Annotated in this window: 55 protein-coding genes and 1 pseudogene (1 of these 56 cut by a window edge); 26 read left to right on the plus strand and 30 right to left on the minus strand. The window is 65.0% G+C overall.

Annotated features, from left to right (window positions below):
- From P5P27_RS20155 to P5P27_RS20175, 5 genes are all read left to right on the plus strand, one after another.
- Positions 1–1,212, plus strand: coding sequence for an IS110 family RNA-guided transposase (locus P5P27_RS20155; protein WP_101841755.1), 1,212 nt, complete (start codon positions 1–3; stop codon positions 1,210–1,212).
- Between the two features lie 250 nt (positions 1,213–1,462).
- Positions 1,463–3,169: an HsdM family class I SAM-dependent methyltransferase gene (locus P5P27_RS20160; protein ID WP_233500221.1), complete on the plus strand. Its 1,707-nt coding sequence runs from the start codon at positions 1,463–1,465 to the stop codon at positions 3,167–3,169.
- Entirely contained in the window at positions 3,169–4,059 is an 891-nt protein-coding gene (locus tag P5P27_RS20165; RefSeq protein ID WP_101841753.1) for a hypothetical protein, read from the plus strand. The genes P5P27_RS20160 and P5P27_RS20165 overlap by 1 nt, the downstream gene beginning before the upstream one ends.
- A 102-nt stretch (positions 4,060–4,161) precedes the next feature.
- Positions 4,162–5,232: a DUF3644 domain-containing protein gene (locus P5P27_RS20170; RefSeq protein ID WP_101841752.1), complete on the plus strand. Its 1,071-nt coding sequence runs from the start codon at positions 4,162–4,164 to the stop codon at positions 5,230–5,232.
- A gap of 724 nt (positions 5,233–5,956) precedes the next feature.
- Positions 5,957–6,865: a DUF4192 family protein gene (locus P5P27_RS20175; RefSeq protein ID WP_039867934.1), complete on the plus strand. Its 909-nt coding sequence runs from the start codon at positions 5,957–5,959 to the stop codon at positions 6,863–6,865.
- 18 nt (positions 6,866–6,883) lie between these two features.
- Here the strand turns inward: P5P27_RS20175 and P5P27_RS20180 are convergent, their stop codons facing one another.
- The gene (locus P5P27_RS20180; RefSeq protein WP_156150526.1) at positions 6,884–7,036 is read right to left on the minus strand and encodes a hypothetical protein; all 153 of its coding nucleotides are present in this window, start codon (positions 7,034–7,036) and stop codon (positions 6,884–6,886) included.
- 468 nt (positions 7,037–7,504) lie between these two features.
- Here P5P27_RS20180 and P5P27_RS20185 point away from each other — a divergent pair, with 468 nt between their 5' ends.
- The 5 genes from P5P27_RS20185 to P5P27_RS20205 all read left to right on the plus strand — a co-directional run bounded on the left by P5P27_RS20185 (position 7,505) and on the right by P5P27_RS20205 (position 11,840).
- Complete coding sequence (locus P5P27_RS20185; RefSeq protein WP_006897723.1) at positions 7,505–7,969, plus strand: hypothetical protein; 465 nt, start codon at positions 7,505–7,507, stop codon at positions 7,967–7,969.
- 180 nt (positions 7,970–8,149) lie between these two features.
- Entirely contained in the window at positions 8,150–8,440 is a 291-nt protein-coding gene (nrdH, locus tag P5P27_RS20190; protein WP_101841749.1) for a glutaredoxin-like protein NrdH, read from the plus strand.
- A gap of 93 nt (positions 8,441–8,533) precedes the next feature.
- A complete protein-coding gene (locus P5P27_RS20195) occupies positions 8,534–9,676 on the plus strand; it encodes a tyrosine-type recombinase/integrase (protein ID WP_071330019.1) in 1,143 nt (380 codons plus the stop codon).
- A 5-nt stretch (positions 9,677–9,681) separates the two neighbouring features.
- Positions 9,682–10,002, plus strand: a complete 321-nt coding sequence (locus tag P5P27_RS20200; protein ID WP_071330018.1) for a helix-turn-helix domain-containing protein — start codon at positions 9,682–9,684, stop codon at positions 10,000–10,002.
- A gap of 755 nt (positions 10,003–10,757) precedes the next feature.
- Positions 10,758–11,840: a hypothetical protein gene (locus tag P5P27_RS20205; RefSeq protein ID WP_143049337.1), complete on the plus strand. Its 1,083-nt coding sequence runs from the start codon at positions 10,758–10,760 to the stop codon at positions 11,838–11,840.
- Positions 11,841–11,941: 101 nt separating this feature from the next.
- Here P5P27_RS20205 and P5P27_RS20210 read toward each other — a convergent pair whose 3' ends face one another.
- Positions 11,942–13,207, minus strand: coding sequence for an MFS transporter (locus P5P27_RS20210; RefSeq protein WP_071329986.1), 1,266 nt, complete (start codon positions 13,205–13,207; stop codon positions 11,942–11,944).
- The gene (locus P5P27_RS20215; protein ID WP_101841748.1) at positions 13,204–14,844 is read right to left on the minus strand and encodes an ABC-F family ATP-binding cassette domain-containing protein; all 1,641 of its coding nucleotides are present in this window, start codon (positions 14,842–14,844) and stop codon (positions 13,204–13,206) included. The genes P5P27_RS20210 and P5P27_RS20215 overlap by 4 nt, the downstream gene beginning before the upstream one ends.
- Before the next feature lie 431 nt (positions 14,845–15,275).
- Here P5P27_RS20215 and P5P27_RS20220 point away from each other — a divergent pair, with 431 nt between their 5' ends.
- From P5P27_RS20220 to P5P27_RS20240, 5 genes are all read left to right on the plus strand, one after another.
- A complete protein-coding gene (locus P5P27_RS20220) occupies positions 15,276–15,968 on the plus strand; it encodes a hypothetical protein (protein ID WP_006897725.1) in 693 nt (230 codons plus the stop codon).
- A 21-nt stretch (positions 15,969–15,989) separates the two neighbouring features.
- Positions 15,990–16,421 carry a hypothetical protein gene (locus P5P27_RS20225; RefSeq protein WP_006897726.1) on the plus strand — a complete coding sequence of 144 codons (432 nt, stop codon included), beginning with the start codon at positions 15,990–15,992 and terminating at the stop codon, positions 16,419–16,421.
- Complete coding sequence (locus tag P5P27_RS20230; protein WP_006897727.1) at positions 16,421–16,612, plus strand: hypothetical protein; 192 nt, start codon at positions 16,421–16,423, stop codon at positions 16,610–16,612. Before P5P27_RS20225 ends, P5P27_RS20230 begins: the two co-directional genes overlap by 1 nt.
- A 75-nt stretch (positions 16,613–16,687) precedes the next feature.
- On the plus strand, positions 16,688–16,936 hold the full coding sequence (locus P5P27_RS20235) for a hypothetical protein (RefSeq protein ID WP_006897728.1): 249 nt from the start codon (positions 16,688–16,690) through the stop codon (positions 16,934–16,936).
- Positions 16,933–17,904, plus strand: a complete 972-nt coding sequence (locus P5P27_RS20240; RefSeq protein WP_006897729.1) for a Fic/DOC family protein — start codon at positions 16,933–16,935, stop codon at positions 17,902–17,904. The genes P5P27_RS20235 and P5P27_RS20240 overlap by 4 nt, the downstream gene beginning before the upstream one ends.
- Here the strand turns inward: P5P27_RS20240 and P5P27_RS20245 are convergent.
- Positions 17,901–18,254, minus strand: a complete 354-nt coding sequence (locus tag P5P27_RS20245) for a hypothetical protein (RefSeq protein ID WP_006897730.1) — start codon at positions 18,252–18,254, stop codon at positions 17,901–17,903. The two genes, P5P27_RS20240 and P5P27_RS20245, sit on opposite strands and share 4 nt — an antisense overlap.
- A 204-nt stretch (positions 18,255–18,458) precedes the next feature.
- Between P5P27_RS20245 and P5P27_RS20250 the strand changes: the two genes are divergently transcribed.
- Together P5P27_RS20250 and P5P27_RS20255 are read left to right on the plus strand one after the other, a co-directional pair.
- Complete coding sequence (locus P5P27_RS20250) at positions 18,459–18,992, plus strand: hypothetical protein (protein WP_006897731.1); 534 nt, start codon at positions 18,459–18,461, stop codon at positions 18,990–18,992.
- Positions 18,993–19,381: 389 nt separating this feature from the next.
- Positions 19,382–24,781: a helicase-related protein gene (locus P5P27_RS20255; protein ID WP_278127478.1), complete on the plus strand. Its 5,400-nt coding sequence runs from the start codon at positions 19,382–19,384 to the stop codon at positions 24,779–24,781.
- Between the two features lie 88 nt (positions 24,782–24,869).
- Here the strand turns inward: P5P27_RS20255 and P5P27_RS20260 are convergent, their stop codons facing one another.
- Entirely contained in the window at positions 24,870–25,232 is a 363-nt protein-coding gene (locus P5P27_RS20260) for a hypothetical protein (RefSeq protein ID WP_006897733.1), read from the minus strand.
- 388 nt (positions 25,233–25,620) lie between these two features.
- Here P5P27_RS20260 and mobC point away from each other — a divergent pair, with 388 nt between their 5' ends.
- Positions 25,621–26,049 carry a plasmid mobilization relaxosome protein MobC gene (mobC, locus tag P5P27_RS20265; RefSeq protein WP_006897734.1) on the plus strand — a complete coding sequence of 143 codons (429 nt, stop codon included), beginning with the start codon at positions 25,621–25,623 and terminating at the stop codon, positions 26,047–26,049.
- A complete protein-coding gene (locus tag P5P27_RS20270) occupies positions 26,046–28,064 on the plus strand; it encodes a relaxase/mobilization nuclease domain-containing protein (RefSeq protein WP_006897735.1) in 2,019 nt (672 codons plus the stop codon). Before mobC ends, P5P27_RS20270 begins: the two co-directional genes overlap by 4 nt.
- A 78-nt stretch (positions 28,065–28,142) precedes the next feature.
- Here the strand turns inward: P5P27_RS20270 and P5P27_RS20275 are convergent, their stop codons facing one another.
- Entirely contained in the window at positions 28,143–28,520 is a 378-nt protein-coding gene (locus P5P27_RS20275; protein ID WP_006897736.1) for a hypothetical protein, read from the minus strand.
- An 83-nt stretch (positions 28,521–28,603) separates the two neighbouring features.
- The gene (locus P5P27_RS20280) at positions 28,604–28,873 is read right to left on the minus strand and encodes a hypothetical protein (protein WP_278127479.1); all 270 of its coding nucleotides are present in this window, start codon (positions 28,871–28,873) and stop codon (positions 28,604–28,606) included.
- A gap of 216 nt (positions 28,874–29,089) precedes the next feature.
- Between P5P27_RS20280 and istA (P5P27_RS20285) the strand changes: the two genes are divergently transcribed.
- Positions 29,090–30,763, plus strand: a complete 1,674-nt coding sequence (istA, locus tag P5P27_RS20285; RefSeq protein WP_278127480.1) for an IS21 family transposase — start codon at positions 29,090–29,092, stop codon at positions 30,761–30,763.
- On the plus strand, positions 30,760–31,587 hold the full coding sequence (gene istB / locus P5P27_RS20290) for an IS21-like element helper ATPase IstB (protein WP_203567444.1): 828 nt from the start codon (positions 30,760–30,762) through the stop codon (positions 31,585–31,587). The genes istA (P5P27_RS20285) and istB (P5P27_RS20290) overlap by 4 nt, the downstream gene beginning before the upstream one ends.
- A 51-nt stretch (positions 31,588–31,638) precedes the next feature.
- On the opposite strand, the gene P5P27_RS20295 is transcribed toward istB (P5P27_RS20290), so the two are convergent.
- Both P5P27_RS20295 and P5P27_RS20835 read right to left on the minus strand, forming a co-directional pair.
- A complete protein-coding gene (locus tag P5P27_RS20295) occupies positions 31,639–32,370 on the minus strand; it encodes a MerR family transcriptional regulator (RefSeq protein ID WP_203567443.1) in 732 nt (243 codons plus the stop codon).
- Between the two features lie 111 nt (positions 32,371–32,481).
- Positions 32,482–32,736 (minus strand): annotated as a pseudogene (locus P5P27_RS20835) (helix-turn-helix domain-containing protein); the annotation flags it as partial.
- Between the two features lie 229 nt (positions 32,737–32,965).
- On the opposite strand from P5P27_RS20835, the gene P5P27_RS20305 reads away from it, so the two are divergent.
- Entirely contained in the window at positions 32,966–33,286 is a 321-nt protein-coding gene (locus P5P27_RS20305) for a very short patch repair endonuclease (RefSeq protein WP_341338959.1), read from the plus strand.
- A 313-nt stretch (positions 33,287–33,599) separates the two neighbouring features.
- Positions 33,600–33,974 carry a sulfate permease gene (locus tag P5P27_RS20310; RefSeq protein ID WP_278127492.1) on the plus strand — a complete coding sequence of 125 codons (375 nt, stop codon included), beginning with the start codon at positions 33,600–33,602 and terminating at the stop codon, positions 33,972–33,974.
- A 151-nt stretch (positions 33,975–34,125) separates the two neighbouring features.
- Here P5P27_RS20310 and P5P27_RS20315 read toward each other — a convergent pair whose 3' ends face one another.
- From P5P27_RS20315 to P5P27_RS20880, 18 genes are all read right to left on the minus strand, one after another.
- Positions 34,126–35,931, minus strand: a complete 1,806-nt coding sequence (locus P5P27_RS20315) for an oleate hydratase (protein ID WP_278127481.1) — start codon at positions 35,929–35,931, stop codon at positions 34,126–34,128.
- Between the two features lie 2 nt (positions 35,932–35,933).
- Positions 35,934–36,803, minus strand: coding sequence for a 3-hydroxyacyl-CoA dehydrogenase (locus tag P5P27_RS20320; protein WP_278127482.1), 870 nt, complete (start codon positions 36,801–36,803; stop codon positions 35,934–35,936).
- Positions 36,800–37,600, minus strand: a complete 801-nt coding sequence (locus tag P5P27_RS20325) for a TetR/AcrR family transcriptional regulator (RefSeq protein ID WP_278127483.1) — start codon at positions 37,598–37,600, stop codon at positions 36,800–36,802. The genes P5P27_RS20320 and P5P27_RS20325 overlap by 4 nt, the downstream gene beginning before the upstream one ends.
- A 140-nt stretch (positions 37,601–37,740) precedes the next feature.
- Complete coding sequence (locus tag P5P27_RS20330; protein WP_278127493.1) at positions 37,741–38,499, minus strand: VOC family protein; 759 nt, start codon at positions 38,497–38,499, stop codon at positions 37,741–37,743.
- A 35-nt stretch (positions 38,500–38,534) separates the two neighbouring features.
- Positions 38,535–38,975, minus strand: a complete 441-nt coding sequence (locus P5P27_RS20335; RefSeq protein ID WP_006897738.1) for a DUF4913 domain-containing protein — start codon at positions 38,973–38,975, stop codon at positions 38,535–38,537.
- A 1-nt stretch (position 38,976) separates the two neighbouring features.
- The gene (locus P5P27_RS20340; RefSeq protein ID WP_006897739.1) at positions 38,977–39,210 is read right to left on the minus strand and encodes a hypothetical protein; all 234 of its coding nucleotides are present in this window, start codon (positions 39,208–39,210) and stop codon (positions 38,977–38,979) included.
- A gap of 1 nt (position 39,211) precedes the next feature.
- On the minus strand, positions 39,212–40,885 hold the full coding sequence (locus P5P27_RS20345; protein ID WP_278127484.1) for a type IV secretory system conjugative DNA transfer family protein: 1,674 nt from the start codon (positions 40,883–40,885) through the stop codon (positions 39,212–39,214).
- A gap of 110 nt (positions 40,886–40,995) precedes the next feature.
- Complete coding sequence (locus P5P27_RS20350) at positions 40,996–41,658, minus strand: hypothetical protein (protein ID WP_006897741.1); 663 nt, start codon at positions 41,656–41,658, stop codon at positions 40,996–40,998.
- Between the two features lie 43 nt (positions 41,659–41,701).
- Positions 41,702–42,490 (minus strand): hypothetical protein, encoded by a 789-nt coding sequence (locus tag P5P27_RS20355; protein WP_278127485.1) that lies wholly within the window; start codon positions 42,488–42,490, stop codon positions 41,702–41,704.
- Positions 42,487–43,071, minus strand: a complete 585-nt coding sequence (locus P5P27_RS20360; RefSeq protein WP_006897743.1) for a hypothetical protein — start codon at positions 43,069–43,071, stop codon at positions 42,487–42,489. Before P5P27_RS20360 ends, P5P27_RS20355 begins: the two co-directional genes overlap by 4 nt.
- Positions 43,068–43,292 carry a hypothetical protein gene (locus P5P27_RS20365; RefSeq protein ID WP_101841742.1) on the minus strand — a complete coding sequence of 75 codons (225 nt, stop codon included), beginning with the start codon at positions 43,290–43,292 and terminating at the stop codon, positions 43,068–43,070. The genes P5P27_RS20360 and P5P27_RS20365 overlap by 4 nt, the downstream gene beginning before the upstream one ends.
- Complete coding sequence (locus P5P27_RS20370; protein WP_006897745.1) at positions 43,289–43,714, minus strand: hypothetical protein; 426 nt, start codon at positions 43,712–43,714, stop codon at positions 43,289–43,291. Before P5P27_RS20370 ends, P5P27_RS20365 begins: the two co-directional genes overlap by 4 nt.
- 14 nt (positions 43,715–43,728) lie before the next feature.
- Positions 43,729–45,768, minus strand: a complete 2,040-nt coding sequence (locus tag P5P27_RS20375) for a transglycosylase family protein (protein WP_006897746.1) — start codon at positions 45,766–45,768, stop codon at positions 43,729–43,731.
- Positions 45,765–46,064, minus strand: a complete 300-nt coding sequence (locus P5P27_RS20380) for a hypothetical protein (RefSeq protein ID WP_157225333.1) — start codon at positions 46,062–46,064, stop codon at positions 45,765–45,767. The genes P5P27_RS20375 and P5P27_RS20380 overlap by 4 nt, the downstream gene beginning before the upstream one ends.
- A gap of 5 nt (positions 46,065–46,069) precedes the next feature.
- A complete protein-coding gene (locus P5P27_RS20385; protein WP_278127486.1) occupies positions 46,070–47,794 on the minus strand; it encodes a hypothetical protein in 1,725 nt (574 codons plus the stop codon).
- A 98-nt stretch (positions 47,795–47,892) separates the two neighbouring features.
- Positions 47,893–49,377: an SCO6880 family protein gene (locus P5P27_RS20390; RefSeq protein ID WP_006897749.1), complete on the minus strand. Its 1,485-nt coding sequence runs from the start codon at positions 49,375–49,377 to the stop codon at positions 47,893–47,895.
- Positions 49,374–50,963, minus strand: coding sequence for a hypothetical protein (locus P5P27_RS20395; protein WP_006897750.1), 1,590 nt, complete (start codon positions 50,961–50,963; stop codon positions 49,374–49,376). Before P5P27_RS20395 ends, P5P27_RS20390 begins: the two co-directional genes overlap by 4 nt.
- Complete coding sequence (locus P5P27_RS20880; protein ID WP_479724242.1) at positions 50,951–51,271, minus strand: DUF8175 domain-containg protein; 321 nt, start codon at positions 51,269–51,271, stop codon at positions 50,951–50,953. The genes P5P27_RS20395 and P5P27_RS20880 overlap by 13 nt, the downstream gene beginning before the upstream one ends.
- Before the next feature lie 368 nt (positions 51,272–51,639).
- Between P5P27_RS20880 and P5P27_RS20405 the strand changes: the two genes are divergently transcribed.
- A complete protein-coding gene (locus P5P27_RS20405) occupies positions 51,640–52,470 on the plus strand; it encodes a hypothetical protein (protein ID WP_278127488.1) in 831 nt (276 codons plus the stop codon).
- Positions 52,471–52,548: 78 nt separating this feature from the next.
- Here the strand turns inward: P5P27_RS20405 and P5P27_RS20410 are convergent, their stop codons facing one another.
- The gene (locus P5P27_RS20410) at positions 52,549–52,926 is read right to left on the minus strand and encodes a hypothetical protein (RefSeq protein WP_006897736.1); all 378 of its coding nucleotides are present in this window, start codon (positions 52,924–52,926) and stop codon (positions 52,549–52,551) included.
- Positions 52,927–53,009: 83 nt separating this feature from the next.
- Positions 53,010–53,279, minus strand: coding sequence for a hypothetical protein (locus P5P27_RS20415; RefSeq protein WP_278127479.1), 270 nt, complete (start codon positions 53,277–53,279; stop codon positions 53,010–53,012).
- A gap of 216 nt (positions 53,280–53,495) precedes the next feature.
- Here P5P27_RS20415 and istA (P5P27_RS20420) point away from each other — a divergent pair, with 216 nt between their 5' ends.
- Both istA (P5P27_RS20420) and istB (P5P27_RS20425) read left to right on the plus strand, forming a co-directional pair.
- Entirely contained in the window at positions 53,496–55,169 is a 1,674-nt protein-coding gene (gene istA, locus P5P27_RS20420) for an IS21 family transposase (protein WP_278127480.1), read from the plus strand.
- Positions 55,166–55,993, plus strand: a complete 828-nt coding sequence (gene istB / locus P5P27_RS20425; protein WP_203567444.1) for an IS21-like element helper ATPase IstB — start codon at positions 55,166–55,168, stop codon at positions 55,991–55,993. Before istA (P5P27_RS20420) ends, istB (P5P27_RS20425) begins: the two co-directional genes overlap by 4 nt.
- A gap of 51 nt (positions 55,994–56,044) precedes the next feature.
- Here the strand turns inward: istB (P5P27_RS20425) and P5P27_RS20430 are convergent, their stop codons facing one another.
- Positions 56,045–56,431, minus strand: the 3' portion of a protein-coding gene (locus tag P5P27_RS20430) for a MerR family transcriptional regulator (RefSeq protein WP_203567443.1). The gene runs 345 nt beyond the window's last position; 387 of the gene's 732 nt are visible here — the last part of the coding sequence; its start codon lies off the right edge, out of view — the gene reads right to left on this strand; the stop codon is at positions 56,045–56,047.

The following is a 56,431-nucleotide window of genomic DNA, read 5'->3' on the forward strand; positions in this document are numbered from 1 at the left end:
ATGGTCGAAAGAGTCTGGGTTGGAATCGATGTCGGTCGTCACGCACACCACGCCGCCGCGGTCGACGACGCGGGAGTGGTGCTGTGGTCGCGACGAGTACCCAACGACCAGGCAGCCATCGAAGCGATCATGGACCGAGTGTCCGAGATCGAATCGGTGGTGTGGGCGATCGACATGACCGCACCGGAATCGGCCCTGCTCCGAGGGGTGTTGTCCAGCCGCGGCCAGCACGTGCGCTATGTCCCTGGTCGCGTTGTGCATAGCATGACTGGCGCGTTCGCCGGCGAGGGCAAGACCGACGCCCGCGATGCGGTGGTGATCGCCCAGACCGCCCGGCTGCGTGGTGATCTCGCGACAATCGCAATTCCCGACGATGTCGCGATCGAACTCGACTTACTGACCGGGCATCGCAGTGATGTGGTCGCTGAACGTACTCGAGGCATCAACCGGCTGCGCGGCCTGCTGACCCGCATCTTCCCTGGTCTGGAACGGTGCTTCGACTACTCAACGCTGACCGGCCTGGCGTTCCTCACGCGCTTTGCCACACCGGCTGCGATCGCCGCAGTGTCCGACGAGGAGATCTACGACCACCTACGCGGTCACGGTGTCCGCCGGCCCACCATCCCGAAGATGATCGCCAAGGCCCGTGCCGCCGCGGCCGCGCAGACCGTCACCCTGCCTGGCGAGGCGACCACGGCTCGGCTGGTGCAGCAGGCAGCCACCGCCCTGATAGCACTCACTCGCCAGATCAACGAGCTGGACAAACAGATCACCGAGGTGTTCCGCAAGCATCGCCACGCTCGGATTCTCGAATCCGTACCCGGCATCGGCACCCGAAGCGGAGCCGAACTCCTCGCGATCACCGGCGGCGACCTCACCTCTTTCGGCTCGGCCGCCAAACTCGCCGCCTACGCCGGACTTGCTCCAGTGCCCCACGATTCAGGCAACCGCCACGGCACCCTGCGCAGACCACAGCGTTACCACCGCGGACTACGCAAGGTGTTCTACATGGCAGCACTCAACAGCTCCCAACGCGACGGGCCATCCCGCGAGTTCTACCAGCGCAAACGAAACGAGAAACGCTCCCATGTTCACGCGCTCATCGCACTCGCCCGGCGACTCGTCGACGTTGTGTGGGCACTTATTCGAGATGGACGGTTGTGGACCCCTCAACCCGTCGCTCTGTCAACGACCCCACCGGTCGCCGCGTAGATCACTCATTTCGAGCGCGCCTCACGAAAGCTGTCGGCGGAAGTTGATACAACTTTCGGGTGCAATCGAAACATGAGGTGGCTGCGTCAGAGCGTCGACGCCACTGGCGCGGTGAGCGCAAGGCTGTGTTGGTTCGAGTGCCCGTCGGGCTCGCCGAGCAACTCGCCGCGGAAGCGTCGAGTCGAGGCACGTCTGTCAGCGAGTGTGCTGCCGCGATCCTTGCAGACGCACTTCACGAAGGGTCAGTAGCGTGACTCGAGTTGTGCAGGCCGCCGCCACCGAGGTTAAGGACACTCTCGCGCTGCGGAAGGCCCGTGGTGCGTTCTTCACACCGCCGGCGCTCGCCGACTTCGTCTCTCGTTGGGCAGTCCGTGATCCTCTTGACAGCGTCTTGGAGCCGTCGTGTGGCGAAGCTGCGTTCCTGATATCAGCGGCGAGTCGACTGGACGAACTCGGGGCGCCACGTACGCATGCCCAGCTCGAGGGGATCGAGATTCACGAGCCGAGTGCTCGGGCTGCGGCCAGTCTGGTGGAGTCGACCGGCCGCTCAGCAAGCATCCGAGTAGGCGACTTCTTCGAGGTCCCGAGCGAACGCAGATTCGATGTTGTTATCGGTAATCCGCCCTACGTCCGGTACCAGGATCATTCGGGTGCCGCTCGCCTCGCGAGCCGGCGTGCAGCTCTTCGTGGCGGTGTTGGTCTGACCGGCCTCGCCTCCATGTGGGCGGCAGCAACAGTGCACGGGGCCGAGTTCCTACGCCCAGGCGGGCGTCTTGGCCTCGTCGTGCCCGCGGAACTGCTATCGGTGAACTACGCAGCGGAGGTCCGCCGCTACCTGATGGAGCGGTTTGGGCGGGTACGTCTGGTCATGTTCACAGAGCGGGTATTCCCGGGTGTTCAGGAAGAGGTCGTGCTTCTCCTCGCCGAGGACGCACTTGCCGAGGGCGGCACGGATCATTGCGAACTGCACCAAGTCCGGTCGATCGATGACCTCGACGATGAACTGTCAACCGGTGCGGCACAGCACCGGTGGCGACCCGCACACGCGCGTGCGAAGTGGACACCTGCATTGTTGCCCGCCACCGCATTCGAGGCGTACTCAGATCTCGCCGACAGCACCGGATTCGGGGTGCTACACGAGTGGGGAGAGACCACTCTCGGCGCGGTCACCGGCCGCAACCAATATTTCGCCCTGTCACCTGCACAAGCACGGAAACTGCGCCTTCGCGACTCAGAGACAGTGCGACTGTCCCCTCCGGGAAGTCGCCACCTACGCGGTCTGTCGCTGTCGACTGAAGCGCTGAACAGGCTGGGTGCCGAAGGAGCGCAGACACTACTCTTCCGCCCCGGAGTCAAGCGCTCCGCGATGTCGCCAGGGGCCAGACGCTACCTGGACGAGGGCGAACAGTCCGGAGTGCACGAAGCCTACAAATGCCGTGTCCGCTCGCCGTGGTGGCAGGTGCCGATCAGCGAGCCCGCTGATTTGCTGCTTACCTATATGAACGCTGACACGCCGCGCATGACCACCAACTCAAGTAGGGCAGTGCACCTCAACAGCGTCCATGGGATCTACCTGAAACCCGAGCATCGACCTCTTGGGGCCGCGCTACTGCCCATTGCCTCGCTCAACACCGTGACTCTTCTCGGGGCCGAGCTCGTCGGACGTGCCTACGGTGGCGGCATGCTCAAGATCGAGCCGCGAGAGGCCGACCATCTACCGCTCCCCTCGCCCCAACTAGTAGAGCGGTTGGAGCCGGACCTACGGCATCTGCGAGCTCCGGTGCGCGAAGCGCTCCGCAGCGGCGATCTGCTCGGCGCCGTCCGGCTCGTCGACCACATTGTCCTTCGTGACGGGATGGGCGTATCGGACAACCAACATGCTGAGCTCGTTGCTGCGCATGCCCTCATGTCTGCACGCCGCCTCGCTCGTGCCGCGAACCCCCGGCGCAGTAGCTGATGGCGCGCACAGACTCGTTCAGCCAGTTTGATCATCTCTTCGGAGACGAACCCACCGACCCGTGGTCGCACCACCGTGGTGAAACTCCTGCCTACATCCCCGATTACCGACTTCTCGAACAGCTACTTGGAATACCCGTAGCAGAAGGCGCGGCCTCGGAGAGCGGCAAGTTCGCCAATGGAATCGATGCGTGGATCGCCCATGAGTTTCGCCGAGCTGGATTCGAGCGAGACGAGGTGTGGCCCAGAGCTTCTAGGCCTCGCGTGCTTCCGCGGGATATCAGCGTGCTGCTCGAGAAGCTGCCGGGTCCGCTGAGGGAACAGGTCGCTGCGCGACTACCGTCGATCGCCGCCGTTGCACCAGTCGACGCTCGTGTGCTCGGTCAGGCATACCCCAAGCAGGTCGATGTTGTGATCGCACGGTGGGACCGGGGACCGGAATTGCTCGTGTCGACCAAAGCGCAACTCTCAAGCTTCGGTAAGAACCTGCCCAACCGGTTCGAAGAATCCTACGGCGACGCCAGCAATCTCCGGGGCCGCTACCCGCTGGCTTCGGTGGGGTACTTCTTCGTCCAGCGCGCCACGATCATCCGCGATGAACCTGATGCATTCGAGCGCACGATCGACATGGTCCGAAAGCTCCGACATCGAGGAGATGTCAACGGCTACACAGCAACTGCTCTGCTTCTGGTCGACTGGGATGGGTCGAACGCCGAGACCGCCGTCACCGCATACCCAGAATTGGTGCCCGACGACATCAGCCCAGCGAGCTTTTTCACTGGGATGATCGACCATCTCCTGTCCGTCACGCCCATCTCGTACCACGTTCGAGTCAGGGAACGCCGAGAGCGCCGTGACCTACCACTGCCCAACAGTCCTGACGGCGGCTGAGAGATGGCAACCGCACGACTCGAGGTTGGGGAGACGGCTGCGTGAGCAACAACATACGAGCTGCTCAGACATACACGTCCGCGGCAAGAGAAGGGCCGTAGGATGGCTCGCCCGCAGCGCTGGGAGCTGCTCCTCAAGGCGTCACAACAGGAGGCTCTTCTCGCTGTCAGCCTGTTTAACGACCCCGGACGGGAACGCTCCCTCGAAGGATTCATCATCCACATGCACATCGCGTGGCTGTACGCCTTCCAAGCGAAGTGGATGCGTGCCGGCGAAAACTACCACGTGCTGAAGTCGGAGAAACCACTCCGCTACAAGCGGATCAACGACGAGCGGATGTCGCAACCTCTGGAATGGTTCGTTCGGCAGGAACACCCTACTGATCAGTCCGTCGTACGAGCCAACCTCGAGTTCTTCATCGCTCTGAGAAACAAGATCGAGCACCGGCACACCGGCACCGACGACGCACTGGCAACGATCGTCAACGGCGAATGCCACTCGATGCTTCTCAACTATGAAGAGTTCGTGACCGGATTCGCCGGCAAGAAGTACTCACTGGCCCACCGGCTACACTTCCCCGTGTTCATCGGGGGCTTCACCGACCAAGGCAAGAGCGACCTGCTGAAGCTGACCCAGACCCTGCCCAAGGATCTACGTACGTTCCTTGCCGAATACGATGCCGGCCTCAGCGATGCGGTCTCACGCGACCCCCGCTACTGCATGCGGCTCACCATTCTGCTGGAGAGCGGAAACCGCAAGGGAGACTTGTCACTGCAGTTCGTCAACTACGATGACCTCACAGAAGAGGAGCGCGTCACCGCCGAAGAGATCGCCAACAAACGGGGATATGTAATTACGAAACAGAAGACGCGCCCCGTCTCGAACGACGACAAGTACAGGCCTGGTGCCGTCGCCGCGAAGGTGGCCGCCGAGATCCCGTTTCACTTCGCCCCGTCGCACGAAATGGCGGCAGCGTGGAGAAAGAACCACTGGCGACCCCCGAAGGGAACCGGCGACCCGCGAAACACCAGGTCGGACTTCTGCGTCTACGACAGCGCGCACGGCGACTACCTCTACACAGAGGTGTGCGTGAAATGGCTGATCAAGAAGTGCAAGACGGAGGCAGGATTTCGTGAGGCGACGGGTTTGACTCCGAGACCGAAGGATTCTTGATGTGGATGCTTTCTCAGCCAAGCCATCCCACGAACCTTAGCTAGCCGTTCTCGGCCTCATAGGCCCAATCGGATTGCGGTCAAGCGTGCCTTCACCCAAGGCAGCTCTGTGCGGCAGCACCTGCTCACGCTGAAGCTTGCGTTCCCGCATTGAGATCCCCGCCGCTGTGGTCAAGCAGGGGGCACCCAGTCCGAGCAGCCCTCGGCACCGCCAGCCCTGCCGACCCCAGCGCCACGTCAACCGGACCTGACGCCTCCGGCGTCCAAGACGGCCCGTCCGATGCCGGCTCCTACCGTCGCCTCAACCATCGGGAATGAACCGCTACGCGGTGCCTCACACCGAGAAAAGCGCTCGGTGTTTGTGTTGTTCCCACCATTCTTTTTAACTCGTCGCTGCGCTACAAGGGCGTGACTCCGGTCGCTGCGCTCCCTCCGGCCCTACGGGCTCGAAAACAATGTCCACGCGGTCGCTGCGCTCCCTTATTTCGCGGACATTCTTTCCGCTCATCCCTTTCCGCTCCACTCCTCGCTAAAACGATGGCCGGTAACAACACAAAGCCGCCACATCAACAGTTTGGAAGGTATCGCCATGAATCAGCCCACCGACACCGCAACGAAAAGTCGGCGGCGTCCTCGCGCGCCGCCGCCAGCGCCACCACACCGACCACCGTCAGACAGAGCGGCACACAGGACCTGTGCCGACCAACGATGAAAGGCCAACCATCATGGCTATCAAGATCAGCACCGACACCGACATCGTCACCTCCGCAGCCGGAGTCATCGGCTTCGCACCGCGCGAATCCATCGTCACCATAATGCTCACGAACGACCAGCAGATGGCCTTCACCGCCCGCCATGACATTGCGGACAACAAGCTGCACAATGTCGGCGCAGTCGGCGAGAGTCTCGATGCCCAGTCCGCGATCGTCGTCATCGTCTCCGAAGAACTCGACGCGGCCGACGTTGAGCAGCTCGCCGCCCAGGCCACCACCGTCTACGCGGCCCACGGCATCGCAGTCGTCCGCCGACTGCACGCGCCCGTCATCCAGTACGGAGCCCGCTGGACCAACCTCGACACCAAGGACACCGGACTCGTCGACGATCCCGACGCGTCGACCGCCGGACTCTACAGCCGACTGACCGGAGGAGCGCCCACCGACAGCCGCGAGACGCTCGTCGCCGACATCGAGCGCACCGTCGCCGAATACACCGGCGACGACTACGCCCGCATCACCGCCAGCCGAGCACTCGACGAACTCAGCACCGTGATCACACATGGCACGCCGACCGAGGTCGCACCGGACGAACTCGCTAAGAGCCTTGCGACCTACTCGCGCATGGGAGGGTTCCGCGACGCAATCCTTCGTCTGGCCCTCAGCGAACGTGGCGCCGCCGCCGAGGCCCTCATCGAGCTGGCCCGGCACCTCCGAGGACAGGACCGCGCACACCTGCTCACCGCAGCAGCCGCTGCGATCTACCTCACCGGCAACGGAGGTAAAGCCCGAATGCTCCTTGACGCAGCCAGAACCGCCGCAGACGGTGACTTGCTCGGCATCGGCATGATCCTCACCCGCGTCCTTGAGAGCGGGATCCCGCCGGAGATCCTCGCCGAGGCCATCGCCGCCACCGACTAGGCAGCAGTGAGCCGGTGGTCAGACCAAAACGGCCTGACCACCGGCATCGCCGTCCACACCGCGCGACGCCCACGACACATCGACGCCCACCACACCCGACGCCGCCGAACCGAAGGCGCCAGCGAACACCGCTGGAACAGACGCGACCGCGACCTCTACCTCAGACATCATGAATCCACCCTACGTCCGCACCCCACAGCGACGCCGCCCCATCGAGGGGCAGGCGCCCGCACCGGACGCGCCGCACGCCAGCGGCAGCCGGTAATCCCTGCCGGACCCGCGCCACGTCTGCCCGTTCCTGACGCCTCCGGCGTCCGAGACGGCCCGTCCGATGCCGGCGACTAGCGTCACCTCACCCATCGGAACGAACCGGCTTCGCCGGTGCGGCCCCTTGCCAACCCCACGCGAGCGACGGGGTTTGTTGTGAGGCCAATTCTTTTCACTTCGCTCACTCCACGCAAGGGCCTGACTCCTCGCTACGCTCGTCGGCCCTACAGGCTCGAAACAATATCCACGCGCTCACATACGTTCGCTTATTTCGCGGACATTCTTTCGCTCACACCCTTGCGTTCCGATCACTCAGTAAACGATGGCCGGCAACAACAAATCCCCACCCACCAACAGTCAGGAATAACCCTCATGACCCAGCGAACCACCACCGCGCAAGAAACGATCGAAATCGACAACAATATGCCGCGCGGCCTGCGCCGATCGCTAACCGAAAAGGACACCACCATGTATGCCCCGGCCGTCATCCCCAACGACCTCGCCAGCACCTACACCGGAATCTTCTGGACCGCCGCCAACAACCTCACCGGCCACGACGACGACGTCATCACCGCCGCCACCCGCGCAGCCGCCGTCAACGAACACCATGCACGCATCATCGAACAGCTCGCCGTCAACCGCGCCCAGAAACTCCACCCCACCAGCATCGACCCCCACAACCCGCCGACCCGCTGGACCTGGTGGCAACACCACCTCTCCCGACTGCAATCCTGGACCGTCCTCGCCACCCTCGCCGACGAATACGCCAGCCACGACGACCACCTACAGGGCCTCCGCAGCGGCACCTGGCAACCCGCACCCACCACCAACGAATAGCCCCAAACACCCCAAGAAGAAGGCGAAGTACGACGTCGAAGAAAACAAAGTAACCGCCCGACGAATCGACATATAATCGTTGCCTAAAATACTCGAATAAGCCTAGCAATATCGCGCGTACTCGATTATGATGAAAGAAACGAACACGGCTCGACTCGCACTAGATCAGGATACGAAACAATGAGCACAGAGACCCCTACCATCACCGTCTACACAAAGCCCGCATGCGTGCAATGCAACGCCACCTACAAAGCTCTCGACAAGGCCGGAATAACCTACGTTGCCGTCGACATCTCCACCAACGACGACGCCCGCGACTACGTCCTTTCACTCGGCTACCTCCAAGCCCCCGTCGTCGTCGCCGGAGACGACCACTGGTCAGGGTTCCGCCCCGACCGCATCAAGCAGCTCGCCAAACGGGCGATATTGCCATCCGATGCAACGCGCGAAGCGCGATCGCCCGCGCGGTAGAGCCTGAGCTCAAGAAGGATGTCGAGGGGGCCGGGGGTCTCTGCGCCACTCTTGATCACCCAGAGTACTTCATTTGCATCAATGTTGTATTGGATGCATCATGAGGATGTGCTTGAAGTTGATCCATCGTCTGCGCAGCGGCTCGTCTCCGCGCGGAATGTCATTCATCTTGACCCTGAGGGAGCCGTGCTCGACGGGATGTTGAATGGGTGGCGAGCCCAGCAGATTGCTCGCTTCTTGAAGGCTCCGACGATTGCGGCGAGAGAGCGGCTCGTGCGCCGGTTCGTGGACTTCACGGGTATGTACCCGTGGCAATGGACGCCGGCGGAGGCGGAGGCGTGGATCAGTGAGCTGCGCTCGGGCGTGAAGCCGTTGCGGCTATCGACGCTGCGTGGATACGAGATCGACATCAAGATGTTCTGCGAGTACATCACTGATCCTCGATATCCCTGGCTGTCCGAGTGTGAAGCGCGTTTTGGCGCTGCACCCAGACAGGTGTTCCATGAGGACAACTCGATTGTGCATGTCAGCGAGTACGAGGGCGATGCCGCGCGGCGACCGTTGACATTCGACGAAGTCCAGGCGCTGTTCGATGCGGCCGACGGGCTCGCCGCCCGGATCCTGTCGCGACGGCGAAAGGGTGCGGTTCAGGCCGTGCGGGACGCCGCGCTTCTCAAGTGCGTCTATGCGTTCGGGTTGCGAAGACGTGAGGCGGTCATGCTTGATCTCGTGGATCTCCGCCGCAACGCGAAGCTGCCGCACCTAGACCGATTCGGTGCACTGTCGGTGCGCCATGGCAAAGCGAGCCGCGGGGGCCCGTCGAAGCGGCGCACGGTGCTCACCGTTCCGGAGATGGGCTGGATCGCGGAGACGCTGGCGCACTACCTCGATGAGGTTCGGCCGGCGTTGTCGTCATCGTCGAGTTCGTCGCCTGCTCTGTGGGTGACCGAACGGGGCACGAGGCTGAGCAGGCGTGCGGCGAACGAAGCGTTCTGTACAGCTCGTGATGCCGCGGGGATCGACTCTTCGTTGGATCTGCATTCGTTGCGGCACTCGTACGTGACGCACCTGGTGGAGTTCGACTACCCGGAGCGGTTCATTCAGGAGCAGGTGGGGCACTCGTTTTCCTCGACGACCGCGATCTACGTCGGCGTCTCTAACGAGTACCGGAACCGGCTGCTCACCCAAGCTATTCACACCCGCTACGGCGCCGACTTCGAGGAGGCAGCACGGTGAAAGAGATGGACTACGTCTGGCATCTGCGAGCGAAGATGGCGGAGCGTGGAATGTTCGCCACGACGGACCTGCAGCCGCTGCTCGCTGAGCGTGGTGTCGCGCTCTCCCGGGAGCAGACCTACCGGCTGGTGACGGGTCAGCCGCAGCGCCTGAGCATGGTTACGCTGATCGCGCTGTGCGACATCCTTGAGTGCACACCCAACGACCTCATCGAACCCCGCATCGTCGAGGCGTCCGCCAGGAAGGCTTCCGGGGAAGTCATCCCGCGGAAGAGCCGAGTATCCGCCCGCCGAACGACGATCAATCGGCCCGGGCATTCGAAATGACCGTGGTGCCGGAGCATCCTTGCTCCGAGTGCGGAAGCCGCGCCCCGCGGGTGAAACGACTCCCCGACGGTGGAGGGCTCTGCCGACCGTGCTACAACGTCAGCCGACGTATGGAGTGCTCGCGCTGTGGTCGCATCCGTGCGCCCAGCGCTCGAGCCGAGGACGGCGCACCACTCTGCGGGCACTGCGCGCGCCCTAAGCGGGCGTGTGCGGGATGCGGCCGTGTCGATCACGTCACCGCCATCGTGGACGGTCAGGATCTCTGCCAGCGCTGCTACTCCGCACCGGTCAGAGCGTGCGGACAATGCGGACGGGAGCGACGCGTCGCAACCCGCCACCAGAATGGCGTAGCAGATCTGTGCCACAGCTGCTACCGCACCCCCATCGCCGAGTGCGCCATCTGCGGTGAGAAGCGCGCGGTTCATACGACCTGGCCCCTCGGGTCTATATGCGGCGTGTGCTATCGACGCGAGCTCCGCCACCCCGACGGCTGCGGGTCTTGTGGGCAGGTGAAAGCGCTCATCGGTCGCGATGACCGAGGGGAGCGCGTTTGCGGGCCGTGTGCAGGGTCGACGCGCGACTACGTCTGTGCCACGTGTGGCGCCCCGGGTGAGCAGCACTTCGAGAACACCTGCATCCGCTGCTCCGTCGTTCGAGCCGCCGGCGACCTCCTCGCGTCCGCGACGGGGGTGATCCCCGGGCGTTTGGCCGGGCTCCCGGACGCGCTCGTTTATCGAGGTCGCGTGGACTCGACCATGAGATGGCTGCTCAAGCCCACCCCGAGAGCTCTGCTCCGAGCGATCGGGTCGGAAGAGTCGATCACGCATGCGCGCGTTGACGCGTGTCCGCCTGGGCAGGCGCGACATCATCTCCGTGCGCTCCTGGTCGACGTCGGCGTTCTCCCGGTACGAGATGAGCAGACTGAGCGGCTCGAAACATGGGTCGACGAGTACCTGATCCAGCTTCCTTCACACCATGCCGCCGAGATCACTCCCTATGCACAATGGAAGGTGCTGCGGACTGTGCGGCGGCGGGCAGGACGCCGCCGTACCACGGTCGGTGTCGCAGATTCCGCGCGTGAACGGATCCGCGCGGCCGCGCGACTCCTGCAGCACGTCGAGCAAGAAGGGGCGGGCTTCTCCGCGCTGACACAGGAGGTCCTAGACCGGTGGGTCGGCGGCAACGCAGCCCGCACCGGCGACATCGCACCGTTCATCTCGTGGCTCAGGTCCACCGGCCAGTATCCGGGACTCCGCGTCGAGCGCGGACAGCAGGCCAGGCCGAGCGAGGTCAGCGGGGAGGACGAGCATCACGCTCTGGTCCGCACGTTTATCGCCGGGTCGGACGACACGGTGAGCCTCGCGACCAGGGTTGCCGCGCTGCTCGTGCTCCTTTACGGAGCTCGAACCGACCGCATCCACCGGCTCACCACTGTCGACACCAGTACAGCCGGAGGACGAACGTATCTCGCGCTATCGACAGAACCCATCGAGATCCCGAACTCGGTCGCTCAACTCTTCGCGCAGCTCGTGAAAGAAGCTGAGCAGAATCCGGGGGCGACTCGGCGAGCCGGTGAGGGATCGTATCTATTCCCATCTCCCCGACGACACCACGAGCCGATCCATCCCACGACCCTCGGACGGTGGATAGCGCGGGCCGGGGTCAGCCCGCGGATCGCCCGGAACTACGCCATGCTCGCCCTCGCTAGCGACCTCCCCGCCGCTATCGTGGCCGTTCAGATGGGAATCACGCCGCAGACAGCGAGCCGATGGTCGCAGTTCTCGCAACGCGACAATTCCGAGTTCGTCGCCGCGAGAGCAGATTTCCTCCCCCGCTGAGGGCACATCGGAGTGGGTTCAGGCAGCCGCGGCCCGAGAACTCCAAGCCGAGTCAATTCCTTCCAGGACGCTAACAATCAGGGACGCAGTGCGGCGCTGGGTCAAGTGTCCAGGGGGTGTCTCGTCTCGACGTCCCGCATGCGTCCGGCTAGAAGCGCGACGATGGCGAGCAGCGTCGGCGCGACGCCGGCCACGATGAAGATGGCTGGTATCGGCACGATCAGCGATAGGGGCCCGGCGATGGCGATCGAGACGGGCATGAACGCGATGGAGACGAAGAAGTCGAGACTGGCGACACGGCCGATCATTTCGGGTGGCACGAGGCGTTGAAGCAGTGTGCCCCAGATCACCACGCCGGCTCCTGTGGCAGCTCCGACCGCGAACAGTGTGGCGAGCATCACTATTAGGTTGTTGGCGAGGCCGATGAGCACGAGCGGGAGGGTTCCGCCGCCCCAGAGGCCGATCATCAGTGTCAGGTATCGCCGGGGCAGTTTGAGTGACGACACGATGAGCGATCCGATGGCGCCTCCGATTCCGTAGGCGGCGAGTAGTAGTCCGAACGTTGCTTCGGCGTCGTCGAATCGGTCGCGGGTGAGGAAGGGGAGAAGTACCTCGATTGGGCCCTGGATGATGAGCGCGAGGGATGATCCGAAGATCAGGGTCCATAGCAGCCAGCGGGTGCGGGCGACGTAGCGGACCCCGGCTTTGAGGTCGCCCCACACGCTCGTGCGTTGCTGCGACTGTTCCGGTTCGGTGGTTTCCTCCCGGCGGCTGAGGAACAGTGTGATGACGAACGCGACTGCGTAGGACGCGGCGACGATGACCGCTCCGATGGCGGGGAAGAACGCCCCGACGATGATCCCTCCGAGGGCGGGTCCGAGGCCCTGCCCCATCGAGGGCCGGAGAGCCCCTTCGAGCCCGTTTGCGGCGAGCAGTTGTTCGGGCGGTAGTACTTGGGGGAGGTAGGCGCTGTAGGCCGGGTAGAAGAACGCACTACCCGCGCCCATGGCGAACGAGGCGAGCCCGACATGCCACAACTCGATCGCGCCCGTGAGGGACAGCACCGCGACGGCGGCCATGACCGCCGCGGTGAGTCCCTGCACGGTGATGATGATCCGCCGCTTCGAGAAGCGATCGGCTACCACCCCGCCGAGGACCGAGAAAGCGAAGAGGCCGAGGCTGAGCCCGGTAGCGACGGCTGACAGGGCAAGGGGGCTGTCGTCGAGTGCGAGCACCTGAAACACCATGACGATGGTCCACATGCCGGTGCCGAAGACTTCGATACCGACGGCCGCGAACAGCAGCCGGTAGTCGCGGGTAGCGAGAGGGCGCAGCGCCCGCAGCCGGTCGGGAGTCTCGCGGGTCATACGAGCGCCTCGCTTTCGGTCGTAGCTTCCAGTTGCAGTGCCGGCCAGCCTTCGACGTCGCGGAGAAGCTGCCGGTCGTGGGTGGATACGACAACAGCCGCTTGGGTGGCGTTGAGCGCGTCGGTCAGTTCGTCGACGAGCGCGATCGATAGGTGGTTGGTCGGTTCGTCGAGCAAGAGCACGTGCGGCTTGGTGGCGAGCACCAGGGCCAGCTCGAGGCGCCGTTGCTGGCCCATCGACAGCTCACCTATCCGCTTGCTCGATTCGCGGGCGCGCAGGAGCCCGAGCTGCGAGAGACCGACTGCCTCACGCGATGGAACGAGCGCGTCGACGTGGGCTGCGTAGAACTCGCTCGCGCGACGATCCAGCGGCAGCTCCGACTCTTGGCGCAGAAAAGCGAGCCGCACGTTCTGCGGGCGACGAACGGTGCCGGTGTCCGGGCGGAGGTCTCCCGCTGCGACGCTCAGCAGTGTGGACTTGCCGGCCCCGTTGGGTCCGGTCACTACGAGACGCCCGCGGTGTGACAAAGAGAACGCCGCCGGGCGCGTAAGCCTGCCGGTCACGGTCACGTCCTCCACGCTCAACAGCACCGCTCCGGTTCGGGTCGCAAGCTCCGGGAAGCGAAACACTTGCGGCGGCTCGGGAACAGTCACCGCGTGCGCTTCGAGTTGCTCCTGCCGGCGATGCACGCTCTGCACGAGCCCGCCCGCGCGCGTGGCCCGTCCGTGCTTGTTGGTTCCCTTCTCTGGTCGCCACCCCGAGACGAGTCGGTTCTGCGCCGAGCTGAGACTGTCCTGCAGCCGCGCGAGCTCGGTCTGCTGTCGCTCGAATTCGTGCTCCCACCGTTCGCGCTCGGCGCGCCGGCCCTCGCGGTAGCCGGCATAACCGTTGCCGTACACGCGCACCCGGTCATCCGGGGTCGGGTCGAGGTCCACGATCGTCTCCGCGACGTCGGAGAGCAGCGCGCGATCATGGGTGACGACGACCACGCCGCCGTTTCGCGACCGCAGTTGCGTGGTCAGAAACTCGAGGCCGCTTCGATCGAGGTGATTTGTGGGTTCGTCGAGGAGCAGGAAATCGTCGTCGGCGCCGAGCAGGCACGCCAGACGGACTCGATAGCGCTGCCCGACGGAGAGGTCGTCCAGGCGCCGGGATGGCTCCGTTTCGGCGTCGAGTGCTTCCAACGCGATCTGCACCCGCCGTTCGGCATCCCACGCATCGAGGACTTCGGCGTGTTCCAATGCGGCGGCGTATCGTTCTTCGGCGCCGGGGACGCCTGCGGCGAGTGACACCGCGGCCGAATCGAGGGCCGCAACGGCGGCGAGCGGCTGCGCGATCGCTTCCGCGACCGCCTGGCCCACTGTGCGGTTGCCGCCGGTCGGCATCTCTTGTTCGGCTATGCCGACCGTCCCGAGTCGCTGCACTACTCCGCTGTCCGGGGTGAGAGCGCCGCTGAGGACGTGCAGGAGCGTCGACTTCCCCCGGCCGTTCTCGCCCACGATCGCTACTCGCGAGGTGGCCGTGACCGTGAGGTCGACGTGGCTGAGGACGGGGGTGGCTCCGCGCGTTACGGAGACGTCGGAGGCGATGAGCTGCGCGCGATGGCGCGCTGATAGAGGGGTGTTGAGGGAGAGCATTCGTATCCTTCGGAAACGACGCACCGCACGGCTATGAAGCGTGCGAGGGTGCGCAAGGTGACGGCGACCCGTGCAGGGTCGAGAACGAGCGGCCGCCGCAGGCTCGGATGACTCAACGAGCGCGGTAGGCCTTACTCAGCCGTCACAGGAAGTACAAATGCACATTCCGAGTGTATCGAACGACGTGATCAGAGCAACCACCGAAGAGACTCCGCCTGGAGTTTGTGGCTCTCGTCAGCGGGACGCGCCTGCCCGGAGATCTCCGCAACAGAGGAGAGGTACAAGCCCACCACACTCGGCGGACGACGATCTGCTAGCTGTCGCTCAAAGGCATGAGCGGATCGACGCGTGCTTGCGAATAGCGCAACCTTCAATATTGCTTCTCCGCCAGTCGCCGCATAACCCACCGCAAGGCCAGAAGGGACCACACCATGACCGGCACCGACCACGACGCGCACCAGCCCGCCGACACCGTGCCGGCCACCACCAACGAGGAAGACGACGACATGACCGCGACCCTGGAGCATCCCGCACTCGAGACCGTCCACGACGCCACCGACACCCTCGTCGGCCTCCCCACTGACCTCGACGACATCGACGCCCAGATCCACGCCGAACTCGACTTCCTTACCTCCCTCATCTGGTCGCCGGCCACCGCGGCCGCCATCCACGCCCTCGTCGGCGACCACCAGCACCGCGACAGCACCGGCGGCTACCCGGCCGACCGAATCCCGATGAATCATCCGTTGTTTCTCAGCCCGATCCACGGCCGGATCTTCCGGACTGTCGTCGAGCTCGTCGACGAAGGCGCGCCCGTCACCCCGCAGATCCTCATGACCCGCATCGGCACCACGGACCGCGCCGCCCGCCAAACCCTCATCACCATCGCTGCACCCACCGGCCACGGCCCACTCCCCGGCGGCAGCGACGTCCCGTACCTCAGCCGCGGCATCGTCGACGCCTACTACCGCCGCGGCTACACCGCACTCCTCGCCCGAATGCAGATCGCGCTCGAGGACGCCGACACCGACGACCTCGCCGGCCACTGGACCACCCTCACCAACCACCAGCAAGCAGCCGAACGCCGCCGGTTCGCCGTCACCGACGCCCTCGCCAAGCTCTGATCCAGCAGAAGGAGAAGACCGATGAACGCCCGCCACCTCGACCACATCACCGAACACCATCCACGGCAGCAGCTGCATGTCCCCTACCTCCTGCTGCACGGACCGATCACCGACCGCAGCCCCGCCGCCGACCTCCACACCGAGCCGTCCGGCCGGGTCACAGTCCGCCGGCACCCGGTCAACCGCGCCGACTTCATGGTCCGCATCACGTGCGCCGGCCACCCCGACCCCGTGTGGACCAACGCCGGCAACCTCGCACACCGCCGCTGCGACGACTGCCTCGACATCTGGACCGACCGGGCCGCCGAAGCACACGAGATCAGCGGAACCGCCGACGCCAGCCTCTACGCGCTCACCGACCTCACCACCACTGTCGCCGGCCGCCGAGAAGCCTTCCTCCTGCACGCCAACGAACTCCCCGACTCCTGGTACGAGGACGAAGGAGACCAGTAATGGCCACCCCAACGACCTCACAACAGATCCAGGACGAGGACGACGCCGCGCGCCTGCGCCACGAGGGACGGTCCTGGTCCCTCGTGGCGCAGGCCCTCGGCGTCACCACCGCGACCGCCAAACTCATGGCCGCAGCCAGCGACCAGCGCGCGACTGACCGAGCCCAAGAACATCAGATCGCACTGTTCTGACAAGACCGACGAGAAGAGGACCCGGCTATGGTTTCAAGCCCGACATATACTGGACACCCAAACGAAGGGGGAGCCATGACCACGAAGAAGCGTGTACTCAGCGTGCAGGAGTGCCGTGCTCGGGCAGCAGCACTGCCGGAGGAGTGGTACAGCGCCAGTGCTTCCGCAGCCTCAACGATGGCCGGCATGCCGCTGACCACTGAGGACTTCGACGCCCTGCGCAGGATGCGCAGCGGGGAAACGACCTTCGCAGAAGAGCGCGACCGCATCTTGTCGGAGACCCGACAGCGCACCGCTCAGACACGTCAGGCCAAAGCCGAGTGAGCACAGAAGACCCCAACGACATCGAGGTCCCGGCCAATAAGGTCGGGGCCTCGACTGTTGAAGAACTCGAGGCAGTCGAACGCCTCGCAGCAGCGAAGCGGATCATCGAACTCGACTCCTACGACTACCTCGACCGCGATGACTACGATCCCGGGCTGCGTCCAGAGGTTCTGACTGCACTCGAAGCCCGACGCTTCGACGTCAGCTACCTCCAGGCCATTCACGCCTACATCCTCCAGGATGTCTACGACTGGAGTGGACAACTGCGTGTGGCCGGGCAGCACACATTCGCAATGGGGATCAAGCATGCACCACCTGAAGTTATGCGTCAGCACCTTCCCCTGTTGGAATCCGATATTGCCTTGGATCGCCCGGACCTCGACACCCCAGCCCAGCAGGCGCTCGAAACAGCAGCACATCACTGGTCGCAGATGACCTACCTGCATCCTTTCGTCGACGGAAACTCCCGCTCCCAGCGCGTGTTCTTCAATGAGTACCTACGCGACGCCGGCTGGGACATCGACTGGAACAAGGTCGACGCCGGAGCGGTCCACGCTGCTCGCCACGTCAGTCTCGTGTTCAACGACCCGACCTACCTCGCGGCCCAACTTGATCGCGGTCTCGTCGGGTTCGGCGACCCCGCAGCGGTTGGATCACTCGGCGAACTAATGCAAGTCGAGTACGCGCGCGACAAGAAGTCAGTCGAAGACATCTACTTAGCGATGTTCGGGTACGCCGAGGAGGCAACGGCAGACAACGGTCGAAACGGATACACCTTCATCAAGGACTACGCAGCCGCTCAGCGGCCGCAAAGTGCTGCTGAACGCGCCGCCCGACTTGCGTCGCGTGGCACCAGCCGTACGTCTCCTACGACCCAATCATCGCGGAGCAACCCGATACCGAGCTCCCGGCCGACAGGAAGTTCCGAACGATCTGGCTGGCGGCACTCATCATCCCCTGAGCGCTAGTCCCCGCTCTCTAAGCCGCTCCTCTCTTCGCCATGATCGTTCAACAGCGCATGCACACGCTGGCGGCTTACCCCGAGCGTGGCCCCAATCTCCGGCAGCGATATTCCCTGGTTCCGCATGAACTGCGCCAGCGCCAATCTGGACCGCACCGACTCCCTATTCGCGGCCTTGAGTGCGGTGTCGGCGGCTTCGACGTCGCCGACCAGCCGAGCAAGGTCCGCAGGCCACCGAATCGACCTCCCCGATTCCTCAGCGAGCATCCGCACCTGACGTAGTGAAACACGCCCCACTCCGACGACGAACCAGCCGTCGCCGGCCCGCTCCACGATGATCTCGCCCATGACGTTCATCGAAGACCTCCCGCCCACATCTGTCAATAGCCTATTGACGGGCGAATTGGTGTCCGACTACGGTACGTGGTACCCAGCTCTGCCTCCGGGAGGTGAGAAGGTGGTTCCCGCAACGATTTGGACGGTCGAAGTAGAAGGGGACCACCCCGATGGATGAAACACGCCCGGACCTGGCAGCCAGGGACGAACTAGGAGGTAGGCACGATGTTGAACGCACTCGAGACACTGCGGGGACAGCTGATCGAGCAGGAGATGCCGACGGACAAGATCGAGCAGGAGCTCGAGGCCGCCGAAGTGCAGATCGCGACTCTGATCACCGAGCACACGCACCTGCTGAACGCACAGTGGAGGCGGGACCACCCCGGCAGGCAGCCGACGTTCCCGGAGTTGCAGAAGCTGCACAAGCGGGCTCGGATGATGGGCGAGGAAGTGTTTCTGGCCCAGTTGACCGAGATGCCAACGGATCGGGAGGAGCCGGAGCCGGAGCTGCAACAGTCGCGCACGACGAATTGGTGGCTCGACGAGACCCTCGAACCGAGCGAGCAGATGCAGGAGTTGGCCGATCTACTGTGGCCGGACCGGACGGTTCGGTTCCGGGTGTGGGCGGCGGATCTGCTCGAAGCGCGGAGGCTCGACCACCTGCCGGTGCCCAGCAGTCCGCAGGACGCTCTCGCGGGCGACGTCGCGGACGAGGTCGATCGCGTACTGATGACAATCAGCTCTCAATCTTCGACCTAGACGACTACCGCGCCCCGAGTAATCCGGCGCTGGCCGACCCTGGCGGCACCGTTTTGCCACCGGCCGACGGGAGGACACTGCCTACAGTCGATCAGGACGAGCCTGGCGTGCCGATGTCCCAGTGGTCGACGCGGAAGGTCGAGATGGCCCGGCGGCCCGACGGAAGCATGGTCGCTGTTGACGCCGACACGACTGTGGCCGGGTTAGAACCGGATCCTGCTCCACTCGACGAGGCCCGCGCCGATCACGACCAGGACACTCGCTCATCGACAGCCTCACCGGTCACGACGGAGCACTCGTCTCGACCCGCTGCGGCAAGGTTCGTGCATCCAGGTCACCAACTCGTACCCACCGGAGCGAAAGCTCGCGCGCGTGCCAACATCGCCGCGGTGCAGATCGTCCGCACCTGCCGTGAGGAACAGCGACCAGCGACGCCTGCTGAGCAGGACGTCCTCGCTCAATGGTCAGGATGGGGCGCGATTCCGGAGATCTTCGACGAATCAAGAGGCGAATGGGCCGCGGACCGAGCCCGGCTACGCGAGCTGCTTGGACCGGACGAGTGGGCAGATGCCCGTGCTTCCACGCTCAACGCTCACTACACCGACCCTGCAATCGCCCAAGTCATGTGGGATGCGCTGCAGAGGGCTGGATTCGAGTCTGGCCGAGTCCTCGAACCCGGCGCCGGATCGGGTACGTTCATCGCGCTCGCACCCGAAGACGCGGTCATGGTCGGCGTCGAGAAAGACCCAGTGACCGCTGAGGTAGCGCACTTGCTCAATCCCCATGCGCAGATCCGTCTTGAAGGTTTCGAGGTCACCAACGTCCCTGAGCGGAGCTTCGATGCGGTGATCGGCAACGTGCCGTTCGGGAAGTTCTCGGTCCCCGACCCAGTGTGGAACCCGCACAACCACTCGATCCATAACGCATTCCTGATCAAGAGCTTGCACCTGACAGAGCCTGGCGGGTGGGTCATGGCCATCACTACTGCCGGAACGCTTGACGCGCAGAATCGGCGTTCCCGTGAGGCGCTCGCTGAGCTGGCCGACCTCGTAGGCGCGGTCAGGCTGCCGACTGACGCCTTCAAAGACGTCGCCGGCACCTCGGTAGTCACTGACATCCTGATGTTCCGCCGGCTGGACAGTCCTCGACCGAAGTGGGACAAGCCTGCATGGATCGACACCACCGAGGTGGACGTTCCTGCGGCCGACGGAGGCCTGGAATCGGTGCGGATCAACGCCTACTTCACTGAGCCCGAGCATCGCGAGCACGTGCTTGGCACGCTCTCGGTCGGCCGCGGCCTCTACCGTGACGGGTCGCTGACTGTCAGCGGCCGCGACGCCGACCGACCGCTGGCCGATCAGGTCCGAGAGGCGCTCACAGACGTCGTCGATCGCGCGCTACGGCAGGGCGCCGGACACAGCCCGCGGCCACGAACGGAAGATCAGATTCACAAGTTCGCTACTGGTCTCGGGACGCCGGCGACTCTGTATGCCGATCAGGTCACTCCCGGTCATATCCGCTATGACGTCGAGCGCAACGTATTCGAGTCGGCGGATTTCAGTGGCCAGTGGCAAGAACTCACCATGCCCAAGTCCCGGATGAAGGAAGCGCGGCACCTGCTACGTCTCCGGGATCTTGGAACCGAACTGATCGCTGAACAGACTTCGGAGGCGAGCAACCCGGATCGTAAGGCGCAGCTTCGCAACGAACTAAATGCAGTCTACGACGCGTACCACTCCGCGTACGGTCCGATCAACCGCTTCGCAGTTCACGGCGGCCGAGCGCGGACACCAGAGGAAGCCGCCGAACGGCTCGCAACGCGAGTGCAGAAGTGGCGGGTGGCCAACCCTGAGACTAACGGCCGGCCGTGGCAGGGCGAGCTGCCCGAGGACACGCTCGCTGCGCTCACAGAAGAAGCATGGGCCCCGACCTCGGTAAGCGTGCGACAACCACATCTGGAAAAGCTGCGACGCGACCCAGGTCTATCGGTAGTGCTGTCTCTGGAAAACTTCAACGAGGATGACCAAAGCGCGCGCAAGGCGGACATCTTCGTACGCGATGTCGTTGTCGCACCCGAACGCGCCGAACATGCCGAGTCCTCCGCAGACGCCGTCGCGATCACGATGGCGGAGAAGGGGCGGGTCGACCTTGAACGGATTGGCGAGCTCCTGGGTCTGCAGGACCACGACGAGATTCGTACCGCCCTCGGCGACACGGTATTCATCTCGCCTGACGGCACAGGGGATCTCATTCCGGCCGAGCATCTGCTCACCGGCAACGTACGCCAGCGTCATACACGATTGACAGAACTAGCCTCGGCGGCCGAAGACACAGTGCTTGCCGGCGAATACACTCGCGCCGCCGCCGCGGTCGCCGAAGTCATCCCGAATGACCTCGCTGCTACCGACATCGGCCAAGTGCAGCCAGGAGTGACGTGGGTATCCCTCGAGGACTACAGGCAGTTCATCGTCGAGGCTCTCGGAGGCCCGAGCGACACCACCGTTGAGCGTGCGGCAGGTAGCTGGGTAGTTACCGGGAGCCCGTATCGATCAGACCGCGCCCGCTACGAGAGCGAGTTCGGTGCGGAAAGCCGGGACTCGCGCAAGTCGCTCAACGCAGGCCAGCTGTTCCAGAAGCTCCTGAACCAGGAGCCGATCAAAGTCAGCAACCCGCAATCGGAGATCGAGGCCGGCGCGCCACTGGTGGATCAGGAAGCAACGATCCGAGCACAGGTGCAAGCAGAGAAGATCGCGGCTGAGTTCGGTCGCTGGGTCTGGTCAGACCCAGAGCGCAGCACGAGGCTGTTGCGCGAGTTCAACGACCGCTTCAATTCCTTCGTCCCGCCCGCGTACGACGGTTCGCACCTGACGCTGCCGGGACTGTCCCCCGACTTCGAGCCCCACCCCTACCAACGGGCGGCAGTCGCACGCATGATCGCCGAGCCGACGGTGCTCCTCGATCACGTTGTCGGCGCCGGCAAAACGGGATCGATGCTCATGGGGGCGATGGAGCTCAAACGTCGTGGTCTCGTCTCACAGCCGTGGCTCGTGGTCCCGACCCATCTGATCGAGCAAATGACGCGCGAGTCCAAGCAGTGGTACCCGGCAGCGCAGATACTCGCAGGCCGCCGCGGAATGACTGACGAAGATCGCCGGCAGTTCGTTGCGCAGACCGCGGTCAAGGAATGGGATCTGGTCATCATCCCCGCGAGTGTGTTCGAGAGGATCAATGTTCATCCGGACCGCAGACGTAACCACCTCGAACGCCAACTCGTCGAACTCGGCATCGAACTGGACCAGAAGCTCGGCAGCGGATCGACCGCGACGATCAAACGGATCGAGCAGGCGAAGAAGACTCTCGAGAAGCGCATAGCGAAGTTGCAGACCCTCAAACTCGACGATGGTGTTCGGTTCGAGCAGTCGGGATGCGACTACCTGATCGTTGATGAGGCACACGGGTACAAGAACCGCCAGCGGGTCGCGTCGATTGACTCACTGGCGCACGTAGGATCGGCAAAGGCCGAAGACCTAGCGATGAAGCTCGACCTGCTACGGGAGCGAGCGCGACACAAAGCCCTCGCTGAGGGACGATGGCTCGTCCCCGGTCAAGAGAAGGTGGCGACCTTCGCTACCGGTACACCGATCGCCAACAGCCTCGCTGAGGCGTGGGTGATGCAGTCCTATATGCGACCGGACATTCTCGCATCAGCCGGCGTCGCATCAGTCAACGACTGGTCTGCGATGTTCACCAAGACCACCTCGCAGACTGTCACCAACGCAACTGGAACACAGCTCCGCGTGGTCTCCAGCGTCAACTCGTTCAGCAACGTCCAGTCGATGTATGCACTCTCCGCAGTATTCTCCGATGTCGTCGTGCGCGACCAGGTGCCGGCAAACCTTCCTAAGTTCGGCGCCCGCAAGATGATCCTCACCGAACCCGGCCAGGAAGTCCGCGACTTCATCACCGACCTCGAGTACCGCAGCGATCACATGCCCGATGATCCGCGGCTCGACAACCCGCTCAAGGTGCTCAACGACGGACGCAATGTCGCTCTCGACCCCAGACTGGTCGGACTCACCCCATCCGAAGATGGCCGAACTCGCGCGGAAGCAGTCGCTGAGACTGTTGCGGCGATCCACCATCGAGACAACGAGCGCGTCTACAACGACGGAGCGGGTCAGCCCTCACCGATCCCGGGATCACTGCAAGTCGTCTTCTGCGACCGCGGTACTCCGAAGCCCGGTGGACAGTGGTCGGTGTATGACGCGGTCCGCGGCGAGCTGGAGCAGCGCGGTGTGCCGGCCGAGCAGATCCGCTTCATCCACGACGCCGTCACACCGGCCCAGCGGAACCAGCTTTTCGACGACTGCCTTGCTGGCCGTGTGCGCGTTCTCATCGGGTCCACCGAGCGCATGGGAACCGGAATGAACGTTCAGCGCCGCCTCGTTGCCCTCCACCACATGGACGTGCCGTGGCGCCCAGCGGACCTGGAACAGCGCGAGGGGCGCATCATCCGCCAGGGAAACCAGAACGATGAGGTCGAGATCTACAGCTACGCCACAGCTGGAACCACCGACACAATCATGTGGGGCAAGGTGGAGGCGAAGGCAGCGTTCATCAGCCAGTACAAGCAAGGGCTGATCGACAACACCGCGGACGTCGCCGACATCGAGGAGCAATCCCTGACCGAGGCCGCCGCGGCCACGAAGGCCGCGGCCACCGGTGACGAGCGGTTCATGCGAATGGTCGAGTTGCAGAACGACGTCGACCGCCTCACTGCACTCGAGAACACTTTCCGGGACGCTCAGAACCAAGCGCGCTTCGACCTTCGCACCCTCGAGAAGAAGATCCCCGCGCTGTCGGCGAGCATCAAGGTCGTCACACCCCTAGCGGAGTCGATACCGGACTGGGACGCAGCAGGGCGACCCCTCACCGTCCTTGGGGCTGGCGAACCCGCGGCGCATCCAGAACGCCCTGAACGAGGTGAGGCGTTACTCGAAGCGATCCGCTTCCGCTGGATGGGTCTGAAAGGAATGGGCGCCGGCCACTACAAATCGATCGCTGAGTTCCCCAGCGGTGTGCAGCTACAAATGTCGCGGCCGGCCGATGGCGAAGATATCCACTTGCGGCTGTTCGGCGGTGCACTCGACGAGCCGATCTGGATGCGGAACCTCGACGCCGACAGCACACTCAAGTCGACCTCCCTGTCAGCTACCGCGAGCGGAATCTTGACTCGAGTGGAGAATGCTTACGCCGCCATCGCGACCCGGCCTCAACGACTCCAGCACGACTTGGAGCGGGCGATTAGCGACAAGGATCTGGCCGCGGTACGCGCCGACGGAGTCTTCCCCGATGCGGATCGGCTGACCGGACTTCGTGTCGAGCTGCAACAGATCAAGATGGCGATCGAAGCGGCACAGAACTCGCCAGAGGAACGAGCGCGCCGCGAGGCTGCCCAGCTTCGCCTGGCCAGCAGCGGGCGAGAACCCGGATGGAGTCTGCAATGGAACCCCACCAAGCAGATGCTCGAGGAGTCGCCATGCGACTCGGTCGATAGGTACCGAGCAGCAGTGCAGATTGGCGAAGCTCGCCGATCAGCGGAATGGCACCGCACCCACGCTCCTGACGGCAGAGAACTCACCCCGTCCGAGATCGCCGCGAATGTCGCCCGCCGCGGTCTCAAACCGATCAGCCCGGTGAACTCCAGACCCCAACCACCAACGCAGAGCACACGCGACGCTAGTCCCAACCGTTCAACCCAACCGCGCGAACCGGGACTGGAACTGTAGAGCTACCCACCAGATGGAGGCGGTCACCCTGCACAGGGTGACCGCCTCCATCGTCTTCACTCCCCGACTACGTGCCGGCCGACGATCTTCAACGCTGAATCTGTCGCCGGTACTCGGCGTCGTACGCTGCCTGCCGCCGGCCGTGCCACTCGGCCTGCTGCATGGCCATCACCCACTGTTGATGTTGCTGGGCCTGCGCTCGCCGCCAGACAGCAAGCCGTCGCCGGTTGATGATGAACCGCGCGACGAAAGCAATCGTCACGAGCCACGACAACGTGATGACGACGACGAGCATCTGTGTACCTGACAGCTCGTGCTGGACCATGAGTCCAGCCGTCAGCCCGATGAACAAATAGAACACGATGCCGAGACCGAGTGCCTTCAGCAGCCACACGGCCACACTGGGCCGCCGCCTCGTCGGCTGATGCGGCGGCGGGAACGGTGCGCTCATGATCGACTCCTGTCTCTTCGGCTGTCACCGTATCGGCACGCGATGACATCTGTTCCTCTCGACCTCGACTTCGTCTGGCTGAGCCCGGGCAGTCAGCCCAGGACCCACATCTTCTCCCCAGCCCGTCCCAGGCCTGGAAGCAGCGAATCGTGCGGTCCACGCGCGCCGAACGGGCCTCCCTGCGGTCGGGCTCTGCTTTCCACTCCGCTGCGCTCCGTTCGCAATCTACCACGCGGAGCGCGGAGCAAGCTATTGTTTAGGCATGCCTAAACGTTGCGTACCTTTGCTTTCGCCGGTACGCTGAGACCGAATCGTTGATGTCGGCGGGGTTCCCCGGAGGGGATCGCTGCGCTGGGCTCGGTGGCCGGAGGCCAGGGAGGCGGGGCTCATGAATGAGCAGGACCCGAACGCTTCGCGCGCGTTCCTCCGCCGGCGTCGGCGCAACGTGGTCGGTGGTCGCACCAACAAGATCGAAGTGAAAGTCACTGCCGTAGAGCAGCAGCGACTACGTGCTGCCGCCGACGACGCCGGCGTCAGTGTTCAACGACTGATGGTTGCGCGAACCTTGTCACCTGTTGCGGCCGTGCCAGTAGGACGGGAAGAGAAGGTTGCGGCCTGGCAGCAGGCTGTGGACATGCGCAACTTGATCGCTGGCATCGGCGTCAATCTCAATCAGATCGCTCGACAGGCGAACTCCGAGGCTGAGATTCCGGCAGAGTTCGCCGCGGCGTGTGCAGGTGTCGATCGCGCGCTCTCCCGGATCACCGCCGCATTCAACGAGGTCTTCAACGATCCCTCGACGAGGATCGGCGAGTGATCCCGGCGATCTCATCCGGCGCACGGATGTACGGTCTGGTCTCGTATCTCGCCGGCCCGGGTAAAGCGAACGAACATGAGAACCAGCACGTGCTCGCCGCCAGTTCCTCCGAAGTGTTCTATGCCGGAGGCGCTGGAGCTGTGCTCGATGCCGAGCACGTTCACAATCTCGCGGCGACCCTCGATGAGGCTCGAGTGGTGTTCGGCGCCGAAGTTGTGCGGCGCGACAACAGGAAGCTCGCGGCCGCCCGTGAACGTGGCCTGGGCGGGCGTGCAGCGCTGGCTGAGGCCAGCATCGATGAGAATGTGTGGCACTGTTCGCTGTCGCTACCTCCGGAAGCCGGGGCACTCGACGATGCCCAGTGGTCGAGCATCGTCCACGAGTTCATGGAAGAAATGGGCTTCGACGACCCGGATCACGCACAGGCTCGCTGGGTGGCGATCCGTCACGGGGTAACGAAGAACGGTGGCGATCACGTGCACATCGCAGCATCACGTGTGCGTGATGACGGGTCGGTCGTGCAACTGTTCCGTCCACACCCGGAACGTAGCGACCGCAAGGAAGGCGACTGGCCGCGCGCACAGCGTGTGTGCCGCGCACTCGAAGCCAAGCACGGTCTGGAAGTTCTGTCCGGTGGCCGAGACATGCCTACCCGCGGCACCGCCCATGCGCAGTCCGCGCACGCGGACAAGGCCGGCCGACCGGAGGCTCCCTCGGCCGAACTGGCTCGGCGCGTGCGGGCGGCCGCGGTCGCGTCGGAGAGCGAAGCGGAGTTTGTGCGACTGGTGCGGGCCGACGGATTGATTATCCGGCCTGCACACTATGACAAGACCGACCCGAAGGCCGTCACCGGATTCAGCGTCGGCCTGCCGGCGAGTGAGTACGCCAACCGGCACGGAAAGCCGATCATGCACGGCGGCAAGAAGCTCGGTGAAGATCTGTCATTGCCACGACTTCGTGAACGATGGATCGACGACAAGAACGCACGCGCTGATGCCAGGTCGGCGTGGGAACATGCGTCACGCAATGCTGCACCGTCTCCTCCCCCACCGCCGCGCGGTGAGCAGCCTGTCATCGCTCAGCTCGCGGCTGTCGATGACAGGCTGCGCTCGATCCTCCGACCGCTGGCTCAGTCGTCGGCGACCGAGGCCGATTATGTGCGCGCGGTCCGTGCTCACCGCGACGTGTTGATTCGTCCACGGTTCGCCCGCGGCTCCACCACCGAAGTCACCGGCTACAGTGTCGCGCTCCGGCCCAGTCTGGCCGCAGACAGCGACGGTAAGCCGGCATGGAGGTCGGCCGGATACCTCGCTGACGAACTGAAGCTCTCGTCGCTTCGGCAGAGGTGGCCCGGCGGCACCGACCATCAGAAGCTGGCCGCGGCGGCGTGGCGTCGCGCGGACGTGACGCCCGTACACGCCGCCGACTCGCGGCCGGCCGGTCCTCGCGCGGCGGCCGCGGCCGAGGCGGCCAACCGTTGGGAGAGACGCGTTAACTCGGTCTCAGATAGGACGTCGAAGTCGTGGCACACTGCCGCCGGTGACACTGCCGCCGCGGTCGGTGCGGCGGCCCGCCACATGGGCGGTGCGGACGCGCGTGATCTGAACCGGTTGGCCGATGCACTCTCCGGCGCCGCCAGCGAACGTCGCAGCACCGGAGCGGCCGGAAGCCGCGCGCAAACGCGTAGTGCTGTCGCTCGTGTCGCGGCGACGATGATCGCCGGTGCGAGCAACGGAGACGACACCACATTGCTATGGATGGCCGTGACTCGGCAGATGATCGCCGCCAGTCGCGCGATCGCAGAAGCGATGGCAGCGCAAGGACATCTGCGGCAAGCGCGGCGGATCCGTGCAGCCAGTGCGGCCGTCGATCGCCGGTTCGCTGACCGCGCGCCGTCCCCGGCGGCGAACCGGACGAGGCCGGCCGCTCGGCGGCAGGTGTCGGCAGGCCCGCCGATCGAGCGGCCTCGTCCGACACCACGGTCGAACGAGGGACGTCGAGGGTTCGAGCGATAGAGACGACCGCAACATACGAACACGACCCTGTGATCACGTGGCGATCACAGGGTCGTGTTCGGGTGATAAGGCCGGCAGTTACACCGCTACCGGGCGAGATGGCGTCTCGCCGACCGGTGGTGCCGCAGACTGCGCGCCACTCTCGAGTTTGGGCTCGGTGCGCTTGGTTCTGCGCGGGGCGCGCTTACGGCCGGCCAATGGTTCCACCATGAGTTCGTCGAGTCGCGCCTTGGGCGCTCCGCTCTTACGTGCGGCCTTGACCAATGCTGTCAACTGGTCGACCCGCTCCCTATCCGCGGATAGGAACTCCTCGCGGGCGGCGAGGATCTCGCGCGAGAGAGCCATCGCTGGCACCAGCGCCTCGCGCCGACGACGTTGGCGCTCCGCTAGCTCGGCGGCTTCCTTCGCGTCCTCGGCTTCCAGCTCGGCCACGACGTCTGCTGCTATGTCTGTCATGTTGTCCTACCTTCTATGAGATTGCTCGGGTGGCTGACCGTCCAAGGAACCACCGCATGTATCAATCTACGGATTCGTGGGTGTCAACGGCCGGAATGTCCGCGTTCGCGATCGGCACCGCGCCCGGCGGGAGGCTTGGCCTTCGGCGCCTGCTTGGCCGCGGTGACCGCGGCCCGGCGAGGGTTGGTCGGATGGTCCTTGGCGGCCAACGTCGCCGCAGTGGCCGCGCCTGTGCCAGTCGTACCCGCGGCGACCTGACCGCTGCGGGACACGTTGTCGGCCGCTGCATAGCCGTCATCGGCGTGTGCGCTCAGAGTCTCGGCTTCACGATCGGCGGCCTGGGCGCGCCCCATCAGAGAGGTCACCTCGGCGGCATCGCGGTCGATGGCGGGATCGTTCTCGCCGAGAAAGGACTCTCGGTTGGTTGTGACAGCTTAGTTTGGCCCCGTTGTGACGGCCTGATCTGGCCCCGCGTGCGACTTGCCGGGGTGTTGACGGTCTGAACTGGCCCCACCCCTTCACGCTGGTCCCCATCACTGGGAACCAGTCGCGAGGGCAAGGGAGCCGAGATGGGGTCACGAGTGCAGCTGTTTGCCGACATCCGCCACGACGCGCGAGTCGATGGTCTGTCCATCCGCGAGCTCGCGCGCAAGCACGGGGTGCACCGCCGCACCGTCCGCCAGGCACTCGCCTCGGCCGAACCACCACCCCGCAAGACCCCGGTCCGCACGGCACCGCGCCTGGACCCGTACAAGGCGGCGATCGACGAAATGCTGCGCTATGACCTGACCGCGCCGCGCAAGCAGCGTCACACTGCGACCAGGATCCTGGCCCGGCTACGCGACGAGCACGGCGCCACGGACCTGTCCTATTCCACGGTGCGGGACTACGTGCGGGTCCGGCGCGCGCAGATCGATCTGGAGGCCGGGCGGCGGGTGGAGGCGATGGTGCCGCAGGACCACGCCCCCGGCGCGGAGGCGGAGGTCGACTTCGGTGAGGTGTATGTGATCCTGGACGGCGTCAAGACCAAGTGCCACATGTTCGTCTACCGTCTGTCGCACTCGGGCAAGGCGATCCACCGCGTCTACCCGACCGGTGGGCAGGAGGCCTTCCTCGAGGGCCACATCGAGGCCTTCCACGCCCTGGGCGGCATCCCGACCCGCCACATCCGCTACGACAACCTCACGTCCGCGGTCGTGCAGGTAATCCATGGCGGTGACCGGCTCCGCGAGGAGAACGAACGCTGGGTGCTGTTTCGTTCCCACTACGGTTTCGACGCGTTCTACTGCCAGCCCGGCATCGACGGCGCCCATGAGAAGGGCGGTGTCGAGGGCGAGGTCGGCTGGTTCCGCCGCAACCACCTCACCCCGATGCCCGAGGTCGCCAGCCTGGACGAACTCAACGACCAGATCCGTGTCTGGGAAGTCGACGACAACACCCGCCGGATCGCCGGCCATGCGAACACGATCGGGCAGGACTACCGCGCCGAACTGCCCCACCTGGCTCCGTTGCCGGCCGATGACTTCGACCCCGGCTTGATCCTCCATCCCCGGGTCGACCGCTCCGCCCTGATCACTGTCCGCATGGTCAAGTACTCCGTTCCGGCGCACCTGATCGGGCAACGTGTCCGTGTGTCGTTGCGGGCCTCGTGCGTGGTCGTGTTCGAGGGCCGCAGCGTCGTCGCGACCCACCCACGCCTCGGCACCCGTGGCGTGACCCGGGTCGAGCTGGACCACTACCTCGAGGTCCTGCGGCACAAGCCCGGTGCGTTCCCCGGCTCCACCGCCCTCGCTCAAGCCAGAGCCGCGGGGGCGTTCACCGCCGCGCACGACGCGTTCTGGGCCACCGCCCGCAAGACCAGCGGCGACGTCGCGGGCACCCAGGAGTTGATCGACGTGCTCCTGCTCCACCGATCCCTCCCCGCCGAGGCGGTGATCGCCGGCATCACTAGCGCCCTGTCCGTTGGTGCGATCAGCCCCGACGTCGTCGCCGTCGAAGCCCGCCGCCACGCCACCACCCACACACCCGCCCCAGTCAGCCCGACCAGGCGGGGGACGGTCGTGAACCTGCCACCACGACGCCCCACCGACCCACACCAGGTCATCGCGCACCTGCCCGAGGACACCCGACCCCTGCCCACTGTCACTGCCTACGACGAACTCCTCCGCCGCCGCCACACGGCCACCGATCCCGCCCCGGCCCCCGCAGAGGTCCACCACCACACCCAGACAGGAACCCCATGACCACGAACACCAGCAGCTCCCGTCCGGGCGGTCTTCGCCGCCGTCACAGCCTCACCGAACAAGCCGCCCAGGCCGCGATCGACCAGGCCTGCCGCCGCCTACGACTGCCCACCATCCGGTCCGTCGTCGATGAGGCGATCACCACCGCCACCAAGGAACAACTCACCTACCAGGGCTTCCTCGCCGAGCTGCTCCTGGCCGAGGTCGACGACCGTGACCGCCGCTCCACCCTGCGCCGTATCAAGAGCGCCGGATTCCCCCGCGAGAAGTGGCTCGCCGACTTCGACTTCACCGCGAACCCGAACATCAACCCCGCCACCATCAACGAGCTCGCCACCGGCGACTGGATCCGCCGCGGCGACCCGCTGTGCCTGATCGGGGACTCCGGCACCGGCAAGTCCCACCTGCTCATCGCTCTCGGCACCGCCGCCGCAGAGCAGGGCTACCGCGTCCGCTACACCCTCGCAACCCGCCTGGTGAACGAGCTCGTCGAGGCCGCTGACGAGAAGCAACTCACCAAGACCATCAACCGCTACGGAAGAGTGGATCTCCTGGTCATTGACGAACTGGGATACATGGAGCTCGACCGGCGAGGCGCCGAACTGCTGTTCCAGGTCCTCACCGAACGCGAAGAGAAGAACGCCATCGCGATCGCGTCCAACCAGTCCTTCTCCGCCTGGACCGACACCTTCACCGACCCACGACTGTGCGCAGCGATCGTCGACCGCCTCACCTACAACGCCACCATCATCGAAACCGGAACCAACTCCTACCGACTCGCCCACACCCGAGCACGCCACCAGACCCCCTCCACAGGCGCGTGACATTCCTAAACTGCCGATGAGCGCGCGTCCTTGGGGGGAGGCACAGGGGCCTCATCCTTGGTAGAGCCAGATCCAGTTGCCATCTGGATCGGTGACTGCACTCGCTCGGGGCATCCCGTCGGCGTCCGTGATGGGTACTGTTTCGGTCGCCCCGGCTAAGAGAGCCTGGTGGTGGATGGTGTCGAGGTCTGGGACGAGCAGGCCGAGGGTGCTGCGGCCGGGGCAGTCGAAGTCGGTGTCGTCAACCAGTAGAAGCAGAAAGAAACCTGGCTGGCCGTAATCACCAAACAGGTAGCCGTCGTAGTCGGCGTCTTCGGTGTGCCGGATCACCTGTTGTGCCAGGCCGAAGGCGTCCTCGTAGAAGCGTCGTGCTCTCTCTTTGTTGGCTACCCGGATTTTCAGCTGGACCGGGACAACGGTGGTGAGGATGGTGGGCACAGGTACTCCTTTGGACGCGTAGACACTGCACTGAGCGATCTGCTGATCGAGATGGTGGCGGGTGCGAACAAGGCGTTCGACATGCGACTCGAGCAACGTCCGCGCCCGGTCTGAGGAGGGTGCCGCGAGTATGTCCCGAACGTCGGGGAGTGGGACGTCGAGCCAGCGCAGATCAGCGATGAGCCTTGCTGCCGTAAGCAGACTAGTGGAATAGCGGCGGTAGCCGGTCTTGGGATCGACTTCGGTGGGCTTTAGCAGTCCCAACGCATCATAGTGGCGCAGGGCGTGAACGCTGAGCCCCGCGCGCTTGGCGAACGGCCCGACATTGAGAAGATCATCACTCACAACTCCAGAGTCGTGCTTCGGGTTGCCCGAGAGTCAACCCCCGGGACGCGAGCATGGCCACTGGCGCACGCTCTTGCCGCGTTGGGCTACTGCTCCAACGTTCGCTGTCCCAACGACATCTGGAGACGCACCAGGTAGCCGTCGGGGTCCTGCACGAGGAACTGGCGAACGCCCGCCTCCTCGCTCAGGCCGATCCTGCATCCCCGTCTCGCCCTCAGCCCGGTAACGAGCAGCCCCTTTGCGGGCGGTGACCTGCGAAACCATGAACATCCTCGCCGCGACGGCGACCGGGTAACCGTCATCGACGATCAGGCGCGCGAGACGGAGTCTCGTGCGCGGGGTCAGGACAGCGTTAGCGTGGGACACGAGGGCCTCCTCGGGCTCGTGAAGCGGTCAACTAGACAGCTCCACTTCACAGCCCGGAGGCCCTCACCCGTTGGAAAACTCAGCCCCGTGTCGGGAAACAACCTGCCCGGACATCACAGCTAAGGCGCACAAACAGCCCGTGGACGCCTGAGCCGCCGGCCGAACTCTTGCGTATGCTTCGAGCATGACCTCCGGGTCGTGGGCATCGAGCCCAGCGGCTCGCAAAGTGATGCAGGCAAACCGCAGCCGAGACACCAGCATTGAGTGGGCGGTGCGCCACATCGCCCACTCACGCGGCCTGCGCTACCGGGTGAACGCGCGACCGGAGAGAGACATCCGGCGCACAGCGGACATGGTTTTCGCTGGCCCCCGTGTGGCCGTGTTCATCGACGGGTGCTTCTGGCATGGCTGCGAGACCCACTACACGCGCCCCGCGTCGAACGCCGCCTACTGGTCGGAGAAGGTCGAGCGGAACCGTCAGCGCGATCTTGAGACCAGTATGCTCCTCAGTCAGCGTGGGTGGACGGTCTTGCGATTCATGGGGGCATGAAGACCCGTCGGGCGTAGCCGATGCGATCGAGGCGATCGTGCGAGGCCCCGCTGCGTGACCATGTGAGTCAGGCCACGCATGACCTGACCCAGCCGCGACACACGCCCCGGTCGACGCTTCGGCCAGTCGAGCGCATGCAAACAGCGACTACCCGCTGCTTTCCTCCTCTTCCGGACGCCACCGTCGAGTCGTACAGTAGAAGACGAGGCAGGGTTTCACTCTCTCTGCGGGTCCCTCGGGACAAGGCCCTTCGGGGCGCTCATCCACGTACTGCCTCCTCGACGGAGAACTACGTGTGATGAAAGGCCTGACCATGCTTCGCCTGCTCTGGGCGATGAGCGTCCGCACCCGCTACTTCCTGCGGCGCTACATGCCCACCAACATCCTGCTCGACCTGATCCGCATTCGCCGCGGACTGAAGTGGGGCATCCCCGCGATGCTCCTCGCCGTGCCCTACCTGCTCGCAGCGAGCATCTGCACCAACCTCATCGCGGACGGCGGCCCCGGATGGCTCAACCTCCTCGTACTCCTGTTCATCTGGAACGCGATGAAGTTCCTCATCATGGGCCCGGTAAGCCTCGCGCTGCTGGTCCGCGTTCGCATCCAGGAGGCCGTCGCCCGCCGCCGAGCCCGGCGTCAGGACGACGCGATGGAGTCTGTCGCCTATACGGAAGCGAGCGTGGCCTGATGCGCGCCGCGATCTACACCTGCACCGCGGTCCCCAACCGCGCAGCGCACGAGCGGCAGCGGGAAGCCTGCGAGCGGCCGGGGAAAGTTGTCAAACTCTCCACGAAGGTTCACAACGGCTTTGAGCGAACGAGCGCGACGACTCCGTGAGGCTACGAGATCGCGTCGTCGGAGCGGTTCCGCCTCACGGTGTCGGCGACTTCGGGGATCAAGCCGAAGTCGGTGAGGAGCTGGCCGATCTGGGTGTGGTCGAGGCGCTTGATGATGTGATTGCCGACGAACTTCGGGCCGGGCAGTTCCACTTCGTTGCCGTCTCGGAGGCGTGCGGTGGCCTTGAGCAGGAAGCGGAGGTCGTAGGTGGAGTTGAACACCTCGGGGATTCCGCGGTCGATGCCGAGCAGCTGGTAGGCGGCTTCCATGCCGGTGCGCACGGAGTACTCGGTGGTGAAGATGGTGTCGCGGGTCGTCTCGGCGAACTGTCCGATGAACGCGAAGTTCACGGCTCCCTCGGGCACGACGTCGGGACGGTCGCCGGCTTTGCGGGGCATGAAGAACGAGGTGACGTAGGGCATCATGACGGGCACCGTCTTGGCACCGTCGGCAGCCAGCCTCGGGATGTCCGAGACGGGCACGCCCATGTGGTACAGCCACTCCTGGGTGATCTCCTCGCCGGTCGACTCCTGCATCGTCTTGCCGGTGTAGTCGCCGGGGACATCGACGAACAGTCCGTATACCCAGACGACGATCTCGTCATCCGCCTGCGCCTTGAAGTGCGGCTGTCGGTTCACGGTCCAGCTCATCAGCCAGGCGGAGTCCTTCGCGGTGACGATGCCGCCGGTGACGACCTTGCCTGCGAACGGATCGCGCTTGGCGATCTTCTCGATGTAGGAGGGGATCTCGGGGCCGACGGTGGTGACGGTCGCGGACTCCCACTTGGTCTTGGGGATGTCGCCGGCGAACACGTCGGGACGCCCGAAGGAGGGATGCTTGTCTGCGATCCGTCGCCACAGGTCCCAGGCCGGCGCCGGGCCTTCGTCGAGCTTCGCGGCGCGGTGGTGGTTGCCGTCGTCGGAGTTCTCGGTGAGCGAGCCGATCGTCGCGAGGACGAGGTCGTCCGCACCGAGGTCGACGCCGCCTTCGACGCCGTCCTTGATCCAGTGGATGCGGGTGGCCTGCTTGCGGTCGCCGGCGAAGGCGAAGTCGATGTCGGTGACCTCGGTGGAGAACTCGAACCTCACGCCCTGGTCGAGCAGCCACTTGTACATCGGGAGCACGAGCGACTCGTACTGGTTGTACTTGGTGAACTTGAGCGCCGACAGGTCGGGCAGGCCGCCGATGTGGTGCACGAACCGGTGGAGGTAGAGCTTCATCTCAAGGGCGGAGTGCCAGTTCTCGAACGCGAACATGGTGCGCCAGTACAGCCAGAACTTGCTGTCGAGGAAGTCCTGGCCGAACACCTCGTCGATGCGCTTGTCCTCCATCTCCTCGCGGGAGGCGAGGAAGACCTTGACCATGTCCTTCTGTGCCTTGTCGGTCAGCCCGAACTCGTTGTTCGTGACGAACTCCTCGCCCTGGTTGTGCGTGACGCGGTTGAGGGAGTAGTTGGGGTCGTCCTTGTTGAGCCAGTAGAACTCGTCGAGCACCGACCCGTCGACCTCGAGCGACGGGATGGTGCGGAAGAGGTCCCACAGGCACTCCATGTGGTCCTCCATCTCCCTGCCGCCGCGGATGACGAAGCCCTTCTCGGGCTTGCGGATGCCGTCGAGCGCCCCGCCTGGCAGGTCGAGCCGTTCCAGGATCGTGATCCTGTTCCCGGGGAGCTGTCCGTCGCGGATCATGAACACCGCCGACGCCATCGAGGTCAGACCCGCCCCGACGAACCAGGCGGTTTTTTTCTCGACGTCTTCGGGCTTGCGGGGGCGGGCGAAGGCCTCGTAGTTGCCGCTGCTGTAGTACATGGTCACTCTCCCGTGTTCTGGTAGTCGTAGAAGCCGTGTCCGGTCGCGATGCCGAGCTTGCCTTGATCGATGTAGTTCGCCTTCAGCCAGTCTGCGAGGGGCTTCGCCTCCGGTCCCGCGTTGGAGAGGATGTTGTACGGAGTGGTCAGGCCGATGATGTCGGTGATCTGGAGGGGGCCGAGCGGGGCTCCGGTGGCGATCCGCCACACGTTGTCGATGTCCTTTGGCTCGGCATAACCGCCGGCCGCGAGTGCGTAGCTCGCGTTGAGGAAGGGCACCAGGAGGGAGTTGAGGACGTAGCCGGCCTTCTCCTTGTGGATCGGGATCGGCACCATGCCGATCTCTCCGGCGAAGGCGACGATCTCGTCGAAGACGGCCGGGTCCGTGTCGGCGGTCCCCATCACCTCGGCGGTGTTGTACTTCCACACCTGGTTGGCGAAGTGGAGCGCGAGGAACTTCTCCGGACGTCCGGTGAAGTCCTTGAGATCGCTGGGCAGCAGCGTCGACGAGTTCGTCGCGAAGATCGTCTTCTCGGGCGCGACCTCCCCGAGCTTCTCGTAGGTCTCCTGCTTGAGAGAGAGGATCTCCGGGATCGCCTCGATGACGAGGTCGGCGTCCTTCACCGCGTCGGCCAGGTCGGCACTGTAGCGGACGCGATCCAGCGCTGCGACAGCTTTGCCGTCGGCAGCGCCCGCGACACCGTCCACCCGGTAGGTGTCGGCGAGGCCGGCGAAACGCTGCCGCGCCTTCTCCAACACCTCGTCGCTGATGTCGTAGGCCGTCACCGCGAAACCGCTGTAGGCGGTCTGGAAGGCGATCTGGGAGCCCAGCACTCCCGTCCCTAGAACCGTCACATGGGTGATATCAGTCATCGTTGGTTGCCCTTCTGTTGTTGGTTGGCACCAGCCAGCGTCTTCGACGACGCCGGCCCGGCGAGAATGAGGTGGACCTGATCGTGCAGGTCTTGGCGGGCATCGCGCCCTGGATGTGCCTGGGTCGACGAGCGCGCGATGCCCAGGTGCAGGACCGCGAACACGGAGGCGGCGGTCAGTCGCGCGGAGTCGGCATCCATCTCGGGGGCGGCAGCGAGCAGTCGTGTCGCGATCGTGTCCTCCATTTCGGCGACGATCGCGAGTCCCTCGGCACGGTATCGCTCGGATGCGGGGCCGAAGAGCAGCTCTCGCTGATACGCAGCACTGTTCTCCGGCGACGCCATCGACGCGTCGAAAACCGCCATGACAATCGATTGGACCGCGTCCACGGCGTCCATCGGTCTCGCCGCGGAGCCGACGCCTTCAGCGATGGCCTCACGGAACATGCGGTTATAGATCATGAGAAGCAGTTCGCTCTTGGACGCCGCGTATCGAAACACGGTGCCCGCTGCAACTCCGGCGCGGTCGGCCACTTCCTGCGTCGTCGCGGCCGCGAAGCCGCGCTCGGCGAACAGCTCAGCCGCGGCGGCGAAGATGCGCTCGTGCTTGAGCTGCATGTTCCCTTCGCGACGGCCCAGCACCTGCGGCGCCGTCATGAGATCGCCCTTTCGTCCACAAGAATGAGCGTACTCATTATCGAGGAGCGCGCAACCCATGCGACCTCGCTGTCGTAGGGTCCGCACGCGCACGTCCGATACGTGCGATTGACCGGTCATGAGTGTCTCCAGGCCGATCACCGCGACGGGCGCGTGCACGCCGGCTGGGAGCGGGGTGGTCGCCGCGTGGACGGCGCCCCAGGCGAGGAGCTTGCCGGTCATCTGGTGGGGTTCGGGGCCGACTAGACGGTATGGAGTGACCGCTCAGGGTGGCTGAGTGGTCACTCCATACCGTCTAGGGCGAGGTAGGCGAAGCCCTCCTCGGGCCTGTCGTAGAGCACCTCGAATCCCAGCAGGTCACGCCAGAACCGCACAGACACACTGCAGTCGATCACGGCTAGCTCGGGCACAAGAGAAGGTTCAGCACTCATGGGCACCAGCCTCGCAGAGGGCATCTGCGAACGCCCTGTGCTGCTGCTGATCTCGCCCTGGCTGGAGCCAAGTCGGGCCGTCATCCCGGGGCCGGATGGAGTTGACATAGTCACTCGGTTCTCGCGCAAAGCTTCACCTGCGGCCTCGGGCGACTCGGACAGCAGCGCGTCTGCGTCGATCCCGTACTCGCGAATGCGTTCCATCAGGTTGTCGCGCAGCCGGGCGGCAGTCGCCGAACCGTCGCCGTCGCGGTCTGCCGCACGCAGCAGATCGAGCACATCGGCCGGTGCCGCCCGATCAGCCCACTGCCGATCATGTTCGCGGTCGCCAATTCTCGAAACATCCAGCCCGTATCGGGCCTTCACCTGTGCGTCGAGTTCGGAATCACTGAGGCCACCGATCGGGCTGGGTGCCGAACCAAGCTCCGGCTCAGTGTGCCGAGCGACGCTGGACAGTGCTGGATCGTCCTGCGCTGCCTCTTGCCGCATCTGCTCTTCGGCGCTTTGGCGCAGGCGCCGCATAAGGGCTTCGATCAGTGAGGCACCGTGGCCGAGTAACTTAGCTGCGGTCCGCTCCAGAACCTGCTCGAGTTCGTCGTGGTCTTGCACTGCATGCTCCTTCTCTAGTGGGTCTAGCCGGTCGCTTACGCTCCGTCGACGCCCATCACGGCTCGGACGAAGTCGTCGTCCATACGGTCACAGGGCATAGCTGCCGTCCGGGGGTTGTGAGCGTCGGGACTGCATCCCTCGAACGGACCTTCCGGATTCGTCAACGCGTTCATGTGGGGATCGAGATGGTCGCGCCACCACACGCTCATCCCGAGGGTCGGATCAAGGCGCAGCGATTCATAGGCCCGCCACACTGCTTCGAGTCGTGACACTGCTTCGGCGTGTTCGAACCACCTCCGACACCACAGGCGACTCTTGCCGGCGAACTCCCATTTGCGGGCGTACAACAGCGACAGGTGGTCTTCCACGAACTCATAGACCGAAGAAAATTCGGGCTCCGGCTCAGCTTCGGCGGCAGCTGCGCCGCTCGGCTCGTCGTCCTCGAGTTCTTCATCGCCAAACAGGTCGTCGTCCATCTCACTGTCCCTTCGGGGCGTATTCGTTGAGCGATTGCCGAATGATCCGCGAGGTCGATTTGCCTTGACGGGGCCCCCAGATGTCGAGGTGCATGTCCTCCCACGACCCCAGCAGTCGTCCCTTGCCAACCAGTTCCTTGCCGATCGGAACACCTTCGACGGTGGTTAACGGTGCAGGTGCAACTGACGAATCGATACCGAGACTCCGCGCCTTCTTCGCTAGGTCGTCGTCCATTTCACTGTCCCTTCGGGGCGTATTCGTTGAGCGATTGCCGAATCAGGTCGGCGTATGGCTTGGCCATCCACGGCACAGTCTCAGCGACCGTGGGACGGTTACCGGCAGACAGAACGAGCGCGCGGCCGCGCGGCCATGCCTGTAGATCAGCAACGGTGAAGATCTTCTTCTCGTCGGTGCTTCGCGACGATGACTTCCCAGTGCGAGCATCAGACACGCTCAATCGCACGCGTGTGAAATCGCCGCACAGTTCGGAGAGGCTGGCCAGGTATTCCTTCTCGCGCACGTTGCCGCCGTAGACGTACACGTTCGATGAGGATTCGAGCAGCTTCATGTTGCGTTCGCCGAACACTCCGACGCCCTGCGACCAGGACTGCAGGATCGTCATGATGATGATTCCGCGGGAACCGAAGTGACTGTAGAGCTTGGGCAGATCCGGCCACCGCACGACGTTGGCGGCTTCATCGAGCGGGCACAGCATCGGGACCGGAAGCCGCCCACCCGGCGATGCGGTCGCGATCTTTTCGGCCGTGCGGGTGGCCGCCACAGTCAACGCCGCGACCAGCGGCCCCGTCGACCCGACGCCTTCCTTCGACAGGCAGTACAGTGTCTCGCCGTTGCGGATGTACGCTTCCAGGTCCAGGTGCGGGCGCTCAGTGTCACCTCGAGTGATCCATTCCTGCACGGACCGGTTGCGCAGGCACTTGGCCATCTTCACGCTGGTTCCGAAAATGCCGGCCTTCTGTTTCTCCGGCAGGCCCAAACGGGCGTTGAGCGCACGCGCGATCATCGGGTAGCCGTGCTCACGGAGAATTTCGACAGCATGATGGCAGGAATTCTCGTCGACGAGGCGTTCGTAGACCGTGGTGATCGGCTCGCCGGCCAACGCCGAAGCGAGGATCAGATTAGCCAGCAGATCTTCTCCCTCGGGGTCGAAGTAGGGATCCTTTTTGGCTTCTAGCCCGTCGTCACCGACTGAGAACAGCTGGGCCAACTCCTCGGCCTGCGTTTCGTCCTCAACGTAGGACAACGGGTTCCACCACCACCACGCTGGCTCATTGGCGACCTGCTGCGGGTCGAAGACCCACACCTGCCGGGTTGGGTTGCCGTCCTCGTCGCGGAACTCGCGGACAAGCCGAGTGTGGTCGAGATTGCCCCGCTTGTTTTCGGTGGTCAGCACAGCTCCGGGCGCCTCACAGATCGCTGGAATGATCCGCGAGGTCGATTTGCCTTGACGGGGCCCCCAGATGTCGAGGTGCATGTCCTCCCACGACCCCAGCAGTCGTCCCTTGCCAACCAGTTCCTTGCCGATCGGAACACCTTCGACGGTGGTGAACGGTGCAGGTGCAACTGACGAATCGATACCGAGACTCCGCGCCTTCTCCGCTACAGCCCGCTCGCGGATGGACGCGATCTCCTTGCCTGAACCGAGGTGCTGCTGCGCCGAGTCCACGCGAGTCCGGTGTGGCTTACGGCCGCTCCATACGTACAGACCGGTCCCTACCACCGCCCCGATGACGGCCACGATCACCACGGCCCACACCGTCGCGGCCGTCGGCCACGCGAGTTTGCCGCTCGCTACCATGATCACCGCGGCGAACGGGTTGCCGGGGATCTGCTGACCGCCGGCGAGCGTCAACGAGCCCCAGACGATCAACGCCGCCGCGACGATCACGCCAAGCCCAACGAGCATGAGCACGGTCTCACTGTTCCGCGACGGATTCTTCGTCTGTCCAGGATTAGCTACGGGCATTGCATTCCCCCATCGTTACGGAGTCCGGACAACTACTGCGCCGCACCGTCGCTGTCCTCGATCAGGTCGCCCAGCGAGACTTCTCGCCAGCCCCGGAAACCGGGAGCGCGGCACAGTTCCAAAGCCGGATTGCCGTTCGGGTCGTCGACGATATCGACAGTCACCCACACCTTGTGTTTGAGCATGTCTCGCATCAGCGCGGTGCGTGTCACGACATGGTTGGTGACCGACAACCGCAGATGCACGATGTCGAGTCCGGCGAACTCACGGGCTTTGCCCGCCAGATACACGGCCTTCCTCGCAGCGGACTCGTCTGCATGATCCTGATCTGCGACCTGATCGTTCTCGTGGAAGGTTCCGTACCAGGGGTCTTCTTCCTCTGCCCGGCACACCGCGTACGAATCGACCTCGACGTCACCGGCGCAGAAGAGGGTGATCGTCGGAGCCGTCTCGCCGGCAGCTTCCAGTTCGACCAACCGGGCTGCGAGGGTGTCCTTCCTGATCTGGTCGTAATCGATGCGCAGCTGCTTGCGGAGTTCGGTCTTGAACTTCGGAAACAGGAGCTTGGTCGCCAGGTTCTTCTCCTTGGCGAAGCTGTACAGCTCGGAGTGGCTGCCCATCGAGGCGAGGGCGTCTGCATGGTCACGTACCACGGCTGCCGCGGTATCCCAGTCCTGCGCTGTCGTGCTTGTCATGATTGTTCCTTCCATCGAGGGTTTGGTGAGGTGAAGCGAGTTCTCAGGGCCGGAGGGTGGGACGTACCGACGGCGCGAGACTGATGATCGCCAGGCCCGGTGCTCCAATGGTCAACGCGCTCACGAGCCACGTCGACCACGAGTGTTCGGAGGCGACAGCCACGACCCACACCGCCGTCAGCAGAAGCGCCGTAAGACGGAAGAACCGCAGTCCGTCGGCAACGAAAACGCTCAGCGCCAGCGCGCATGCGGCGGCGGCCGCGGCCGCCGCACCGGCGAGAACCGCCGCCGTTGCAGGGTCGGGAATGCGCGGTGCCCCTGCCCGTGCCCAGGTTTCTGCGGGCAGGTTCGTGCGCAGCGCCATCAGCAGCCAGCAAACGACCGCTGCAGTCAGCGCTCCGACGATCACAGTCGCCACGCCGCCGAAGATCATCCGACTCACCTGCACCTCCGACTCACCGCCACCATCGGTGCTGATCCTTGCTGGCCCCGGCACCCTGGCCGGTTCGGCGTTGTCGTCCATGAACGGGACCTCAACGCCGTACAGATTGCGGCCGCTGCGGTCGATGCCGTGCCGGTCGAACCCGTCCACGTCGTAGCCGTTACGGTCCCACCCGGCAGCATCGAAGCCGCGGCGGTCATAGCCGTTCGCGTCGTAGCCGTTCCGGTCATACCCGGCGGAATCCAAGCCGTGCCGGTCGTACCCGGCAGCGTCGTAGCCGTTTCGGTCGTAGCCCCGCGCATCGAAACCCGAGGCGTCGTAGCCGTATGGGTCGTAGCCGTTTCGGTCGTAGCCGGCCGCGCTGAAGCCGCGAGTGTCGTAGTCAGTCACTGGAACACCCCATCTGTCAGTGGTTGGGAGTCGACGATCTGGATTCGCCAGACTCGCCAGCAGTTGTCCTCATCGAGAGCGAGATCGACGTCGTAGGTCATCAGCGAGTACGAGTCGACGGATCCGTCTGCGCGCTGGATCTGTTGCAGAACAGCCGCCTGACGCTTCGTCGTTCGGCTCCCCGGCTCGTCCACTGCCGGGACAACCTTCACCGTGGCGGTCACGATCGCTTTTTCCGCTCGCCACTGTGCCCACTGACGCATCGGCCGCATCTGGTCGGTCCCGGTACTACTGCGAGTAGCGGCCTGAGCCATTTCGCCGCTGAGCCACGGCAGCGCAGTTCTCATCGCGACGCCGGAATCGGCCTGTCTCGCCGGCTCCCAGCTGTAGATCCTCGACAATGCCTCCTGTACTGAATCGTCCGGAGGGGCACCCGCGACGGGGCCTTGCCCGTCCGGATGCTGATGGCCCGCATCCCCCGGTCCGTCAACGGCGTCGTCCCCGCCGCCGCATGCCGCCACCACGATGGCCAGCATCACGGCCAGGAGCAGTGCCGAGGCCCGCCTCGCTGTGGCCGTCATCGGTCCCGTCCTCCCCAGCCAGCTGCCGCGACGGCCCGCATGACCGCAATCGCCAGCACCTCGAAGGCGAGCGTGGTCGCGACAGAGATCCCGATGACCAGGCCGCCCGAGACACCGAGAACCGACAGAAGCAGAGACACCGAGTAGAACGCCATCGCACCCCAGACCAGGAGAACGCCCACGATCATCACGCCGCCCAACACCTTCTCGCGCCTGGTCATCGTGTCTCCATGCACTTGGTGCGGTCGATCACGATTCGCACGTGGTCGACCGCGTTGAGAGTGGCGTTACCTCGGTCCTCGATCGTCGTGCCGCGCTTGCTGCCCGCCGGCCAGTACGTGCGATTCCACATGACATACTCGCTGCGATCGTCGGCGCGCCCCCGACGGGCGATCTGGTCGCCTACCCCGCCCGGTGTCGCGCCGTCAGCAGGCACCAGCGCAGCGACCGAGCGTCCCTGCTCTACTCCACCTTCGGCTCCGTCGGTGACCGCGGTTGTCACCGAGAACCGCGTGTGAAGCGCCGCCGCGAGCTGCTCGGCCGCGGGACACCGCGCTGCTGCCGATTCCGTCGCCGGCGCTGAGCATGCAGTCACTGCGAGCAGCGTTCCCGCGAGCACCACCGCGGTCGTTGTCTTCTTCACGGATTCTCCTTTGACTAGACGACCGCAGCGTCCTCGACGCCCCGGTATTTCGGCTCGTTGCGGATGATGATTTCGGCGTATGGCCGGGTCTCGCTGAAGTGGCGCGGATACAACGACGGGAATCCGTGGCTCTCCTGCACCGCGCCGGGGCCAGCGTTGTAGGCACCGAGGTACAGGTCGCGAACGTCGTGGTTCGGACCCGATTTGGGGTCAACCTGCCCGCCCGCGATCCATCCGTCGATGTCCTTTGCCAGGTCGCACATGTAATGGCCCTGGGCCATGATCGCGTCGCCCAGGCTGTAGACATCGACCCGACCGTCGCCGTCGTAGTCCTTGCCGTAAGTCGCCCAGGTGTCAGGGATGAACTGTCCAGGCCCCTGAGCCTGATCGGGGCTCTGCACATGCTGCTGGAACCCGCCGGTCTCCTGGTGACCCTGACTGGCCAGGAGGGAGGCGCTGATCTGCGGGCAGATCCGGCCAGCCTTGTTGTACCAGCGCGCCCAATCCGCGGGCACTGAGCCGGCCTTGACATTCACCATTCGTCCGTTGCCACTCACATCGGACGGACATTCCTCGCTGTCCGACCCAGCACCGCCGGCACCCCTGTCTTTGATCGTTCCCAGGTCCTCGCCGTTGTAGAGCGGCGACGGCAGCAGAGTTACGTGCACGTGGTCGAAGTGATTCTGGGTCCAGTCGCCGCGGTCCTCCATGACGTTCCCGGGCCCCTGCGCGGGCTGGTAATACTGCCGCCAAATCGTGTAGTCGACGTGGAAGACGGCCTTGTTGTCCATCACGTACTTCTGGATGCGATTGCCGAGCTCAACGCCCTTCTGATCGCGGCCAGAGTTCGGGATCATGATGTCGGCGGCGCGTCCGTCAGGGTGGTCGGAGAATCCACCACCATCGGCCCGCCAGCCGCCGATCGTCTGCAGCTCAGGGAATCGCTTGGCCACCGCCCGCGCCAGGCGGACGGTGTTGGTCTGCCAGTGGGCCTCGGACCCGAATCGGGCGGCCATCGGCTTGGACACGTCCAGTTCGCCCTCGTTATCGGTCACTCCCGAGAGCGTCTGCACGTCCGATGGACCTCCCGGCGCAGCCGGCGCCGGGGACGTTGGCTTGGGCGGGGATCCAGTTGCGCCAGCGAAGGTTCCCGGCGGCGCAGGCTTCTTGTCGCGGACACCGGCCTGATGCGAGGTCACCGGCCAGGCATCCCAACCCTGACCACTCAGCGTGCTGTTCGCGACCTCCATCTGTTCCTGTGGGGTCGCTTTGTCTGCAGTCGGTGCGAACTTGTCTCCGCCGAACGCCTTCCACGTCGACGCTGAGAACTGCAGCCCGCCGTAGTAGCCGTTGCCGGTGTTGATCGCCCAGTTCCCGCCCGACTCGTGTTGGGCGACCTTGTTCCAGTCCTCGGCCGAGACGATTTGTGAGTCCTGCCCCGCCGGCGGTGCATTGGGCGCGGAAGGCCGGGCCTGGCCTGGCTCGACAGCGTCAGCCAGCCAGGGTTTCGGGTCGATGGCCTTCTGTCCCCAGCCTCCTTCCCACACCTCGAAGTGCAGATGTGCACCGCCGGGTCCCGGGGGTGAGACCTCGCCGTTGTATCCGACCTTGGCGATCTGCTGGCCGGCGGTCACCTTCTGCCCCGGCTTGACCATGAGGTCCTGCGGAAACATGTGGCCATAGACGGTGTCGACACGCTTGCCGCCGATGTTGTGGCGCAGCACTATCCACTGGCCGAAGCCGGTCGCCTCTCCCGCCTTGTCCACGACGCCGTCGTAGGCGGCATACATGGGAGTGCCGGCCTGCGAGCCCATGTCCAGACCCTGGTGCATCACGCCGTCGCGAGGTCCGAACCCGCTGGTGTACTGAAAGGTTCCCTTCTTCATCGGGATCACCTTCTGCCCGGGCGACAGTGACGAGCTGCTGCTCGACGACGAGTCCGCCGGCGCACAGTCATCCGTGTCATCGCTGCCGACGAAGGCGATCAGTGCAAGGAGCGGGATCGCCACGGCGGCGACCAGAAATAGGGACAAGGACTTCGCAGCGTCGGTCATGATCGCCTCTGCTGCTCTTTCAGCGCGGCGAGTAGACCACTGTTGGCGGTCTTCATCGCTTCGATGTCGGCGTAGAGCTTCGCGACAACCTCACTGTCCGCGCTCGTGCGGAGTTCGTCGAGCTTCCCGGACGCCCGCGCCCAGTTCTTCACCGTGTTCGTGTGGACTTCCAAGCTCATCGCGACCTTTGTGCACGCAGCGGTCAGCGACAGTCCCCGCTCGATTGCCGTCAGCACGGCCTGCACCGCTGTGTCGCGAATGTCGTCGGTGATCCAGCCGTAGTCTCGCCTGTTCATCGATGTCATGACGCCTTCTTCAGCACGCCGTCGAAGCGGGCGTTCGTGTTGTGGACACCGCCCTCGGCTTCGGCAGGGGTGAAGATCATGCGGAACGGGATTCCTGCGCGATCGTCGGTGCCGAGTTTGGCGACGAATACGCCCTGGCCGTGCGGTCTCGGACGTTCCACAGAGGTCGACCCGGACTTGCTCGCGGCAGTGAGCTGTCGCCTCATCTCAGCCAGCGCATCCTCGGATGGAGGCGGCGTCGATGCCGCCGAGGTGATCAGCGCACGCTCCTGTGCGTTGAACGCGGTCACCTGCGAGAGTCGTTCGATCTCCTCCGGGCCGACCGGCCCGATGAACTTGATCTGTGCCTTCTCCAAGAACCCGATGGCCTTCGCGGCATCGGCCTGAGATTCGAAGGCAGACAGGTCATTGACCGAGTGCGTGACCATGATCAGCGATACCGCATCGGAACGGTTCAACCGGACCAGCGCGTCGACTCGATCGACGATGCCTGCGCCCGAGCCGATCACCTGCCATAGCTCGTCGATGATCACCTGAAAGGTACGCCGCGGACCCCGCCCCGCGTCTGCTCGTACGTGCGCGGCTTCGACCGCACCGAATCCGTCTGCCCAGCAGACCAGCAGCAGTGCCGCTTTGAGCTTGCGGTCGCCCTTCGGCACGCGCGAGACGTCGATACACACGGCCGGCGACGATGGGTCGATTGGTGTCGTGGTGTGGCCGTTGAGCACCTTGCCCAGACGGCCCGAGGTCAGGGCTCGCAGCGATCGGCACAGCTCTGCCGCCGAAGCTCGGTATTCCTCGGCTGTGCGGGCAGCGGTGTCCTCCCAGAGTTCGGCGTTACCGTCACGGATCAACCGGTACAAGTCCTCCAGGATCGGCGGCCGCTGGCCGGTGAATCCCTGACCGCCGTCGTGAATGGGGCGGTAGAGCTGTTCCAGCGCAGACCCGAGCAGTGTTTCCTCGAAGTCTCGGATCGCAGTGCCTCGGTTAATCTCAACCAGGCCCGCCACAGTGGAGACTTGTCGTGAGCGCAGATCTTCCTCAACCCGGCGGGTCATGTCGGCGATGGACTGCGGCGACCACGGCGTCGAATCCCTGATTTCTGCGAGCACGGTGCCGAGAGCGCCAACATCGAGCGGGTTGATCGTCTGGTCGCCGTATCCGCCAGTGATGATCTGACCGTCAACCATCTTGGTCAGCTCTGCGAAGTCAGGCTTCACGTCACCGAGGAATAGTGAGGTGTGGCCTTGGGCGATGTTTCCCAGTGCCATGCGGCGAACCAGAGACGACTTACCGAAACCGTTCAACGCGAGCACGAACGCGATCGGGGCAGTGATCAGACCAGAGAGGAACCACGTCAGCGGGTCACAGCCGAAGTCCTGCCCTGTATACAGGTGACTGCCCAAAGGTGTGCCGAGCATCGGGCTCGTCGCCCCGACCGAGAACGGCCAGAATCCTCCGGCGACCTGGCTGGTCGTGGCGCGCCACTCAGGAAGTCGAGGGACGACGTTCGTGCGACCACCGCCCGGCCCGGAGCTTCCGCGCGGTCCGGGCTCCCCGGCGTCGATGTCCCAGCCGCCCATCTCGCAGATCCTGCTGATCGCGCGTTTGCGGCATCGTTCCTCGGTAGCCAGGCGGCGGCGTGCCAGCCGGCCTCGCCACCCCGTGGCAGCTGCCTCGGCGCGCAGCTGCTCGTAGGCGCGCGCTGTGCGCAGTCGCACGCCCGCGACCCTGACTGTTGCGGGAACGTCGGTCTCGGCGATCTCGACCTGTGTGGGTGTGTCACTCTGAGGTGCCGCGTGCCGCGGAATTGTCATCGTCATGCCGTCACCCGCCTGTTCACGCTGGCGTACTCCGGCAACAGAACCCCGAGTCCGAGCGCCCCGGCGAAGGTCGCGTCCTGTCCGCCCCAGCAGCGCTGCACAGTGAGTCGGGACGCCGATGCCAGGCCTTCCAGTTCCGCAGCCAATGTCGGCATCTCCGCTGACGCCTCGGCGGTGAGCGTGATCAGAACACCGAAGCGGGTCACGCCAGCACCGCGCGCCTGTTCCTGCCGAGCGGCCATCGTGTTGTCCACTCGCAGGGACGCCGCTGCCGACCCGACGCCCTTCTTCGACTGTTCGGCGGCCAGCGCGTTCTTGAAGTCGTCGTCGACCATCTTCACCGCATCGGCAACACCGTGGATGCGGTAGATGATCGCCACCCTCTTGCGCCCGAGGTCGGCTCGGGGCGCCAGCAGTGGGAGCAGCGTGTCATGTGCGACAGTGCCTGCCGGCGCGGCTTCCATCTCCCACGTCACCGACTGAAATCCGTTGTGCACGAACCGGCCCCACTCAGCCTTGCAGCCGGCCGGTCCGATCTGGTCCCACTGCAACTGGTCGAGGGAGCCCGAACCGGCCATCGTTTCCAACTCCGCCGCGAGCTCCGGCCGGTAGGCGCGAGCGGCGACCATGCTCAGGTCTCCAGCGGTCAGCGGTCGTGCCGAGAGCCCGGCGGCCACGGCCTGATTGATGATTGTCGACAGGAGTCGGCCGATGGCCGCTCCCTGGTCGGCGACCTCGGCCGAGTCCGCAGTTCGTTGCTGCGTGAACGTCAGCTGAATGCGGACCTCGTTGCGGACCTTCGCTGAGGCCCGGTGCGTCACGGTTTCGACCATCACGCGCTGTGCGAACGCCGGCGCGTCGCGGTCGACAAGGCGCCGTACCTCGGCGTCGACACGGTGCCCGTTGTCAGGGACGGTCTCGACAATCACTGCCGCTCCGGCCATTCCCTTGATGGTGCCCAGATGCGACAGAAACCGGTCCCAGCCGCGGACCCAGTCGTTGATCTGATGCTGTTCCACGCGTTCTTGGCCCTGCGGCTGACCGGAGAGCACCACGGTGAAGTGGTTCTTCGCTCGCGAGTGAATCAGCCCGAATCGGCCCCCGCGACCGAGTTCGTATTCGTACAGCCGGGTATCGCCCTGTATCCCGGGCATGCGCGCAGATCCAGGGACTACGCCGAATACGCCGCCTCGGTACACGTTCTCGCCGCGGCGAGCGCCTTTCCAGAATTGAAGTCGCATGGCAATCAGTTCCAATCCCGACCGTCCGTGCCGCCGGTACGCCAGCGGCACAAACACGGCCGTGCCAATGAGGAAGAAGATGAGGATGAGAATCAGCGAGTGCGTGAACATGTAGAACAGCACTGTCACGACGATCCACGCGCCGGCGAATATCGTTTCGCCCCAGGTCCGGCCGAACAGACCGCTCGTGCGTGGTTGTTCCCATCGGCCGTAGAGAATCACTTGGTTGGTAGAGGTCATCGGAGGTTGTCTCCCATTCCTGCGTCCTGGCCAGGTTCGGATTCGAAGAAGGATTCGGAAGCCAGCGCGAGTGCACTGCCGGCCATCGCGAGCTGTTTGCCGGTGCCACCACTGAGACCTGAGCCGTCGCCGCCGCTGCTGCTGCTGTCTGGCGCCGGAGGCACGAGAGCTGATCCGCCGCCGGTCCCGCCGCCCGGCTGGGAGCCTCTTCCTCCTCCCCCGCTGTCGCCGGAGGGACCACCACCGCCCGACGGACCCATCCCGGTCCCGCCAGAGAGTCCCCCTCCGCCCGACGGGCCGCCGCCTCCGCCGGCGCCGGCGATCGATGCGGTCGAGGTGGCACCTCCTCCCGCAGCCGCGCCGGCTGACGAGCCACCACTGGCGAGCATCGTGCTGCCCGCGACCGCCGCACCCATCAAAGCCCCGACGGCGGCCGCGCCTGAGCCCCCAGACATCGCGGCTCCGCCGGAGACGAGCTTCATCAGGATCGGGAGGACTGCTGCGGACAGCGACAGCAAAATCATCCCCATGATGATCTGCTGAGAGTCTTTCGAATCGCTGCCGGCCATCCAGAAGGCGACCCAGTACACCGCCGCCGCGACGGGCTTCCACAGAAGGAGCGCGACGGTCCACATCATGACTTTCGAGAACGCCTGTTTGCCGGTGTTCGTCCCGCCGAACGCGCCGATTACCGGCACCAGCGACACGACAACGGCGAGCATCGCCTGCCGAGCCACCAGGAGTATGCCCTGCAGCAGAGCACCGAGGATCCCGATCACGGCCAGAACGAAGACCAACCCTGCTGACTGCATCGTTACCAACGAGGTTTTCATCAGGTTCGTCACCATCGACCCGGCGTTCTGACCGTTCGTGGCCTGGTTCAGCATCCACTTAGACAGCTCGTCGCTCGCTACCGTGAGTGAAAGCAGCACTGCACCGAATGTCCACGCGCCGAATACCGCCTTGGCCATCGACTTCACGGATTCTTCGGCCTCGGTGACCGCGGCCTGTCGTCTGGCGAGAACCAGCCGGAACCCGATCACGACCAGCGACAACACCAGACCGAAGAACTGCAGTCCGATGGTTGCGGATTGGATCTTCTGGACTATCGAGTAGTCCTGATACTTCGGGGTGGGGATCTTGATGAACCAGGTCATCGACATTTGCAGCATCCGGCCGAAGCCCTGCCACATCGACTCGGCCGCACCTTTGAACGCTCCCTTGGCGGCGTCCTTGGTGGCTTTCTTGGCCTTGCAGATGAAGTTGATCGCTCCGCAGCTGTCATCAGTGGCGCTAACAGCACCAGCTGTGTACTTAGTCATCAGCACTGCTAGTTGAGCGGTCAGCTCCTTCTTCTTCTCCTCATCCTTCTCCGTCGCGATCTGGGCCTTGAGGTCTTCGATCTGGTTCTGGAGGTCTGCCCGGGAGGGGGTCTCGTCATCTGCGCGCGCCTGGGCGCTGACCGCGTCCATGCCCAGCGCCTCTGACGAGACTGCGGGGCCAGCGGTTGTCAGGAACACCGCAGCGATGAGCGCCAGCACCACCGTCACCACGGTGCGGCGGCGTGACCGCGTCAGCGCACCCATGTGGCCCACTCCCCTCCGTCGAGGGAACCCATCGAGCCCTCCTTCTCGTCACGGGTGAGAAGAGACGGTTTGTATTTCAGGTGCCACTCACCGTCGACCCACACCGTGGAGAGGGACTGCCAGTAATAGACCGACTGCACGTCGCTCTCGTCGTCGGGGTTGACCTGCTCGTGAGGCCCGTATGCGATGTCGATCGTCGCTGCATCATTTGTCCAGTTCCCTGCTCGAATCCGGAAGGCGGCTGGCACGAGCGCTCTGTTCGCGGCGATGTCGCCGATCTCGGGATCATCGACCGTGATCGACAGAATGTCGCCGTCACGAGACCGACCCGAAGGCCGTCACCGGATTCAGCGTCGGCCTGCCGGCGAGTGAGTACGCCAACCGGCACGGAAAGCCGATCATGCACGGCGGCAAGAAGCTCGGTGAAGATCTGTCATTGCCACGACTTCGTGAACGATGGATCGACGACAAGAACGCACGCGCTGATGCCAGGTCGGCGTGGGAACATGCGTCACGCAATGCTGCACCGTCTCCTCCCCCACCGCCGCGCGGTGAGCAGCCTGTCATCGCTCAGCTCGCGGCTGTCGATGACAGGCTGCGCTCGATCCTCCGACCGCTGGCTCAGTCGTCGGCGACCGAGGCCGATTATGTGCGCGCGGTCCGTGCTCACCGCGACGTGTTGATTCGTCCACGGTTCGCCCGCGGCTCCACCACCGAAGTCACCGGCTACAGTGTCGCGCTCCGGCCCAGTCTGGCCGCAGACAGCGACGGTAAGCCGGCATGGAGGTCGGCCGGATACCTCGCTGACGAACTGAAGCTCTCGTCGCTTCGGCAGAGGTGGCCCGGCGGCACCGACCATCAGAAGCTGGCCGCGGCGGCGTGGCGTCGCGCGGACGTGACGCCCGTACACGCCGCCGACTCGCGGCCGGCCGGTCCTCGCGCGGCGGCCGCGGCCGAGGCGGCCAACCGTTGGGAGAGACGCGTTAACTCGGTCTCAGATAGGACGTCGAAGTCGTGGCACACTGCCGCCGGTGACACTGCCGCCGCGGTCGGTGCGGCGGCCCGCCACATGGGCGGTGCGGACGCGCGTGATCTGAACCGGTTGGCCGATGCACTCTCCGGCGCCGCCAGCGAACGTCGCAGCACCGGAGCGGCCGGAAGCCGCGCGCAAACGCGTAGTGCTGTCGCTCGTGTCGCGGCGACGATGATCGCCGGTGCGAGCAACGGAGACGACACCACATTGCTATGGATGGCCGTGACTCGGCAGATGATCGCCGCCAGTCGCGCGATCGCAGAAGCGATGGCAGCGCAAGGACATCTGCGGCAAGCGCGGCGGATCCGTGCAGCCAGTGCGGCCGTCGATCGCCGGTTCGCTGACCGCGCGCCGTCCCCGGCGGCGAACCGGACGAGGCCGGCCGCTCGGCGGCAGGTGTCGGCAGGCCCGCCGATCGAGCGGCCTCGTCCGACACCACGGTCGAACGAGGGACGTCGAGGGTTCGAGCGATAGAGACGACCGCAACATACGAACACGACCCTGTGATCACGTGGCGATCACAGGGTCGTGTTCGGGTGATAAGGCCGGCAGTTACACCGCTACCGGGCGAGATGGCGTCTCGCCGACCGGTGGTGCCGCAGACTGCGCGCCACTCTCGAGTTTGGGCTCGGTGCGCTTGGTTCTGCGCGGGGCGCGCTTACGGCCGGCCAATGGTTCCACCATGAGTTCGTCGAGTCGCGCCTTGGGCGCTCCGCTCTTACGTGCGGCCTTGACCAATGCTGTCAACTGGTCGACCCGCTCCCTATCCGCGGATAGGAACTCCTCGCGGGCGGCGAGGATCTCGCGCGAGAGAGCCATCGCTGGCACCAGCGCCTCGCGCCGACGACGTTGGCGCTCCGCTAGCTCGGCGGCTTCCTTCGCGTCCTCGGCTTCCAGCTCGGCCACGACGTCTGCTGCTATGTCTGTCATGTTGTCCTACCTTCTATGAGATTGCTCGGGTGGCTGACCGTCCAAGGAACCACCGCATGTATCAATCTACGGATTCGTGGGTGTCAACGGCCGGAATGTCCGCGTTCGCGATCGGCACCGCGCCCGGCGGGAGGCTTGGCCTTCGGCGCCTGCTTGGCCGCGGTGACCGCGGCCCGGCGAGGGTTGGTCGGATGGTCCTTGGCGGCCAACGTCGCCGCAGTGGCCGCGCCTGTGCCAGTCGTACCCGCGGCGACCTGACCGCTGCGGGACACGTTGTCGGCCGCTGCATAGCCGTCATCGGCGTGTGCGCTCAGAGTCTCGGCTTCACGATCGGCGGCCTGGGCGCGCCCCATCAGAGAGGTCACCTCGGCGGCATCGCGGTCGATGGCGGGATCGTTCTCGCCGAGAAAGGACTCTCGGTTGGTTGTGACAGCTTAGTTTGGCCCCGTTGTGACGGCCTGATCTGGCCCCGCGTGCGACTTGCCGGGGTGTTGACGGTCTGAACTGGCCCCACCCCTTCACGCTGGTCCCCATCACTGGGAACCAGTCGCGAGGGCAAGGGAGCCGAGATGGGGTCACGAGTGCAGCTGTTTGCCGACATCCGCCACGACGCGCGAGTCGATGGTCTGTCCATCCGCGAGCTCGCGCGCAAGCACGGGGTGCACCGCCGCACCGTCCGCCAGGCACTCGCCTCGGCCGAACCACCACCCCGCAAGACCCCGGTCCGCACGGCACCGCGCCTGGACCCGTACAAGGCGGCGATCGACGAAATGCTGCGCTATGACCTGACCGCGCCGCGCAAGCAGCGTCACACTGCGACCAGGATCCTGGCCCGGCTACGCGACGAGCACGGCGCCACGGACCTGTCCTATTCCACGGTGCGGGACTACGTGCGGGTCCGGCGCGCGCAGATCGATCTGGAGGCCGGGCGGCGGGTGGAGGCGATGGTGCCGCAGGACCACGCCCCCGGCGCGGAGGCGGAGGTCGACTTCGGTGAGGTGTATGTGATCCTGGACGGCGTCAAGACCAAGTGCCACATGTTCGTCTACCGTCTGTCGCACTCGGGCAAGGCGATCCACCGCGTCTACCCGACCGGTGGGCAGGAGGCCTTCCTCGAGGGCCACATCGAGGCCTTCCACGCCCTGGGCGGCATCCCGACCCGCCACATCCGCTACGACAACCTCACGTCCGCGGTCGTGCAGGTAATCCATGGCGGTGACCGGCTCCGCGAGGAGAACGAACGCTGGGTGCTGTTTCGTTCCCACTACGGTTTCGACGCGTTCTACTGCCAGCCCGGCATCGACGGCGCCCATGAGAAGGGCGGTGTCGAGGGCGAGGTCGGCTGGTTCCGCCGCAACCACCTCACCCCGATGCCCGAGGTCGCCAGCCTGGACGAACTCAACGACCAGATCCGTGTCTGGGAAGTCGACGACAACACCCGCCGGATCGCCGGCCATGCGAACACGATCGGGCAGGACTACCGCGCCGAACTGCCCCACCTGGCTCCGTTGCCGGCCGATGACTTCGACCCCGGCTTGATCCTCCATCCCCGGGTCGACCGCTCCGCCCTGATCACTGTCCGCATGGTCAAGTACTCCGTTCCGGCGCACCTGATCGGGCAACGTGTCCGTGTGTCGTTGCGGGCCTCGTGCGTGGTCGTGTTCGAGGGCCGCAGCGTCGTCGCGACCCACCCACGCCTCGGCACCCGTGGCGTGACCCGGGTCGAGCTGGACCACTACCTCGAGGTCCTGCGGCACAAGCCCGGTGCGTTCCCCGGCTCCACCGCCCTCGCTCAAGCCAGAGCCGCGGGGGCGTTCACCGCCGCGCACGACGCGTTCTGGGCCACCGCCCGCAAGACCAGCGGCGACGTCGCGGGCACCCAGGAGTTGATCGACGTGCTCCTGCTCCACCGATCCCTCCCCGCCGAGGCGGTGATCGCCGGCATCACTAGCGCCCTGTCCGTTGGTGCGATCAGCCCCGACGTCGTCGCCGTCGAAGCCCGCCGCCACGCCACCACCCACACACCCGCCCCAGTCAGCCCGACCAGGCGGGGGACGGTCGTGAACCTGCCACCACGACGCCCCACCGACCCACACCAGGTCATCGCGCACCTGCCCGAGGACACCCGACCCCTGCCCACTGTCACTGCCTACGACGAACTCCTCCGCCGCCGCCACACGGCCACCGATCCCGCCCCGGCCCCCGCAGAGGTCCACCACCACACCCAGACAGGAACCCCATGACCACGAACACCAGCAGCTCCCGTCCGGGCGGTCTTCGCCGCCGTCACAGCCTCACCGAACAAGCCGCCCAGGCCGCGATCGACCAGGCCTGCCGCCGCCTACGACTGCCCACCATCCGGTCCGTCGTCGATGAGGCGATCACCACCGCCACCAAGGAACAACTCACCTACCAGGGCTTCCTCGCCGAGCTGCTCCTGGCCGAGGTCGACGACCGTGACCGCCGCTCCACCCTGCGCCGTATCAAGAGCGCCGGATTCCCCCGCGAGAAGTGGCTCGCCGACTTCGACTTCACCGCGAACCCGAACATCAACCCCGCCACCATCAACGAGCTCGCCACCGGCGACTGGATCCGCCGCGGCGACCCGCTGTGCCTGATCGGGGACTCCGGCACCGGCAAGTCCCACCTGCTCATCGCTCTCGGCACCGCCGCCGCAGAGCAGGGCTACCGCGTCCGCTACACCCTCGCAACCCGCCTGGTGAACGAGCTCGTCGAGGCCGCTGACGAGAAGCAACTCACCAAGACCATCAACCGCTACGGAAGAGTGGATCTCCTGGTCATTGACGAACTGGGATACATGGAGCTCGACCGGCGAGGCGCCGAACTGCTGTTCCAGGTCCTCACCGAACGCGAAGAGAAGAACGCCATCGCGATCGCGTCCAACCAGTCCTTCTCCGCCTGGACCGACACCTTCACCGACCCACGACTGTGCGCAGCGATCGTCGACCGCCTCACCTACAACGCCACCATCATCGAAACCGGAACCAACTCCTACCGACTCGCCCACACCCGAGCACGCCACCAGACCCCCTCCACAGGCGCGTGACATTCCTAAACTGCCGATGAGCGCGCGTCCTTGGGGGGAGGCACAGGGGCCTCATCCTTGGTAGAGCCAGATCCAGTTGCCATCTGGATCGGTGACTGCACTCGCTCGGGGCATCCCGTCGGCGTCCGTGATGGGTACTGTTTCGGTCGCCCCGGCTAAGAGAGCCTGGTGGTGGATGGTGTCGAGGTCTGGGACGAGCAGGCCGAGGGTGCTGCGGCCGGGGCAGTCGAAGTCGGTGTCGTCAACCAGTAGAAGCAGAAAGAAACCTGGCTGGCCGTAATCACCAAACAGGTAGCCGTCGTAGTCGGCGTCTTCGGTGTGCCGGATCACCTGTTGTGCCAGGCCGAAGGCGTCCTCGTAGAAGCGTCGTGCTCTCTCTTTGTTGGCTACCCGGATTTTCAGCTGGACCGGGACAACGGTGGTGAGGATGGTGGGCAC

It is taken from the genome of Gordonia sihwensis, assembly GCF_029632925.1.
Classification (GTDB): Bacteria; Actinomycetota; Actinomycetes; order Mycobacteriales; family Mycobacteriaceae; genus Gordonia; species Gordonia sihwensis.

What these genes read in the sequence shown, in the direction of transcription:
- P5P27_RS20155 (WP_101841755.1), top strand. Translation starts at nt 1, where the DNA reads ATGGTCGAAAGAGTCTGGGTTGGAATCGATGTCGGTCGTCACGCACAC.
- P5P27_RS20165 (WP_101841753.1), top strand. Translation starts at nt 3,169, where the DNA reads ATGGCGCGCACAGACTCGTTCAGCCAGTTTGATCATCTCTTCGGAGAC.
- P5P27_RS20170 (WP_101841752.1), top strand. Translation starts at nt 4,162, where the DNA reads ATGGCTCGCCCGCAGCGCTGGGAGCTGCTCCTCAAGGCGTCACAACAG.
- P5P27_RS20175 (WP_039867934.1), top strand. Translation starts at nt 5,957, where the DNA reads ATGGCTATCAAGATCAGCACCGACACCGACATCGTCACCTCCGCAGCC.
- P5P27_RS20180 (WP_156150526.1), bottom strand. Translation starts at nt 7,036, where the DNA reads ATGATGTCTGAGGTAGAGGTCGCGGTCGCGTCTGTTCCAGCGGTGTTC.
- P5P27_RS20185 (WP_006897723.1), top strand. Translation starts at nt 7,505, where the DNA reads ATGACCCAGCGAACCACCACCGCGCAAGAAACGATCGAAATCGACAAC.
- nrdH (WP_101841749.1), top strand. Translation starts at nt 8,150, where the DNA reads ATGAGCACAGAGACCCCTACCATCACCGTCTACACAAAGCCCGCATGC.
- P5P27_RS20195 (WP_071330019.1), top strand. Translation starts at nt 8,534, where the DNA reads ATGCATCATGAGGATGTGCTTGAAGTTGATCCATCGTCTGCGCAGCGG.
- P5P27_RS20200 (WP_071330018.1), top strand. Translation starts at nt 9,682, where the DNA reads ATGGACTACGTCTGGCATCTGCGAGCGAAGATGGCGGAGCGTGGAATG.
- P5P27_RS20205 (WP_143049337.1), top strand. Translation starts at nt 10,758, where the DNA reads ATGAGATGGCTGCTCAAGCCCACCCCGAGAGCTCTGCTCCGAGCGATC.
- P5P27_RS20210 (WP_071329986.1), bottom strand. Translation starts at nt 13,207, where the DNA reads ATGACCCGCGAGACTCCCGACCGGCTGCGGGCGCTGCGCCCTCTCGCT.
- P5P27_RS20215 (WP_101841748.1), bottom strand. Translation starts at nt 14,844, where the DNA reads ATGCTCTCCCTCAACACCCCTCTATCAGCGCGCCATCGCGCGCAGCTC.
- P5P27_RS20220 (WP_006897725.1), top strand. Translation starts at nt 15,276, where the DNA reads ATGACCGGCACCGACCACGACGCGCACCAGCCCGCCGACACCGTGCCG.
- P5P27_RS20225 (WP_006897726.1), top strand. Translation starts at nt 15,990, where the DNA reads ATGAACGCCCGCCACCTCGACCACATCACCGAACACCATCCACGGCAG.
- P5P27_RS20230 (WP_006897727.1), top strand. Translation starts at nt 16,421, where the DNA reads ATGGCCACCCCAACGACCTCACAACAGATCCAGGACGAGGACGACGCC.
- P5P27_RS20235 (WP_006897728.1), top strand. Translation starts at nt 16,688, where the DNA reads ATGACCACGAAGAAGCGTGTACTCAGCGTGCAGGAGTGCCGTGCTCGG.
- P5P27_RS20245 (WP_006897730.1), bottom strand. Translation starts at nt 18,254, where the DNA reads ATGAACGTCATGGGCGAGATCATCGTGGAGCGGGCCGGCGACGGCTGG.
- P5P27_RS20250 (WP_006897731.1), top strand. Translation starts at nt 18,459, where the DNA reads ATGTTGAACGCACTCGAGACACTGCGGGGACAGCTGATCGAGCAGGAG.
- P5P27_RS20260 (WP_006897733.1), bottom strand. Translation starts at nt 25,232, where the DNA reads ATGAGCGCACCGTTCCCGCCGCCGCATCAGCCGACGAGGCGGCGGCCC.
- mobC (WP_006897734.1), top strand. Translation starts at nt 25,621, where the DNA reads ATGAATGAGCAGGACCCGAACGCTTCGCGCGCGTTCCTCCGCCGGCGT.
- P5P27_RS20275 (WP_006897736.1), bottom strand. Translation starts at nt 28,520, where the DNA reads ATGACAGACATAGCAGCAGACGTCGTGGCCGAGCTGGAAGCCGAGGAC.
- P5P27_RS20280 (WP_278127479.1), bottom strand. Translation starts at nt 28,873, where the DNA reads ATGGGGCGCGCCCAGGCCGCCGATCGTGAAGCCGAGACTCTGAGCGCA.
- istA (WP_278127480.1), top strand. Translation starts at nt 29,090, where the DNA reads ATGGGGTCACGAGTGCAGCTGTTTGCCGACATCCGCCACGACGCGCGA.
- istB (WP_203567444.1), top strand. Translation starts at nt 30,760, where the DNA reads ATGACCACGAACACCAGCAGCTCCCGTCCGGGCGGTCTTCGCCGCCGT.
- P5P27_RS20305 (WP_341338959.1), top strand. Translation starts at nt 32,966, where the DNA reads ATGCAGGCAAACCGCAGCCGAGACACCAGCATTGAGTGGGCGGTGCGC.
- P5P27_RS20310 (WP_278127492.1), top strand. Translation starts at nt 33,600, where the DNA reads ATGCTTCGCCTGCTCTGGGCGATGAGCGTCCGCACCCGCTACTTCCTG.
- P5P27_RS20315 (WP_278127481.1), bottom strand. Translation starts at nt 35,931, where the DNA reads ATGTACTACAGCAGCGGCAACTACGAGGCCTTCGCCCGCCCCCGCAAG.
- P5P27_RS20320 (WP_278127482.1), bottom strand. Translation starts at nt 36,803, where the DNA reads ATGACTGATATCACCCATGTGACGGTTCTAGGGACGGGAGTGCTGGGC.
- P5P27_RS20335 (WP_006897738.1), bottom strand. Translation starts at nt 38,975, where the DNA reads ATGGACGACGACCTGTTTGGCGATGAAGAACTCGAGGACGACGAGCCG.
- P5P27_RS20340 (WP_006897739.1), bottom strand. Translation starts at nt 39,210, where the DNA reads ATGGACGACGACCTAGCGAAGAAGGCGCGGAGTCTCGGTATCGATTCG.
- P5P27_RS20350 (WP_006897741.1), bottom strand. Translation starts at nt 41,658, where the DNA reads ATGACAAGCACGACAGCGCAGGACTGGGATACCGCGGCAGCCGTGGTA.
- P5P27_RS20360 (WP_006897743.1), bottom strand. Translation starts at nt 43,071, where the DNA reads ATGACGGCCACAGCGAGGCGGGCCTCGGCACTGCTCCTGGCCGTGATG.
- P5P27_RS20365 (WP_101841742.1), bottom strand. Translation starts at nt 43,292, where the DNA reads ATGACCAGGCGCGAGAAGGTGTTGGGCGGCGTGATGATCGTGGGCGTT.
- P5P27_RS20375 (WP_006897746.1), bottom strand. Translation starts at nt 45,768, where the DNA reads ATGACCGACGCTGCGAAGTCCTTGTCCCTATTTCTGGTCGCCGCCGTG.
- P5P27_RS20380 (WP_157225333.1), bottom strand. Translation starts at nt 46,064, where the DNA reads ATGAACAGGCGAGACTACGGCTGGATCACCGACGACATTCGCGACACA.
- P5P27_RS20390 (WP_006897749.1), bottom strand. Translation starts at nt 49,377, where the DNA reads ATGACCTCTACCAACCAAGTGATTCTCTACGGCCGATGGGAACAACCA.
- P5P27_RS20395 (WP_006897750.1), bottom strand. Translation starts at nt 50,963, where the DNA reads ATGGGTGCGCTGACGCGGTCACGCCGCCGCACCGTGGTGACGGTGGTG.
- P5P27_RS20410 (WP_006897736.1), bottom strand. Translation starts at nt 52,926, where the DNA reads ATGACAGACATAGCAGCAGACGTCGTGGCCGAGCTGGAAGCCGAGGAC.
- P5P27_RS20415 (WP_278127479.1), bottom strand. Translation starts at nt 53,279, where the DNA reads ATGGGGCGCGCCCAGGCCGCCGATCGTGAAGCCGAGACTCTGAGCGCA.
- istA (WP_278127480.1), top strand. Translation starts at nt 53,496, where the DNA reads ATGGGGTCACGAGTGCAGCTGTTTGCCGACATCCGCCACGACGCGCGA.
- istB (WP_203567444.1), top strand. Translation starts at nt 55,166, where the DNA reads ATGACCACGAACACCAGCAGCTCCCGTCCGGGCGGTCTTCGCCGCCGT.